Below are 56,073 nucleotides of genomic sequence, written 5' to 3' on the forward strand. Positions count from 1 at the left end.
CCCCGGCATCCCGGAGCATATCCGCGAAAGCCTCTTCCAGCCCTTCGTCACCTCCAAGGCCAACGGCGCCGGCCTGGGCCTGGCCCTGGTGGCGAAGCTTGTCGCCGGTCACGGCGGCCTGATCGACTTCGAGTCCGAGCCGGGGCGAACCATTTTCCGCGTCCTTCTGCCGATCGCGGTTGGGGACGAAACCCTCACGTCAGGCGTCCACGCATGAATGCCGCTTCCAAGAAGATCCTGATCGCCGACGACGATTCGTCGATCCGGCTGGTCCTGTCCCAGGCCTTCACGAGGCTGGGGTATCAGGTCCGCGCCACGGGCAACGCCACGACGCTGCTGAAATGGGTGACCGACGGCGAGGGCGACCTCGTGGTGACCGATGTGGTGATGCCGGACGAGAACGTGTTCGACGTCCTGCCGCGCATCAAGAAGAGCCGGCCCAAGCTGCCCGTCATCGTGATGAGCGCCCAGAACAACCTCATCACGGCCGTGAATGCGGCCGAGGTGGGGGCGTTCGAGTACGTTCCCAAACCGTTCGACCTCGACGACATGACCTCGGCCGCGCGCCGGGCCCTGGCGCGGCCGGCCGACAGCGAGGCGGCCAAGGCCCAGGCCCGCGCCGTCCGGGACGACCGCCTGCCGCTGATCGGCCGCTCGGGGCCGATGCAGGACGTCTATCGTACGATCGCCCGGCTGGTCGGCGCCGATCTGACCGTGCTGATCACCGGCGAGTCGGGTGCCGGCAAGGAACTGGTCGCGCGCGCCCTGCACGACATGGGCCGCCGCCGCGACGGCAAGTTCGTGGTCATCAACCTGGCCGCGACGCCCCGTGAGCGCGTGGAGAGCGAGCTGTTCGGCAAGGAGGAGGGCGATTTCGGCAAGCTGGTCGAAGCCGACGGCGGCACGCTGTTCCTCGACGAGATCGGCGACATGCCGCTCGACGCCCAGACCCGCCTGCTGCGCGTGATCGACGGCTCCGAGCCAGCCCTGAATCCCAAGACCGGGCGGCGGCCGAACGTGCGGATCATCGCGGCCACCAACCGCGACCTTCGCGCCCTGATCCAGCAGGGGCTGTTCCGCGAGGACCTGTTCTTCCGCCTCAACGTGGCGCCGCTGCGCATTCCGCCGCTGCGCGACCGGGCCGAGGACATCCCCGATCTGGCCCGTGCGTTCCTGCTGCGCGCCAACCGCGAGGGGCTGCCCGCCAAGACCATCGACGCCACCGCCCTGGAGCGGCTGAAGCGGCACGCCTGGCCAGGCAACGTCCGCGAGCTGGAGAACCTGATCCGCCGGGTCTGCGCGCTCTACGGCGAGGATCTGATCACCGCCCGCATCATCGAGCGCGAACTGGCCGACCATCAGCCCGTGATCCAGGGGCAGGAAGGGCCGGCGACCCTCTCGCAGCTGGTGGAGCAGAAGCTGTCCGGCTACTTCGCCGACCAGCCCGACGGCATCCCGCCGCCCGGCCTCTACGACCGGGTGCTGGAAGAGGTGGAGCGTCCGCTGATCCAGCTCACGCTGGCGGCCACCCGCGGCAATCAGGTGCGCGCCGCCGAGATTCTGGGCCTGAACCGCAACACCCTGCGGAAGAAGATCCAGGACCTGGGCGTGGAGATGGCGCGCGGACGTCGCTGACCCTTCGCAGGCGGCGCTGTGCAGTCGCGCCACATAGCTGTTGATTTCGGAGCACAGCCGCCTAGGCTCGCGGCGCAATGCCGTTGTCAGCGCAATCCGTGCTCGAACATCCGGTCGTCGCCCGGCTGCGGAGCGCCCTGAGGTCGCGCCTGGTTCTGGGCGTCGGCTACGGCGTGGCGGCCGCCCTGACGGGGCTGGCGATCCTGCTGGCCGCCGCCCCTCCGGAAACGGGCCCGCTGGGACCGGCCAGCCAGCTCATCCTGACGGTTCTCGGCCTGAACCTCGTGCTGATCGTCGGCCTGGTGGCGGCGGTGAGCCTGAGGGTTCTGGAACTGCTGAGGGCGCGCTCGCACGACGCCGGCGCCCGGCTTCACGTGCGCTTCGTCTTCCTCTTCGCGATGGCCGCCGCCGTGCCTGCGGCCGTGGTGTTCCTGTTCTACGGCGTGCTGGTCACCCGTGGCGTCGAGAACTGGTTCAGCGCCCGGGTCCAGACCATCGTCGAGAATTCGGCCACCGTCTTCCGCTCGTACGTGGAAGAGCAGAACCGCTACATGGTGGACCATGTCCTGCCGATGGCGCTCGACCTCAACCGCGAGGCCGCCGCGGTCCAGTCGCGCGAACAGCAGGCCAATCAGTATCTGGGCGCCCTGGCGGCGTTCCACGCCTTCGACGCCGCGTACATCGTGAACCGCAAGGGCGAGGTGATGGCGCGGGCCGAACCCGCCGGCGCCCCGCCGTTCGTGACGCCCAGCCCCCGTACCTTCGACGCCGCGGACGAGGGCGACATCAGCGTTCCGGACTTCGCCGGCACCGACGTGATGCGGGCGGTCTACCGGCTGGAAGCCTACCCCGACGCCTACCTCTATGTGGTTCGGGAGTTGCAGAAGGGCATCGTAGCCCAGCTCCGGGACGCCGAGGGTACGATCGTTTCCTACCGCGACGTGGCCACGAACCGCGCCCGTATCCAGACCATCTTCGCCCTGAGCTTTCTGGAGACGGCGTTGCTGGTGGTCGTCGGCGCGGTGTGGCTGGGCCTGGCGGCGGCCAATGCGATCTCCGCGCCCGTAGCCCGGCTTGTCCAGGCCGCCGGCCGCGTGGCGGCGGGCGACCTGACGGCGCGCGTGGACGCCGATTCCGATCCCGAGGAAATCGCCGTCCTGTCGCGGGCCTTCAACAGCATGACGCACGATCTGCAAGCCCAGCAGGAGGCGCTCAAGCGCGCCGGCGAAGAGGCCGAGGACCGCCGGCAGTTCATCGAGACGGTCCTGACCGAAGTCAGCGCCGGCGTGATCGGCGTCGATTCGGACGGAACCATCTCGGTGGCCAACCGGCAGGCTGCGAGCCTGCTGGCGCTGCCGCCGGGGAGCGGCGTGGGCGACCGGCTTTCGGACATCGCGCCCGAGTTCGTGGAGCTTGCGGCCGCCGGCCGTGGCGGCGAGGCGGAGGAAGAGATCGAGATCGTCCGCGACCGCGACACCCGTCGCCTGCGGGTCCGGGCCCGCCAGAGCGAAGGGGGGCTGGTCCTGACCTTCGACGACGTCACCCGGCTGGTGGCCGCCCAGCGCAACGCGGCCTGGCGCGACGTGGCGCGGCGCATCGCCCACGAGATCAAGAACCCGCTCACCCCCATCCAGCTCTCGGCCGAGCGGCTTCGGCGGAAGTATCGGAAGGACATCGCCGAGTCGGAACTCGAGACCTTCGACCGCTGCACCGACACCATCGTGCGCCAGGTGGGCGACATCGGCCGCATGGTGGACGAGTTCTCGGCCTTCGCGCGCATGCCGGCGCCCAAGTTCGCGAAGATGGAGGCCGGCGAACTCATGCGCGCCGCAGCCTTCGCCCGCCGCGTGGCAAGCCCGGAGGTCGCGGTGGAGATGGAAGAGCCCACCGCGGACGCCATGCTGTACGTGGACGGACGGATGATCGGGCAGGCCCTCACCAACGTCCTGAAGAATGCGGCCGAGGCGATCGAGGCGCGCAAGGCCCGCGAACCCCGACTGAAGGGCCGGATCGCGGTGCGGCTGGTCGTCGATCCTGTGTCGGTGGCGTTCGAGGTCGAGGACAACGGCGTGGGCCTGCCCGACAAGGACCGCGACCGCCTGACCGAGCCCTATGTGACCACCCGCGAGAAGGGAACGGGCTTGGGGCTCGCGATCGTGAAGCGAATCCTGGAAGACCATGGCGGCGAACTGGAACTCACCGACGCCCGCAGCGGGGAAGGGGCGATGGCGATCCTGCGTTTGCCGGCCGCGCCCCCGCTACGTGAAGCGGGAGAGCGCGAGGCGGCGCCGCCTGTGGCCGTGGCGGCCGAGCAGAGGTGATCGATGGCGTCTGATGTTCTTGTAGTCGACGACGAGGCCGACATCCGCGACCTGGTCGCGGGCATCCTTACGGACGAGGGGTACGACGTCCGCACCGCTAACGACAGCGAGAGCGCGCTGGCGGCCATCCGCGCGCGCAAGCCGGCGCTGCTGATCCTCGACATCTGGATGGCCGGCGGCGGCATGGACGGCCTGGAGCTGCTGGACATGGTCAAGGGCCTGGACCCCGACCTGCCGGTGATCATGATCTCGGGCCACGGCAACATCGAGACGGCCGTCAGCGCCATCAAGCGCGGCGCCTACGAGTTCCTGGAGAAGCCGTTCAAGTCGGACCGCCTGATCCTGGTGGTCGAGCGTGCGCTGGAGACCACCAATCTCCGGCGCGAGAACCGCCGCCTCCGCGCCCAGGCCATCACGCCCGAAGGCCTTCTGGGCAAGTCGATGGCGGCGCAACAGCTGCGCCAGATGATCGCCAAGCTGGCCGGCGCGAACAGCCGCGTGCTCATCTCCGGGCCGCCGGGCTCGGGGAAGGAGACGGTCGCGCGGCTGATCCACGGCTCCAGTCACCGGTCGCGCAGCGAGTTCGTGCCGATCGGCGCCGCCGGCATGACCCCCGAGCGGATGGACCTGGAGCTGTTCGGCGAGGAAGGGGCGGGCGGACGCCCGGCCAAGATCGGCGTGTTCGAACGCGCCCACGGCGGCACGCTCTACCTCGACGAGGTGGCCGACATGCCGCGCGAGACCCAGGGCCGCATCCTGAGGGTCCTGGTCGAGCAACGGTTCCGACGCGTGGGCGGCGACGCCGACGTCCAGGTGGACGTGCGGGTGATCTCGTCCACCTCCAAGGATCTGCGCGCCGAAATCTCGGCCGGCCATTTCCGTGAGGACCTGTTCCACCGGCTGAACGTGGTGCCCGTGAACGTGCCGGGCCTCAGCGAGCGGCGCGAGGACATCCCCGAACTGATCGAGGATTTCATCGACCGCATCTGCGAGGCGTCGGGCCTGGCGCGGCGGCGCCTCTCGGACGACGCCTTGGCCATGCTCCAGGTCCGTACGTGGCCGGGCAACCTGCGCCAGCTCAAGAACAACGTGGAGCGGATGCTGATCCTGGCGTCCGGGGCGCCGGCGGACCCGATCACCGCCGACATGCTGCCCCCCGAAGCGGCCATCAGCGAGCCCACGACGTCGCTCGGGGCCGAGCGGATCATCGCCCTGCCGCTGCGCGAAGCCCGCGAGGTCTTCGAGCGCGAGTACCTGAACGCCCAGATGCTGCGGTTCTCCGGGAACATCTCCCGCACGGCGGCCTTCATCGGCATGGAGCGCTCGGCGCTTCATCGCAAGCTCAAGTCGCTGGGCCTGTCGGGCGGCCGCTCTCCGGACGGCGAGGAAGTCTGAGTATGAGCCGGATCGCTTATGTGAACGGTCGCTTCGCGCCCAAGATGCAGGCCGTGGTCCATATCGAGGATCGCGGCTACCAGCTCGCCGACGCCGTCTACGAGGTGTGGGCCCTGTTCGACGGCAAGCTTGCCGACCCGGAGGGCCATTTCGCGCGGCTGGAACGCAGCCTGTCGGAACTGCGGATTCCCATGCCCATGAGCCGCGCGGCCCTGACGACGGTGCTTCGCGAGACCGTGCGGCGCAACCGCATCCGCGAGGGGCTCGTCTACCTCCAGGTCAGCCGCGGCGTGGCGCGTCGGGATCACGCCTTTCCCGCCACGCCCGTCCCGCCCGCCGTCGTCGTCACGGTGAGCCGCGTCGACCGCGCCGCCACGGAGGCGCGGGCCGCCGCCGGGGTGTCGGTCGTCACGACGCCCGAGAACCGCTGGGGCCGCTGCGACATCAAGACCGTCGGCCTGCTCCCCAACGCCCTGGCCAAGCAGAAAGCGCGCGAGGCGGGGGCCGCCGAGGCCTGGTTCGTCGACGACCTGGGTTTCGTCACCGAGGGCGCGTCGTCCAACGCCTGGATCGTGGACGGCGACGGTGTCCTGCGGACGCGGGACACCAACGCCAACATCCTGCGCGGCGTCACCCGGCTTTCCCTGCTGGACGTGGCGCGCGAGGCCGGACTGAAGGTCGAGGAACGTCCGTTCACGCCGGACGAGGCGGTCGCGGCGAAGGAGGCGTTCATCACCGGCGCCGGGACGCTCGTCCTGCCGGTCGTCGCGATCGATGGCAGAAACGTGGGCGACGGAAAGGTGGGGCCGGTGGCGATGCGCCTGCGTCGCCTCTATATCGAGCGGGCGAAGGCGACCGCCATCTGACGTCGCAAACGCGCGATTGCAACCGCTGCGAAATGCGGCATAGCGTGACCCTTGTGTGTGGGCGGATGGCCGCCCGAGCAAAACGAAAAGGCGGAAAGCCGTGAGCGACAAGAAACAGAACCTGCAGGACACCTTCCTCAACAGCGTGCGGAAATCGAAGACGCCGCTGACCATCTTCCTGGTGAACGGGGTGAAACTTCAGGGCGTGGTGAGCTGGTTCGACAACTTCTGCGTTCTGTTGCGCAGGGACGGGCAATCCCAGCTCGTCTACAAGCACGCCATCTCAACCATCATGCCGGCCCAGCCCGTACAGCTCTACGAGCCGGCTGACGACGAGGCCGATTGAGTCCGACCAAATTCGTTGACCGCGAGGCGCCCGTCCAGGGCGCCCTGGTGATCCATCCCGACCGGGAGGGTCGCGGCGGCGCGCGCCATCCGGAGGCGCGCCTGGAAGAGGCTGCAGGCCTCGCGCTCGCGCTCGATCTCGAGGTGCGCGAGACCCTGCTCGCGCCCCTGCGCAAGCTGACGCCCGCCACGCTGTTCGGCGCCGGCAAGGTGCAGGAGATCGCCACGCTGGTGGAGGTCGAGGATCTGGACGTCGTCGTCGTCGACGACGCGCTGACGCCAGTCCAGCAGCGCAACCTGGAGAAGGCCTGGAAGGCCAAGGTCATCGACCGCACGGGGCTGATCCTCGAGATCTTCGCCCGCCGCGCCCGCACGCGGGAAGGGCGGTTGCAGGTCGAGCTGGCCCGGCTGACCTACGAACGTTCGCGCCTCGTCCGCACCTGGACACACCTGGAACGCCAGCGGGGCGGCTTCGGGGTCATGGGCGGGCCGGGCGAAACCCAGATCGAGACCGACCGCCGGCTGATCGCCGATAAGATCGGCAAGCTGAAACGGGAGCTGGAGGAGGTGCGCCGCACCCGCACCCTGCAACGGTCGGCCCGCCGCCGGGTCCCGTTCCCCAGCGTGGCGCTGGTGGGCTACACCAACGCGGGCAAATCCACCCTGTTCAACCGCCTGACCCATGCCGAGGTGGTGGCCCAGGACATGCTGTTCGCCACTCTCGATCCCACGCTGCGCAGCCTGAAGCTGCCCGACGGGCGGCCGGCGATCCTGTCAGATACGGTGGGCTTCATCTCCGACCTGCCGCACGAGCTGGTCGAGGCCTTCCGGGCGACCCTGGAGGAGGTGCGCGAGGCCGACGTGGTGCTGCACGTCCGCGACATCTCCAGCGCCGAGACCCACGCCCAGGCGGCCGATGTGCGCACCGTGCTGGAGCGCCTGGGCGTCGATGTGGACGAGCGCCGGCTGCTGGAAGTCTGGAACAAGGCCGATCTGCTGCCGCCCGAGGCCCATGCCGAGGCGCTCAGTGACGCACGGCGCTCGAACCCGCCCGCCGTCGTTGTCTCGGCGGCGACGGGGGAGGGCTGCGACATTCTCCTGGCGTCCGTCGCCGGGCTGGTCGACGAAGCTGCGCCGGTGGAGGTGCGGACACCGGCCGGCGAGGGCGCGGCGGTGGCCTGGCTCTATCGCCACGGGCGCGTCATCGAGCGAGAGGACGGAGACGACGGCGCCGTACGCTTCCTCGTCAGCCTGACGGCCCAGGCGCTGGGTCAGTTCGAGCAGCAGTTTCCCCAGGCCCAGGTGGCCCAGCCCTGAGAGCGACCATGCGTGATCCAGCGACGGCCGGCTTCACCCTGAACCAGACCATGCTCCGCATACGCGACCCCGAGGCGTCGCTGCGCTTCTATAGCGAGGTGCTGGGCTTCTCCCTGTTGCACAGACTGGATTTCGCCGAGGCGAAGTTCTCTCTGCTCTTCCTGGCGCTGCTGCGCGACGGCGAGACGGTTCCGCAAGACGCGGCCGAGCGGTTGCGGTTCGTGTTCTCCCGCGAGACGACCCTGGAACTCACGTACAACTGGGGGACCGAGACCGACCCGGATTTCCCAGGCTATCACGACGGCAACGCCGAGCCGCGCGGCTTCGGCCACCTGGGCGTCAGTGTGCCGGACGTCGCCGCCGCCTGCGCCCGCTTCGAGGCGCTGGGCGTGGATTTCGTGAAGCGGCCCGATGAAGGCCGGATGAAAGGCATCGCCTTCATCAAGGACCCCGACGGCTACTGGATCGAGATCCTGTCGCCCAATGGCATGGCGGCGCTGCTGGGCTGAGCGCGGCGCCTATGGGCGCTCGGCGGCCTTGGCCTCGTCCCAGAGGGCGTCCATCTCGGCCAGGTCCGACTGTTCGGGCGTTCGGCCGCGTTCGGCCAGGCGATCCTCGACGTAGCCGAAGCGGCGCACGAACTTGGCGTTCGTCGCACGGATCGCATCCTCTGGATCGACGTCCAGCGTCCGGGCGAGGTTGGCCACCACGAACAGCACGTCGCCGATCTCGTCGCGGGCCTTGTCGAGGTCTCCGGCCTCGATCTCGGCCAGCATCTCGCCGACCTCCTCGTGCAGCTTGACCACCACGTCCTGCACCGTGGGCCAGACGAACCCCACGCCGGCGGCCCGCTTGGAGAGCTTCACCGCGCGGGTGAGGCCGGGCAGGCCGACCGGCACGTCGTCCAGCAGGCGGGCGGGCCCTGCGCGTTTCTGCGCCCGCTCCTCGGCCTTCAGCGCCTCCCAGCCGGCCTTCTGGGCGCCGAGGTCCGCATAGGATTCGTCCCCGAACACGTGAGGGTGCCGCCGCACCATCTTGTCGTTGATCGCGCGGGCCACGTCGTCGAAGCCGAAGGCGCCCTGTTCCTCGGCCATGCGGCTGTGGAACACCACCTGCAACAGCAGGTCGCCCAGCTCTTCCTTCAGGTCGGGCAGGTCGTGGCGTTCGATGGCGTCGGCCACCTCATAAGCCTCCTCCACCGTATAGGGCGCGATGGTGGCGAAGGTCTGCTCCAGGTCCCACGGGCATCCGTCCTCGGCGTCGCGCAGGCGCGCCATGATGGCCAGCAGCCGATCGATGGGCCTCAGGTCGGCGGATGGGGCAGGGCGGGGCATCCGGGCCTCGAAAGTCAGAACGGCGCGCTCGGGGCCGCCCGAGCACGCCGATCAGATCGTGCGCCGCCGAATCGAGCAAGCGGGCGGGCGCAGGCGAGGGGTCAGCGCTGGGCCAGTTCGCCGCCGCGGGCCAGCCGGCGGGCGAACCGGTCGAAGGTCCAGGTCGCGTCCGACCAGACCCAGTTGCCATAGGCGTTGCGCAGGTCGGTCTCGTACCACTTGTAGGCGACAGGCGTTTCCGTTCCGTCGGCGGCGACCACCCGGCCTTCGATGCTCGCGCCGCCGACGCCGAAGCTCTCCATCGACAGGCCCGGCTTGTCGGCGAGTTGCTTGAACGTGGGCCGGTTGGGCTTGGCGTCCACAAGCGTCAGCTCGATCCGCGCCCCATCGTAGGCAGGGGTCCGTGCGAGGGCCTTTTCCACCGCTTCGCGCAGGTCGCCGGTCAGGAGGGTGGCCTCGCGGGCGCCGTACGTCTTGTCGATCTTCTTCTGAAACTCGGGGGCGATGGAGATGTCGACCGAGGCGGGGGCCGCGAACGCCGGGCTGGCGAGGGCGACGAACGCGGCGGCGGCAAGAGCTGTCATGCGCATGAGGAACTCCTCAAATCCAGTAATTACTTAACAGATAGTGCTCCCGTCGGCCCTGCACAAGAACCCGCCGGACGTGGGCTCAGCGCAGGCGGTAGTTGATGGTCGTCACCACCCGGACCTTCTTGAACACCTGGGACGACTCGTCACCGATTTCATCGCGGCCCCGGATCTCGAACGAGCCCTGCGTGGCCGAGCGGATGCCCGCGAGGCTCGCGCCGGAATCCCGGGCGAACTGCTGGGCGCCGGTGCGGGCGCTGGCCGTGGCCTGGCCGATCATCTCGGCGCGCACGTCGTTCAGCTTGGTGAACAGGTACGAGGGGCCGTTGTAGTCCTGCAGGACGACGCCCTGGCGCAGCAAGGCGTCCAGGCTGCGCGTCGTCGTCTCCACGCGATCGACGTTGTTCGTGCGGACGATCACCGTCTGGGCCACCTGATAGCGGGTTCCCACGCTCGACGACTGGTATTCCCGGGCGTACTGATCGGTCACCTGGAGGCGGCCTAGGTCGATCTCGGCCGGCGTGTAGCCTTGCTGAGCGAGGAAGGCGCGCACGGCGGCCAGATCCCGGTCCACCTTGGCCTGGACTTCCGAAAGGTCGTTGCCGGCCGAGGCGAAGCGCAACGGCAGCACGGCCAGGTCGGATTTGACGACGCGTTCGGACAGGCCGCGCACGGTGACGCTGCGGTCTCCGACGCGCGCATTCTCGACACCTTGCCCGATCAGGAAGCCGGCGATGGCGACGCCCAGAGCGATGAGGATCGCGGGGATGAGGAACGGCGGTGACGAGAAGCGCATGTTCAGCAGGGAACGGGGGCCGGGATGACTGTGTCAAGCGCGGCGAGAGCCTGACCCAAATGTCGCCTAAGGTATATTATGCGAAATATTGGACGGGATTTGCATCGATCAGGTTGAGGACCGGGAATTTTCACTCCCCTGTCAGGCGATTTTTGAACGCTTCGAAAAATTAATCTCCTGTTAGGGGAACTCGCTCGCGAACCTGTGCGTCCCGGCGTACGTTCGCCGGCGATGCGGTACTCCGCGTTTCGGGAGCACGGACCCGATCCATTTTCATCGCAGCACACCTTCGGCAGGTGCTGTTTTCTTGGGACTGTATTGGGGCACTCACATGCGTAAGCTTCTCATCGGCGCTGCGGTCGCGGCGCTTCTCACGCCGGCCGTGGCCAGTGCGGACATTCTCGTCTCCGCGAATGGCACCACCCGGATCGGCCTGAACGCCGACGGCTCGCTCAACGTCAATTCGCCCACCGGCGGCGTTGTCGGCCTGGGCTACAATTTCGCCGGACAAGGCGGGATCTCGGGCTTCTACGACGCCCTGTCGCCCGGTTGCTATTGCGAGGCCTGGGGCGTTTCCGCCGACGGCGTCGGCGGCCAGGTGGGCCGTGAGACGGGCAACCAGAACATCATCGTCAACGCCTCCAGCTCCACGGCGACGTCGTTCACCTCCAACACCGAGCTGGCCGGCGCCGGCGGTCTCGAAATCTCGCAGACCTATTCGCTTTCGGTGGAGAACGAAGGCGGCGCGCTCTTCAAGAACACCGTCGTGATCACCAACAACACGGGCGCCGACATCACCGAGCTGCGGTACGCCCGGGCCATGGACTGGGACGTTCCGCCGACCGAGTTCTCCGAGTACAGCACGTTCGTCGGCACCGGCACGACGCCGTCCCTTCTCCGTTCGACCAACGACGGCTTCGCCAGCGCCAACCCGCTGGACGCTGTCTTCAACACGGGCATCGGGGGGGTTCCGGTCAACAGCGACGGTTCGTTCGGGATCGACGATCACGGCGCGCTCTTCGTGTTCAACTTCGGCCAGCTCCTGGCCGGACAGACCTTCACCTTCAACATCTTCTACGGCGCGGCCTCCAACGAGTCCGGGGCTCTGAACCTGCTCTCGCAAATCTCGCCCGAGCTCTACAACCTGGGGCAATCCAGCGAGGGCGGCTACCGCCGCGACGACCTCCCGACGTTCGTCTTCGCCTTCAACGGCGTGGGTGGCGACATCGTGGTGCCGCCGCCGACGGGCGCCATCCCGGAACCGGCCACCTGGGCGCTGATGATCGGCGGCTTCGGTCTGGCCGGCGCGTCGCTGCGCCGCCGCCGGTCGAACCTCGGTCTCGCCTAAGTCTTCGGACCAGAGCATCATGGACGCCGCCGGCCCCAAGCCGGCGGCGTTTTTGCGCCCGCCGCCCGCCGCGGCGGCGCGCCCTCGCCCACGTATCCCGCCCCACCGGGGCCTTCCAAAGGGAAGCATCATGCCCGCGCGCACCGCTGTCATCGTCCTGGCGGCCCTGACGCTCGCCGCCTGTAGCCGCTCCGCCGAGACGCCGGCGAGCCCGGTCGTGGCCACCGTGGGGTCGGAACCGATCACTCTCGCCGAGGTGCAGTCCGTGCAGCCTGGAGCGACATCCGGCGCCGTGGATCCCGCCGTGCTGGGGCGACTGATCAACCGCCGCCTGCTCGCCCAGGCTGCGACGGCGGACAAGCTGGATCAGACGCCGGCCTTCGGCTCGGAGATCGAACGGGGCAGCCTGATCACCCGCGCCGACCTCAAGATTCGCGCCCTGAGCGAGAGCGTCGCAGAGCCGACGGCCCAGGAGATCGACGCGTTCATCGCCGATCGTCCCCAGGCCTTTGCGCGTCGGAAATTCATCGTCCTGGAGCAGATCACGACACCGAGGCCGAAAGAGCCGCTGGATCTGAAGGGCGAAAGCGTGACCGGCCTGGACCAGATCCAGGCCAGACTCGAGGCCGCCGGCCTGCCGGCGCAGCGTCAGGTCGTGGTGGTGGATTCGGCCAACACGCCACCCGCCGCGGTCGCCCGCATCACGGGTCTGCCGGCCGGAGCGGTCTTCGAGATGACCAGCCCGTCGACCGTCACCGAGGCCCGAGTGCTCCAGGTGGTGGACGCGCCGCTCACCGGGGCCGCGGCCCGCGCCGCGGCGACCGCCAGCCTGAAGGCTCAACGAGCCGCCGATGCGGTGGCCAAGGCGACCGAGACGCTGCGCATCGAAGCCGTCGACAGGATCAAGTTCGAACCCGGCTATTCCGCCACCTACTGACGCCCGCCTGGACCGTTCGTTGCGTGATCGCTCCGGCGCCGGACGACGAATTGTCTATCGGCGGTTCAACCGAACCGCCGAAGGCTCGAGGGCAGCGTCAGGTCGCCGTCCGCCAGGCTGCGCAGCACGTCGACGAAGAACGGCGGCTCCAGCGCCTTGACCCGCGCCTCCAGATCCGCCGCGGTCTCGCCGGCCCGGACCGGCACCGCGCGCCGAGCGACGACGGCCCCATGGTCGTATTCCTCGTCCACGAGGTGGATGGTCATTCCGGATTCGGCCACGCCGGCCGCGATCACGGCGCGATGCACGTTGATCCCGTACATCCCTTCTCCGCCGAACGCCGGCAGGGGACCCGGATGGATGTTCAGGATGCGGCCCTCGTAGCGTCGCAGGGTCTCGGGCCCGAGCCGGCGCAGGTAGCCCGAGAGCACCACCAGGTCGACACCATGCGCTCCAAGGGCCTCGGCCAGCCGGATGTCGGCGCCTTCGGGATCGCCGGCCGTGGGAATGAACAGGCTGGGAATCCCCAGCGCGTCGACCCACCCGAACGCGGGGGTCTCGCGGCGGTTGCCCACCAGCAGGCGCGCGTCGGCGGCCAGATCGCCCGCCTGGATCGCACGCACGATCGCCTCGGCGCTGGAGCCGTTTCCCGAGGCCAGAAATCCGATCTGAAGTCTCTTTGAAGTCAAATTCTTGTCGCCGAAATCTCATGCTCGAACCGCATACCGTCATAAGCCGGTTCGACGCCCGGCGGCAGTTCGCGGACGAGTTGGTCGTAGTCCAGGTCGATGTGCAGATTGGTGAGGATGGCGCGCCGGGGGCGCACGCGGGCGATCCATTCCAGAGCCAGATCCAGATGCGCATGGGTCGGATGCGGACGCCGGCGCAGGGCGTCCACGATCCAGACGTCCAGATCGGCCAGCGCCTCGAACGCCGCCTCGTCCAGGCCCACGACGTCGCTGGAATAGGCGACCCCGCCAAAGCGGTAACCGACCGAACGGACTCCGCCGTGATCCTGGTCGAAGGTCCGCACGGGAATGGCGCCCGACGGCCCGTCGACGGTCCAGTCGACGCCGTGCGCCGGGATGGCGCGGCGGTCGCAGATCGCCGGATAGCCGCCCTCGCCTTCGAAGATGTAGCCGAACCTGCGCATCATGCTGGTGTCGGTCGCCGCATCCATCCAGCAGGGAATCCGCGCCCGCTGGCGCAGGAAGAACGCCCGTACGTCGTCCAGTCCGTGAACCTGATCGGCATGGTCGTGGGTCAGCAGCACGGCGTCGCACCGCGTCATCCCCGCTCGCGCGGTCTGGATACGCAGTTCCGGCGAGGCGTCCACGAGCGCCGTCGTCGCCTCGCCCCCGTCCCCCATCCGCCGGACGAGCATCGAGCAGCGCATACGGAAGTTCTTCGGATTCGCCGGGTCGCAGTCGCCCCAGTCGCCGTCGGCTCGGGGAACGCCGCCCGACGAACCGCATCCCAGGATGGTGATCTCCAACCGCCCGCTCATGGCCGCGGGATCCGGTCGAAGAGGGCGAAGAAGGCGTCCGTGGTCCGCGCTTCGGCCTCGTCCGGCGACCATCCGCGGATCTCCGCCAGCTTGGCCAGGACGTGGCCGACATAGGCCGGTTCGTTCCGCCGTCCGCGGTAGGGAACGGGCGCCAGGTAGGGGCAGTCGGTCTCCACGATGATCCGCTCGGCCGGCATCTCGCGGATCACCGCCCGCACGTCGTCGGCCGCCTTGAAGGTGGCGATGCCCGAGACCGAGAACCACGCGCCCAGTTCCGCCGCGCGGCGCGCCAGCTCCCCGCCCGAGGTGTAGCAGTGCATGAGCAACCGGAACGGTCCGTTGGCGTATTCAGCCTCGAGGATCTCGCCCATCTGGTCGTCGGCTTCCCGCGTGTGGACCACCAGCGGCAGGCCGGTCTCCCGCGCGGCGGCCACGTGGGCGCGGAAGACCTTGGCCTGGATATCGCGCGGGCTCAGGTCGTAGTGGAAGTCCAGGCCGCACTCGCCGATCCCCACCACGCGCGGATCGGCCGCCAGCGCCACCAGATCGCCCGGCGACAGCTCGGGGTTCTCCTTGGCCTCGTGCGGGTGGGTGCCGACGGTGCACCAGATATCGTCCGCGTCGGCCACCGCGCGACAGGCGGTGAAGTTCGACACCCGGTCGCAGATGTTGACCATCAGCCCCACACCGGCGCCGCGCGCCCGCTCGATCACCGCATCGCGGTCCTCGTCGAACTGCGGCGCGTGGAGGTTGACGTGGCTGTCGATCAGCATCGGCGGCGGCCGGACCTTCAGGCTTGGGCCGCCTGTTTCAGCTCCGCGAGGGCCGTGAACAGGGCGTCCGTTCGGTCGAGATTGAGCGCCTCCACCTCGCGCGGCAGGCGTTGCAGCGTCTCCCACGCCTCCGCCCAGCGATCAAGCGATCCGAACCCTTCGCGCGCCCGGGACGCCGCCAGCGCGTGGACGCGGGCGGAGAGGCGCTCGAAGAGCAGGGCGAAATGCTGGGCCCCCTCCCCGCCCCGGAAGGAGTCGCTGATCGCCAGCGCGCGGGTGGCGTCGAGGTTGGGCAGGCCGTCAAGGATCTCGCGGGCCGCATCGTCCATCGCCAGCGCGCCCGAGGCGGCCAGCGCCAGGGCGCGGCCCGGCGCGCCGTCGGCCATGTGCGCCAGCCTGAGCGCCTCCTCGGGGTTCACGGCGGCCCGGCGCGATACGAAGGCGGTCGCCGCCTCCACGCCCGGCGCGGCGAAGGCCAGCCGGCGGCAACGCGAGCGGATGGTCGGCAGAAGACGACCCGGCGCATGGGACGTCATCAGTAGCACGCCCCGCGGCGGCGGCTCCTCCAGGGTCTTCAGGATGGCGTTGGCGGCGTTGACGTTCAGGTCGTCGGCGGCGTCCACGATGGCCACGCGGTGCGGCGCGCTGGCCGGCGACTTCGAGAAGAACTCGGCCAGCCGCCGGGCGTCGTCCACGGGGATCACCCGCCGGGGCTTGCCATCCACGCCCTCGCGCTCCAGCACCAGAAGGTCGGGGTGGCTTCGCGCGGCCACCTGGCGGCTGACCGGATGTCCGGGATCGGCGCCCAGGACGCCATGCTCGGGCGACGGCGGCGCGCCCAGCAGGCGCCGCGCGGCGCGATAGGCGAAGGTGGCCTTGCCCACGCCTTCGGGTCCGGTCAGCAGCCAGGCGTGGTGCAGCCGCCCGCGCGTTCGCGCCGCCTCGAACGCGGTTTCCGCGGCCTCCTGGCCTTCGAGATCGTAGACGTCCCGGGGATGCGTGGGCGTGTCGTCAGGCATGGGCCGGCAGCCTGGCCTCCACCGCAGCCCAGACCGCGGCCTCGACCGCCTCGATGGAAGCGGCCGCGTCGATGGTCGCGCACCGGTCGGGTTCGGCGGCGGCGATCGTCTGGAAGGCCTTCCTGAGGCGCTGATGGAACGCGAGCCCCTTGGATTCGAACCGCATTTCCGAGCCCGCCCGCGCCTCCGCCCGCGCCAGCCCCACCTCGGCCGGCAGGTCGAACATGAGGGTGAGGTCCGGCCGGGTATCCTCCACGATGAAGGATTCCAGCGCCGAGATCAGGCCCGGGTCCGTGCCGCCCGCCGCCCCCTGGTAGGCCCGCGTGGAGTCGGCGAACCGATCGCAGATCACCCAGGCCCCCCGCGCCAGCGCCGGACGGATCACCCGCTCGATGTGGTCCCGCCGCGCCGCGTACATCAGCAGCGTCTCGGTGACCGGGCTCCACCGGTCGGCGGATCCGCGCAGCACCAGATCCCGGATGCTCTCGGCGCCCGGCGAACCGCCGGGTTCGCGCGTAGCCACCACCTCGCGTCCCTGACCCTCTAGGCGGGCGGCCAGTCGGCGGAGCTGGGTGGATTTCCCCGCCCCCTCCCCGCCTTCGAAGGTGATGAACCGGCCGCGCGTCACGCCGACCAAATTGGCCGGTTCGGCGCGGAAGTCCAGCGGCGCCTAGAACATGCGCACGACGCGCGCCTCGGTGAATCCGATCTCGGCCACGCGGTCGCGCAGGGCGTAGGCCGCCGCCTCGTCGGCGGGCGCCGGCAGCACCACGCGATACAGGGTCCTGCCGTCCAGTTGCAGAGGCTCGATCGACGCGCTGCCCGCGGTGGAGAGCTGGTCGACGGCCCTCTGGGCGTTGGCCGGATTCGAGAAGGCCCCGGCCTGAATCCGCAGGGCGGACGGCGACGCCGGAACGGCCGGCGCGGCGGCGTAGGCCTGATACGCCGCGGGCGGGGTCGATGAGGGGATCGCAGGCGGGATCGGCGCGTCCGAGATCGCCGCGCCGGTCACCGGCGGCAGCGCCGTCTCGGTGACGACTTCACGCGCCGGGGGACGATAGGTCTGGGCGGGGGGCGAGGTCGCAGCCTGGGAAGCGACCTGGGAAGCGGCCGCATAGGGCGCGGCGCTGGCCACCCGGACGCCTTCGGTGCGACCGGTGAGCGGCGCGGGGCCGAGGTATCGCACCCGCACGTTCGCCAGGCCCTCGCGATGGAAGCCGAGCTGGATCGCCGCTTCCTGGGACAGGTCGATGATCCGGTTGTCGTGGAAGGGACCGCGATCGTTCACCCGCACCGTCAGCTTGCGGCCGTTGTCGAGGTTCGTCACCTCCACCATCGAAGGCAGCGGCAACGTCGTGTGGGCGGCCGACACGGCGTTCATGTCGAAGATCTCGCCGTTGGCGGTGGACTTCAGGTGGAACTGCCGGCCGTACCACGAGGCCATGCCACGCTGGTCGTAGTCGGGCTGTTCGCGCGGCACGTACCAGATGCCGTTCACCTGATAGGGCTGCCCCACCTTGCGGGCGCCTGCGCCCGCGACCGGGCCCGGCTTTCCGGCCCCCGCCTGGCTGGGATAGCGCGGCTGCACGCTGGCGCAGGCCGCCAGCGAGGCGCCGGCCGCCAGGATCACCGCCAGACGCATAGGCGTCGCCGCCCTCGGACTCAGGATCATGCTTGCCTCCGACTCGTCGGTCGAAGGTGGGCGCCTAACCTTGAAACAGGGTTAACCAGGCGTTGCCGGCGCAAAGGCGCGCAGCCCGCCCGCAGGCGTCGCGGTCGGGCTGCGCATGGGGCCTATTTCGTGGTGTAGCCGCCGTTCACCAGGATCGTCTGGCCGGTCATCCACCACCCTTCCGAGACCAGGAAGCGGATGTGGGGCACGATGTCCTCGATGTCGGTCAGGCCGGTCTTCGAGAGCCCCGACAAGGCCGCGGCGGACTTGTGGTAGGCCTGCGCCTCGGGCTCCTCCTGGCCGTAGAAGAACGGCGTGTCCATCGGGCCGGGGCCGATGGCGGTCACCGAGATCCCCCGCCCGCCGAACTCCTTGGCGGCGGCCCGGGTGAAGTGCTCCACCGGCGCCTTGGTCCCCGCATAGCTCGCGTAGAACGGTGTGAAGGCGCCCAGCAGCGAGGTGACGAGCGTACAGATCTTGCCGTTGTCCGCCACATGCCGGCCCGCCTCCTTGAGGAAGAAGAAGGCGCTCTTGGCGTTGACCGCGCTCATCTCGTCGTACTCGGCTTCCGAGATGTCGAGGATCGGCTTCTTCAGCACCTTGCCGACGGTGTTGATGGCGATGTCCGGCCGGCCGATCGCCGCGACGGCGTCACGGAACAGCGTCTCCATGGCGGCCGCGCCGGTCAGGTCGGCCTGGAACGCAACGGCTTCCGCGCCGGCGGCCTTCACGGCCGCGACGGTCGCCTCGGCGTCGGCCCGGGCGGCCGCGCTGTTGTAGTGGATCGCGATCGCCTTCGCCCCGTGTTCGGCGAGGTCCCGGGCGATCAGGCCGCCGAGGTTCTTGCCGCCACCCGCGATGATGGCCGTCTTTCCCTTGATGCCGTGATCGGCCATGTCGAATCTCCGTGAGCCTGTCAGGCCGCGCGGCGCGGCCGTTCCTGAGCCCAACTTACAGTCTGGATTCTGGAGATAGAGCGCGCCAGTTTGACATCATTGGTCAGAGATATCGAACAAACAGGGCGCCGCGCTTGGACCGTATCGACCTCTTCCGCATCTTCGCCCGCGTCGTCGAATGCGCCAGCTTCACGCGCGCGGCCGACACACTGGGAATGCCGCGCTCCTCGGTGTCGGCCGCGGTGGCGAGCCTGGAGGCGCGGGTGGGCGCGCGGCTTCTCCACCGCACGACGCGCAAGATCTCACCCACCCAGGACGGCGCGGCGTTCTACGAGCGCTGCCTTCGTGTGATCGCCGACGTCGAGGAGACCGAAGACCTGTTCCGGCCCCGCGGCGCGAAACCCTCGGGCCGGCTGCGGGTCGATGTCCCCGGCCGCATCGGCCGCCTGGTCGTCGCCCCGGCGCTGCCGGCGTTCCTGGACGAATACCCGGATATCGACGTCGCGCTGGGCGTCACCGACCGCGCGGTCGACCTCGTGGAGGAACGCGTGGACTGCGTCCTGCGCGTCGGGCCGCTCAGCGATTCAGGACTGATCGCCCGACCGATCGGCCGCCTTGCGCTCGTCAATGTGGCCAGCCCAGCCTACCTGGCCCGACACGGCGTTCCGGCCTCGCCCCTGGACCTGCCGCGGCATCTCGCGGTCAACTACGCATCGCCCTCGACGGGACGGATCGAGCCCTGGGAGTGGATCGAGGACGGCGAGACCCGCACCCTGGACATGCGTGGGCGGGTGATCGTCAACAGCGCCGAGGCCTACATCGCCTGCTGCCTGGCCGGACTCGGCCTGATCCAGATCCCGGCCTACGACGTGCGCGACGTCCTCGCCGCGGGCGACCTCGTCGAGGTGATGCCCGAGCACTGCGCCGAGCCGCTCCCCATCACCCTCCTCTATCCGCACCGTCAGCACCTGTCCCGCCGCGTGCAGGTGTTCGCCGACTGGCTGGAGAGGCTGCTGAAGGCGGCGATCGCCGCGCCGTGACAAGGACGCGCGCGTTGCGGCGTTTCGGGTATACCGGTCGGAGTTTTGGAGCCCCGTCTGGGCGAGGAGATGCGTTTCATGGGAAAGCTGGCGGGCAAGGTCGCCCTGATCACGGGCGGCAACAGCGGAATCGGCCTGGCCACGGCCCACGCCTTCGTCCGCGAGGGCGCCAAGGTCGTCGTGACGGGACGGGATCCCGCGACGCTGGAGGCGGTCCGGCAGGAACTGGGGTCCGACGTGCTGGCGATCCCGTCCGACCAGGCCAGCCTTGCGGACTCCGACCGGCTGGTCGCCCGCATCCAGGCGGCGCACGGCGGGCTCGACGTGGCGTTCGTCAACGCCGGTGTGGGCGGGTCGGCCTCGGTCCAGACCGCCACCGAGGCGCATTTCGACCAGATCTTCGACACCAACGTGAAGGGCCTGTTCTTCCTGGTCCAGAAGATCGCGCCGATCATGCGCTCGGGCGGCTCCATCGTCCTGAACAGCTCGATCTCGCCCTACCACGGCTCGCCCAACACCTCGGCCTACAGCGGGTCCAAGGCCGCGGTCAGGGCCTTCGCGCGCAGTTTCTCGGCGGACCTGCGGACCCAGAACGTGCGCGTCAACGCCATCGCGCCGGGCCCCACCGAGACGTCGATCTTCGGCCGCACGCGCAGCGATCCCGCACAACTGTCGGCGCTTCGCGAACGGGTGGCCGCCAGCACGCCGATCGGCCGCTGGGCGCAACCGGAGGAGATGGCCGAAGTCGTCGTGTTCCTGGCTTCGGACGCCTCGTCCTTCATGTTCGGCGCCGAGGTCGTGGTCGACGGCGGCATGACCGGCGCGCCCGGCGCAGCCCCCATCTATCGGGCGTAGAGGCCGTGGCAGCCCGGTAAGACGCCGCGGTTCGACGAGCCGACAGGCCCGTGTCCTTCGCGCGTATGCCCAGAGACGGGACAGGAGGCCGGGCGCCGGAACGCCGATTTTCGAGCCCTCGTACGTCCTGAAGAACCTTTGGCGGATGGGGTGGGATTCGAACCCACGGTGAGCTTCCACCCACGGCGGTTTTCAAGACCGCTGCCTTAAACCACTCGGCCACCCATCCGGGAGGCGGCCTTCTATCAGGCCTTTGCGGCGGGCTCCACCGACCCGTCGATCAATCCGATATCCGTTCGACTTTCACCGACAGGCGCGGCCGGGAGTAGGCGCGGCGCGAGAAGCGGATGGTTTCGGGAAGGAACAGGCCGAAGGTCGGGCGATAGTCGTAGATGACGTCGGTCACGATCACGCTCTCGTTGGCGGCCAGATAGCCCGAGGGAATCGTGGGCGCGGCGGACGAGCCGTAGTCGCGGCGCGCCGTCCAGTCGACCGAGACGCTGCCGCTGCTGTTCGCGCTGAGGCTCGCCACCCGCTGCTGGAGGCTGGCGGTGGGGAACGGGTGGATAATCGACGTGCTGGCCTGAAGGACGTCCTGCAACTCGCCGTCGGTGATCGTCCGCGCCTGGGCGGTGATATCGGCCATGACCGCGGCGATGTGGGCCACGTTGCGCTGCACCTGATAGACCTGCAGCGCCTCGGCCGCCGCGATGTTCAGCGCGAAGATGATGGGGAAGATCAGCGCGAATTCGACCGCAGCCGCGCCCCGCTCCTCCTTTGCGGCCCGACGGACGAAGCGGATCATTCGAACGGCTCGTTCTTGAAGGCGGCCCGCGAGGCTATGGTGACCTCGAGCGGTCCCGTGCGTCCGTTGCCGGTCGCCAGAAACGGGGTCATCAGCGGCCAGCGGTAGTTGGCCTTCACGATGATGATGTCGCCCGCGGCGCCCTTGTTGAACGAGTCGTCCGGCTGCTGCGTCGCGACCGCATTGGCGTCGGCGAACCGGTTGAAGCGCTGGACGCTGGTGGTCAGACGCTCGCGGCACCGCCCGATATCGCCCCCGAGCCGCGCGCAGATCTGGTCCTTGAAGGCCGCGCTCGAATTGGCGGCGTCGTCGCGGCCGGTGCGGATGCGCCGCGACGCCTCGAAGACCGCGCTGTCCACGCCGCTGACCATCATGCCCAGCATGCCGATCTCGATCAGCGAGAAGAGCGCGAAGATCAGCACCGGCGCCACGAACGCGAACTCGACCGCCGTCGCGCCGGATTGGTCCCGGCGGAACATCGCGAAGGTTCGGAGGCGCGAAGGCATGCGGCCAGATAGACGCCGCGAGGCAAACAACTCGCGTTGAAAAGCGGTTAAGCGCGATTAACGGCTCAGGCTAATGGCCGATTAGGTGTCCGTGGCTACCAGTGTCCGCACGTCTGCTTGTGTCCGACAGGGTGATGCGAATGCACAGGTTTCGGCTCGCCGCTCTACGCCGGCTGGTCCGTCCGCTCGACAACCAGGGCAATGTGGCGGTCGTGGCGGCGCTCGCCATGGCTCCCATCTGCGTGGCCGGGTTGGGCGCGATGGATCTCGCCCGGGTGACGAGCGCCAAGTCGCAGCTTCAGGACGCCCTGGACGCCGCCGCGCTCGCCGCGGCGCGCACGAACGCCACCACGGACAGCGAGCTGAAGACCCACGGCGACCGCTATCTGGCCCAGAACCTCCGCGTCAGCAGCGACTTCGCGCTGGCGGCGTCCAACTTCACCTTCGCCGAGAACGGGCGGGTGGTCGCGACGGCCGAACTGCGGGTCACCCCCTTTGTCGCGGGCCTGGTCACGGGCGGCGCCATGACCGTGGGCGCGGCGGCGGAAGTCGTCCGCGCCTCCAGCAAGATCGAGGTGGCCCTCGTCCTCGACACCACGGGGTCGATGGAGGAAGGCACCAAGCTGCGGGACATGAAGAACGCCGCCAGGGCCTTCGTCACCAAGATGGAGGACGCGGCGAAGAAGGCGGTCGAGCCCAATTCGGTCAAGATCTCGCTCGTACCCTTCGCCAACACGGTGCGCGTCGACGGCTCGACCTACCGGAACGCCACCTGGATCGACCAGAACGGCGTTTCGCCGATCAACAACGAGATCTTCACGACGGCCACGGGCACGCAGTTCGCCAACCGCTTCGCCCTCTTCAGCACCGTCGGGACGAGCTGGCGGGGCTGCCTGGAGATGCGCCAGGCGCCCTACGACATCCAGGACAACGAACCCAAGGTGTCGAACCCCGCGACGCTCTATACGATCCATTTCGCCGTGGACGAACCCGACGTGAAGACGACGGGCTACGGCGCCAGCTACCAGAACGACTATCTGAGCGACGGCACCACGAGCGTGAACTGGCGGGTGCGCCAGGGCAGCGTCACCAAGTACGGGAACTCGAAGAAGGGTTCGATGAGCACCACCTTCGGCCCGAACCGCGGCTGCGGCGTGTCGCCGATCATGCGCCTGACGACCGACTTCTCCGGCCTTCGGACGGCCATCGGCAACCTGGACGCCGATGGCAACACCAATATCCCGATCGGGCTGATGTGGGGTTGGAACACCCTGCTGTCACATGCGCCGTTCGGCGACGGCGTCCCGTACGGCACGGCCAAGCACAAGAAGATCATCGTGCTGATGACCGACGGCGAGAACACGATCGCCCAGCGGGACACGCCGAACGACGGCACCTACGCGGCGACCGGCTACATCTGGCAACGCCGGGTGCTGAAGGCCAACGGCGCGCCGCTGGAACAGGGCGCCTCCACGAGCCAGCGCACCGCGGCCCTGGATTCGCGGCTGTCGAAGCTGTGCGACAACATCAAGGCCAAGGATATCGAGATCTATACGATCCGGGTCGAGGTCAACACGGGCGACAGCGAACTGTTGAAGAGTTGCGCGACCAACCGCGACTACTACTACGACGTGAAGAGCTCCTCGACGCTGACCGCCGTGTTCCAGAGCATCGCGGGCCAGATCGCCGCGCTTCACCTGGCGCGCTGACCGCCCTCCGGGGTTAGACGGGACGAAGGGGCTCGGCAGGCCCTTCGGGCGGCTCTACCACGATGGGGTCGCCCGCCCTCACCTCCCCGCCCCGGACCACGACCGCCATGATCCCGGCTTTCCGCACGGGCTCGCCGTCGGGGCCGCGGTCGAGGCACGCCCTCATCAGCCCGGGCGCGAGGGCTTCGAGCTGAAGGCACGGATTGCGCAGGCCCGTGACCATCACGACCGCCGACTCTCCGAGGCGCAGGCGCGCCCCCCGGGACAGCCCCAGCAGGTCTACGCCGCGCGTGGTGACGTTCTCGCCCATGAGTCCCGGCGAGATGGCGAACCCCTGCCCCGCCAGTTCGGCGAACAGCTCCTCGTGGATCAGGTGCACCTGCCGCAGGTTCGGCTGGTCCGGGTTGGCGCGCACGCGGCTGCGGTGCTTCACCGTGACGCCGTGGTGAGCGTCGCCCTCGACGCCATGCCCCTCCGCCAGCCGGATGACGAGCTGGTTCGGCTTGTCGACGCCGTGCCCGGCCTTGCGGCTGACGGCGACGACCTGGGGCTCGGGCGTGTCTATGGGGCGTCCTCGTCGGGCACGGCCGAAAGCGGCGTGGCCACATCCTCGAGCGATTTGCGCTCGGCCGCCACGCCCAACCACAGCTCGACGACCGCGGCCACGAGCATGAGGCTTCCGCCGAGCAGATAGCCGTAGAAGATCTGGACACGCTCGCCACTGTCGATGAGCGCGCCGAACAGCGCCGGTCCCGCAACGCCGCCCAGCAGGGTGCCGGCGGCGTAGAAGAGGGAGATGGTGATGGCCCGGGTCTCGATGGGGAACAGCTCGCCCACCGTCAGATAGGCCGCGCTGGCCCCGGCCGAGGCGAAGAAGAAGATCACCATCCACGCGGCGGTCTGGGTCTCGGCCGTGAGCCAGCCCTGCGCGAACATCCAGCCCACGCCGCACAACAGGGCGCCCGCGACGGCGTAGGTGCCCGAGATCATCGGCTTGCGGCCGATGCTGTCGAACAGAGGCCCCAGGATCAGCGGCCCGGCCACATTGCCCGCCGCGAACGGCAGGATGAACCACCCGACGTTCTCGGTCGCCACGCCGTAGAACTTGGTCAGGACCAGCGCATAGGTGAAGAAGATGGCGTTGTAGCAGAACGCCTGCGTGGCCATCAGCACGAGGCCCAGCCCGAGCCGGCGGGGATGGCGCCGGAACAGGGTGGTCGCGACCTCCAGCCAGCTGGTGTGGCCACGGCGAACGTAGCGGATGCGGCGCAGCGGTCCGCCGTCGCCAGGCGACAGACCGGCGCGATGCTCGACGCCCGCGACGATGACCTCGGCCTCCTCGGGCCGACCGTGGGTCAGCAGCCAGCGCGGGCTCTCCGGGATGTAGCGACGGATATAGAGCACGATCAGCCCCATCGCCCCGCCGATGACGAAAGCCAGCCGCCAGCCCAGCGCCGGATCGACCCGGGCCGGGTCCAGCACCACCAGAGAGCCCAGCGCGCCCAGCGCGGCCCCCACCCAGAAGCTGCCGTTGATCGCGAGGGCCACGCGCCCGCGGTGTCGCGCCGGGATCAGCTCGTCGATCGCCGAATTGATGGCGCCGTACTCCCCGCCGATCCCCGCCCCGGTCAGGAACCGGAACAGGACGAACGACCAGAAGTCCCAGGCGAAACCGGTCGCCACCGTCGCCAGCAGATAGACCGCCACCGTGATCGTGAAGAGCCGCTTGCGGCCGAACCGGTCGGTCAGCCGGCCGAAGAACACCGCCCCCAGAACCGCGCCCAGGATGTAGGCGCTGCCGGTCAGCCCGATCTGGGTTGCGGTCAGGTTCAGGCCGTCGGGGCCCTGGATCGCGGGCGCGAGGGCGCCGACCAGCGTCACCTCCAGGCCGTCCAGGATCCAGGTGATCCCCAGCGCGGCGATGACCAGCCAGTGGAAGCGGCCGAACGGCAGGCGATCGAGCCGCGCCGGCACGTCTGAGGTGAAGGTGTCCTTCATGCGCCCTCTTGCTCAATCTCCGGGGCGGCGTTTTTGTTCCCGCCCCGGCTGGTGTATCTGCCTCGTCCATGACGACGGACGAGATCCTGGTCGACGCGCGCGGCCACCGCTGCCCGGTCCCGACGCTTCGGCTCCGGCGCGCGCTGGAAGCCGCCGCGCCGGGAGTCAGGGTCCGCCTGCTCGCCGACGACCCGCTGGCCCGGATCGACGTGCCCCACTTCGCCGCCGAAGCCGGCGTCGAGGTGGCCGAGCGCTCGGAGGGCCCGGACGGCGAGCTGACCTTCGTCCTGGTCGGCCGGCCGGCCTAGACCCGGGTCGAGACCGGCGTTCGCCGGCTATGGGCGGCGATCTCGATCTCGGTGGCCAGCGCACCGCCGAAGAAGACCGCGTTCACATTCCAAGACAGCCAGATCAGGAACACCACCACCGTGGCGACCGAGCCATAGGTCGCGCCGAGCTGGACGATCTGCTCCACATAGACCCCCAGGCCCCACGAGGCGAAGATGCAGAGCCCGGCCGCCGCCGCCCCGCCCACCAGGGACGCCCGCCAGGCGACGGGTTCGCGGGACATGGCCCATCGGTAGATCAGCGCCATGCCCAGCGTCATGCCCACGCTGGCCCAGGTCCATTCGCTGTAGAGCCAGGGCGCCCCGCGCAGGGGGCGCAGGTCCAGGGTCTCGCCCAGGATCCGGAACGTGAAGAAAACCGTCGACAGGACGCCCAGCGCCGCCATGGCCGCGATGAGCACCGCCAGGGCCAGCAGGTTGAATCCCACGAAGCCCCGGGGATCGTGTTCATCGTGGATGAACGACAAGCCCGCCAGCAGCGCCTTGAAGCCGCGGTGGGCCGCATAGCCGCCGATCACCAGGGCCAGGCCGCTCTGGGTCGATATGGCGGCGGTCGGGGCGCTGGCCAGCCGCACCAGTTCGCTCTCGAAGATCAGACGGGCGGCGTCGGGCATGACCCGCGCCATGGTCTCGGCCTGCCGCGCCATGGCGGCCGGATCGGCCAGCACGCCGTAGAGGCCGATGGCGATGGCCAGCGCCGGAAAGATGGCCAGCATCACGAAGAACGAGACGCCGCCATTGTACAGCATCACGTCCCGACCCCAGAGGCGCGTCAACGACTTGCCCAGCACGGTGAGGCTGAGGCGGACCGCCATGAGGGGGTCGAAGTCGCGCGCCCGAAGGCGGCGGATCGGCTCGGGCAGTCTCATGCGCGCGGAACTTGGCCGCCGACTCGGTCTGAAGCAAGGGTTGTGGGTTCGGGATCGCCATAACGGCGCGCCGCCAGGGTTAAGCAGGCGACGCGCCGCCGATGGGCGTGTCTTTCCATCCGGGCCGGCCGCCGCTTCGAGGGACGGGAGAGCGCGGTGACCGATCCGGGGATCAATCTGGGCGTGAGCGGCTGAACCGCGCCTGAACACGCCTTTCAGGTAAGGGACCGCCTTGGCCCAGCCTCAGGCCAGGGCGCCCGCCGACTTGAGCGCGCCGATGTCGGCGTCGCTGAAGCCCCAGTCGGTCAGCGCCTCGCGGTCGTGCGCGCCGATGGCCGGCGGCGGGCCCTGGATGGCCCCGGGCGTGGCCGAGAACCGTGGCGCGGGCGCCGGCTGCACCACCCCGGCGATCTCGACGAACGTCTGGCGGGCCGCGTTGTGCGGGTGCTTCGGCGCTTCGTCCAGGTCCAGCACGGGCGCGAAGCAGACGTCGGTGCCGCCCATGATCTCGGTCCATTCGTCGCGCGTCTTCCGGGCGATCACCGCGGCCAGCTTCTCGCGCAGAGCCGGCCACATCGTACGGTCGTGCTGGCGCTGGAAGTCCGGATCGTCGATGCCGGTCTTCTCCAGCAGCAGGGCGTAGAACTGCGGCTCGATCGAACCGATCGAGACCCACTTGCCGTCGCTGCACTGATAGGTGTCGTAGAAGTGCGCGCCGCCATCGAGCAGGTTCGAGCGTCGCTCCTCCTTCCACCCGCCGGCGCCCTTGAAGCCGTAGAACATGGCCATCAGCGAGGCGGCGCCGTCGCTCATGGCGCAGTCCACCACCTGGCCCCGGCCGGTCTCGCGCGCCTGGATCACCCCGGCCAGGACGCCGAAGGCCAGATAGAGCGCGCCGCCCCCGAAGTCGCCCACCAGGTTCAGCGGCGGGACCGGCTTGTCCTGGGTGCCGATGGCGTGCAGCGCGCCGGTGATGGCGATGTAGTTCATGTCGTGGCCCGCCGCCTGGGCGTAGGGGCCCGTCTGGCCCCAGCCGGTCATGCGGCCGTAGACCAGATTCGGGTTGCGCTTCAGCGCGAGATCCGGCCCGAGGCCCAGGCGCTCCATCACGCCGGGGCGGAAGCCCTCGATGATGGCGTCGGCCCTCTCCATCAGCTTGAGGCAGGTCTCCACCGCCTCGGGCGTCTTGAGGTCCAGCGCCACCGAGCGGCGGCCGCGGCTGGTCACGTCGCTGGGCGCGCCCCGGCCTTGCCCTTTGCGGTCGATCCGCACGACGTCGGCGCCCAGGTCCGAGAGCAGCATGCCGCAGAACGGCCCCGGGCCGATCCCCGCGAACTCCACGATCTTCAGACCCGACAGCGGTCCCTGGCCCATGCGTCTCTCCCTGTTTGGCGGAGTCGATCTAGGCGCGTTTCCGCTTCGTCAGCCAACCGCTCAGCCGCCGCCGGGCAGCGACTGGCCGTCGTCCACGGTGATGATGCTGCCGGTGATCGCCGCGGCGGCGGGCCCCACCAGCATCAGGAAGGCCGCATCCAGGTCCGAGGCGTCCATGAGCCGCCGGCGGGGAAACCCTTTGAGCTGCTTCTGCCCCCCCTCGGTCGGCCACCACGCGTCGTTGATCGCGGTCTCGATGTAGCCGGGGCAGAGCGCGTTCACCGCCAGGCCCCGCCGCGCCCATTCCCGCGCCAGGCTGCGCGTCAGCATCGCCACCGACGCCTTCGAGCCGCAGTAGGCCGAGAGGCCCGGCAGCACCGTATGGCTCGCGATCGAGGCGATGTTCAGGATGCGGCCCTCCACCCCGGCGGCGATCATGCGCCGCGCCGCCTCGCGGGCGGCGAAGAAGGTCCCGCGCACATTGACGCCGAAGGTGTTGTCGAAATCCTCGACGGAGATGTCGAGCGCCAGCCCCTCCCCGCCGACGCCCGCGTTGTTGACCAGGATGTCCAGACCACCCAGGTCCGACTGGGCGCGGTCCAGCGCGGGGGCGATCGCATGCGCGTCGGCGACGTCCAGGCCGTAGGCCACGGCGCGACCGCCCGAGGCGTTGATCTCGTCCGCCAGCGTCTGGATCTTGTCCACCCGGCGCGCAGTGATCGCCACCGCAGCGCCGTTCTGCGCCAGCAGCCGCGCGAAATGGGCGCCCAGGCCTCCGCTCGCGCCCGTGATGACCGCCACCTTGCCCTTCAGATCCGCGCCCAACGTCGCTCTCCCTTCGATCTCTTCCCGACGGCCGCAGCCGCTCCGCCACGGCTGCGACAACGAAACGCTTCCGCAACCTGCCCGGAGTTATGGGACAACCTTCCGACCCCGCGCGATTCCGTGCTTAGGACAGACGGGGTGCGATTGGGATGGGGATATGACGGCAGGGGTCCAGGCGCGAGTGCTGATCGTCGCCCGTGACGATTCCACGGCCGGGCCGCTCGCCGAGGGGCTCGACCGTCTGGGATGGCGCACGGTGACCGCCCGCACGGAGGCCGCGGCGCTCGTGGCCCTGGCCGATCTCCAGATCCAGGCCGCCATCGTCGACCTCTCCGGGCTCGACGATCCCGCCGGCGGCGTCGCCGGACGCCTGCGGGCGGCCTGCGCCCCCCGTCGGCTTCCGGTCCTGGCGATGAGCGCGCCCGACGCGCTGCGCCCTGACCAGCTCTCCGACCACCTCCCGGAACCGCTCCGCGCCGGCGGGGGATTCGACCTGACCCTCGCCGGGCCGCTGCACCCCGCCCAGGCGGCCATGCGGCTGGAGACCCTGGTCCGCACCGCCGTCTCGGAAGAGGAACTCGAGATCCGGGTCGAGACCTTCGCCGAGCGCGGCCATGCCTTCGATGCGCCGGCCGACGATCCCGCGCCCTTCCGCGTCCTGGCCATCGGCGAGCCGGCGCCACAGTTCCTGGCGCTCTCGAACGCGCTGGCCCGGCACGGCGCCGAGGTGGTCGGGGCCTTCACCGCCTTCACCGCCTTCGACTATCTGCACGAGAGGCCCTTCGACGCCGTCGTGCTGTGGGCCGCCGACAATCCGCACGAAGCGCTCTCGATCGCCGCCGGGCTGCGCCGCAACACCCGCCTCTATCACACGCCCGCCCTGCTCTACATGCGGGCCCAGTCGGCGGTCACGGCGGCCGAGGCGTACCATCGGGGGATTTCCGACGTGGCCTCGCCCGAGACCCCGGAATCGGAAACCGCCCTGCGTGTCGTCGAACTGGCGCGCGCCTATCGACGGCAGAAGTCGGTGCGCGCCGCCCTGGAGCAGGCGCGCCATTCGGGGCTGATGGACGCGGCGACCGGTCTCTTCACCCGCGATCTCTTCGCCGCCCACCTCATGCGCCTGGCCCGCAGCGCGAGGGCGCGCAACCGGCCGCTCAGCGTCTGCATGCTCAAGGTGGCCGAGAAGGCCGACCTCCACGCGCCCCGGTCGGGCGGATGGGTGGCGCGCGCCATTCCCCAGATCGGCTCGATGATCGGCCGCCTCGTCCGCGTCGAGGATACGGCGGCCCGCCTGGCGCCCGAGGTGTTCGCCCTGGCCCTGCCCGCGACCTCCTTCCACGCCGCGCGCGCCGCCGGCGAGCGGATCGCCGCCGTCATCGGCTGCACTGCCTTCGAGGCGGGCTCGGGCGCCACGCCCTTCGTCGTCGAATTCGACCTGGGCGTCGCCGAGGTCACCTCGCCCGACGGCGTCGGCTACGCCCTCGAACAGGCGGCCGCGATGGCCCAGTCACGCATCGCGAGCTGAGCGCGGCCTACTTCTTGACGGGCGCCGCGGCGGGGCCGCAGCTCCTGGGTGCGGTTGTTCAACTCGGCGCCGCAACGCTGCAATTCGGCCTGGGCCTGTTGCGGCGGCAGCTTCGCGGCTTCCGCCTTGATGAGCCCCTCGACGCGGGACACCGGCCCCCGCGAGGTCAGGCGCCCCAGGTAAAAATAGACGCCCCTGGCGGCCTGCTCGGCCTGCTTCGGATCGTTGCCGACCACCTGAAGCACCATCAGGCAGCGCACATCGGCCGCGTCGGTGCTCTGGGCCATCGCCGGAGCGGCCGCGCCGCTCAGGAGGAACGCCAGGACGGGGGCGGCCAGCATCGGGGTAGCCGGCATCGGGATGATACGGCGCATGGGAGACTCCTCGTGCCGGCGCTCAGGCGGCCAGCTTCGCCAGTTCGGACAACACCTTCTCGGCGGCGTCGAGCCGCTGCTTGGGCGTATCCCACTCCCCCTTTACGACAACCTTATGGTCGGGGCGGAGCCGCCACGCGACGGGGTTCTTCGCCACGAACCCCACCAGGCCGCCCGGGTTCCTGAACGTGTCGTTCCGGAACGTCACGACGGCGCCCTTGGGGCCCACGTCGATCTTGGCGACGTTGGCCTCACGGCACAGACCCTTGATGGCCACCACCTTGAGAAGCTGGTCGGCTTCGGGCGGCAGCGGCCCGAAGCGGTCGATCAGCTCGGCCGCCAGCGCCTCGCGATCCTGAGCCTTCTCGGCGTCGGAGATGCGACGGTAGAGCGCCAGGCGCACGTTCAGGTCGGGCACATAGGCGTCGGGGATCAGGACCGCCGCGCCCGTGTTGATCTGCGGCGACCATCCGCGGTCGGCGACCGCCTCGTCCGGTCCGCCGCGGGCCTTCAGCTCGGCCACCGCGTCCTCCAGCATCTGCTGGTACAGCTCGACGCCGATCTCGCGGATGTGTCCCGACTGCTCGTCGCCCAGCAGATTGCCGCCGCCGCGGATATCCAGGTCGTGGCTGGCGAGTTGGAAGCCCGCGCCCAGATTATCCAGGGATTGCAGCACCTTCAGGCGCTTTTCTGCGGAAAGCGTGATCTGCCGCTCGGCCGGCGTGGTCAGGTAGGCGTACGCCCGCGCCTTCGACCGCCCCACGCGCCCGCGGAGCTGGTACATCTGGGCCAAGCCGAACATGTCGGCCCGGTGGATGATCATGGTGTTGGCCGTCGGGATATCCAGCCCGCTCTCCACGATCGTGGTCGACAGCAGCACGTCGTACTGGCCGTCGTAGAAGGCGGTCATCACCTCCTCGAGCTGGGTGGGCGCCATCTGGCCGTGGCCCACCACGAACTTCACCTCGGGGACCTGCTCGCGCAGGAAGCGCTCAAGCTCGGGCAGGTCTCCGATGCGCGGCGCCACGAAATAGGCCTGGCCGCCCCGGTACTTCTCGCGCAGCAGCGCCTCGCGGACGACCACGGGATCCCACGGCGTGATGTAGGTGCGTACCGCCAGCCGGTCGACCGGCGGCGTGGCGATGATCGACATCTCCCGGATGCCGCTCAGCGACATCTGCAGCGTCCGCGGGATCGGCGTCGCCGTCAGCGTCAGCATGTGCACGTCGGCGCGCAGCGCCTTGAGCGTCTCCTTGTGCTTCACGCCGAAGTGCTGCTCCTCGTCCACGATGACGAGGCCCAGGTTCTTGAAGCTGACCTGCTTCGAGAGCACCGCATGGGTGCCCACCACGATCTCCACCTCGCCCTTGGCCAGCCCGTCGCGCGTCTCGGCCTGCTCCTTGGCCGGGACCAGGCGCGACAGGCGACGCACGCGCACCGGCCAGCCCTCGAACCGCTCGGAGAACGTCTTGTAGTGCTGCCGCGCCAGCAGGGTCGTGGGCGCCACGATCGCCACCTGCTGGCCGCTCATGGCCACGACGAAGGCGGCGCGCAGCGCCACTTCGGTCTTGCCGAAGCCCACGTCGCCGCAGATCAGCCGGTCCATCGGCCGCCCGGCCGCCAGGTCCTCCAGCACGTCGCCGATCGCGTGGAGCTGGTCGTCGGTCTCCTCGTACGGGAAGCGGGCGCAGAACTCGTCGAACAGGCCCTGGGGCGGATCGACCGCGTCGGTGGACTTCATCGCCCGCTCGGCCGCGATGCGGATCAGGCCGTCGGCCATCTCGCGCAGGCGCTCCTTGGCGCGGGCCTTTCGCCCTTGCCAGGCCGCGCCGCCCAGGCGGTCGAGCTGCACGCCCTCGCCGTCGGCGCCGTAGCGGGTCAGGAGGTCGATGTTCTCGACCGGCAGGTAAAGTTTGGCCTCCCCGCCGTACTGCAATTCCAGCGTGTCGTGCGGCGCGCCCTGAACGTCCAGGGTCTTGAGGCCCAGGTACCGGCCGATCCCGTGGTCGATATGGACCACGAGGTCCCCGGGCGTCAGCGCCGACGCCTCGGCCAGGAAGTTCGAGGCCCGGCGGCGTTTGCGGGGCCGAGCCAGCCGGTCGCCCAGGATGTCGGTCTCGGAAATGACCGCCAGCGAGTCGGTCTCGAACCCGGCGTCCAGCGGCAGGACCACGCGCTGGGGCCTCTTCGGATCGGCCGCCTTCGCCGCATCCCAATAGGGCGCGAGCGGCAGGTTCCCCTGGCCGTGATCGGCCAGCATGTGGCCCAGGCGGTCGGACGAGCCCTCGGACCACGACGCGAACAGCACGCGCTTGCCGTCGGCGGACAGCTTCTTGGCGTGATCGACCGTCGCCTCGAACAGGTTGACGCTATCCAGCTTGCGCTCGGCCGAGAAGTTGCGCCCCGCCCGCGCGCCCATGTCGATGACCGCCTCGCCCTCGGCTTCGTTGAACGCCGAGAACCGCCGGGTCGGCCGGGTGTGAAGCTGTTCGTCCCATTCCGCGGCGTCGAGGTAGAGCCGCGTGGGCTCCAGCGGGTGGTAGTGGACCCGCCGCTCGGCGCTGGCGCGGGCCTCGTAGGCGTCGGTCACCATGGCCAGGCGCTCGTCGCGGGCGTCACGCGCCAGATGATCCAGGACGATGGCCGAATCCGCCGGGAGGTAGTCGAACAGCGTCGCCAGCTCGGGATAGAACAGCGGCAGGTAGTGCTCCATCCCGGCGCGCCGGCCGCCCTCCGAGATGGCGGCGTAGAGCGGGTCGTCCCCCGGCGCGCCGAACGCCTCCAGATAGCCGGTGCGGAAGCGGCTGATCGCGGCCTTGTCCACCAGCGCCTCGCTGACCGGCAGCAGCGAGATTTCGGACAACTGGCGCGTCGAACGCTGGGTCTCGGGATCGAAGGCCCGGATGGATTCCAGGATGTCGCCGAACAGGTCCAGCCGCACCGGCTCCTCGGCCCCCGGCGGGAACACGTCGATCACCCCGCCCCGGATGGCGAACTCGCCCTTCTCCGAGACCGTCGAGGCGCGGCTGTAGCCGTTGACCGCGAAGTAGGCCTCGACCTCGGCCATGTCGACGGCGTTCCCCGTCCGCGCCGAATAGCTCGCCCCCTGGACCGCCGCCCTGGGCGGCGTGCGCTGGACCAGAGCCGGCACGGTGGTGAGCAGCAGCCGGGGTTTCGCGTCCAGTCCGGCGGCCAGCCGCGCGAGCGTCGTCATCCGCTGGGCCGCGACACCCGCCGAGGGGCCGATTCGGTCGTAGGGCAGGCAGTCCCAGGCCGGGAAGGTCAGAACCTCCACACCCTGCGCAAAGAAAGCGAACGCGTCGGCGAAGGCCGAAAGGCGCCCGGCGTCGCGGGCCACGAAGACGGTGAGTCCCTTGCGGGCCTTCACGATGTCGGCCGTCACCAGGGCGTCGAAGCCCTCGGGCGCGCCCACCAGGTCCAGGCGGCCGGGATCGTCCGCCACGCGTCGCATCACGGCGCGCGGGTCCGGACGTGCGCCGTCAGCCATCCTGGTCTCCCGCCCCGCTCTCCGCCTGTCCCTTGGGCGAAATGCCCTTGTGAGCTTCGTCCCGGAACGCCTTGAGTTTACTCATCAAGGGGCCGTCGAATTCCGAAGGCGTCGCCTGCCGCTCCAGAATCCAGTCGTAGAGGTCCTGGTCCGGCTGGTTCAGCAGCGCCTCGAACCAGTCCAGTTCGGCCGGGTCGAAGGTCGGAACGTGCTTGTCCGCGAACGGCCCCAGGATGAGGTCCGCTTCCCGGAAGCCGCGGCGCCAGGCGCGCAGCTTCAGCTTCTTCAGCCGTGCATCGTCTTGGGTCGTCATCGGGAGGGGAGCGTCATCGGGAGGGGCCGGATATAGAGCCGGGCGCGCGCGGACGCCAGTCGGCTATGCTGGAAGAATGCGGCCGCAGATTCTGTTCCCGCTCTTCGCCCCGGTCACGTCCCTCAAGGGCGTGGGCCCGCGCGTGGCTCCGCTGCTGGAGCGCGTGGCCGGCCCGATCGTGCGCGACGTGCTGTGGCTGAGGCCGCATTCGGTCATCCGGCGGACGCCCGCGACGCTGGACCGGTCGATCGACGGCCAGGTGATGACCTTCGACGTGACCGTCGACGCCTACGAACGGCCGCGCGCCCGCGGCCAGCCTTGGAAGGTGCGCGTCAGCGACGACACCGGCTTCCTGACCCTGGTCTTCTTCGGGGCCTATGGCGATCAGCTCGAGAAGCGCCATCCGGTGGGTGCGCGCCGGATCGTCTCGGGCCGGGTGGAGGACGACCGCTACGGCCGTCAGATGGTCCACCCCGACTACATCCAGCCCCCCGACAAGGCGGGCGAGATCCCCGAGGTCGAGGCCGTCTATCCCGCCACCGAGGGCCTGCCCGCCCGCCGCGTCCGCGCCTTCGTGGAGGAGGCCCTGTTCCGCGCGCCCGACCTGCCGGAATGGCAGGACCCCGCCTGGCTGGCCCGCGAGGGCTATCCGTCCTGGCGCGAGGCTCTGGAGCGGCTGCACCATCCGGCGGGCGAGGCCGACCTGTCGCCCATGAGTCGCGGCCTGCGGCGGCTCGCCTACGACGAACTGTTGGCCCATCAGCTCGCCATGGCCCAGCGCAAGGCCGCCCGCCGCCGCGAGCCGGGCGCGAAGATCCCGCCCAGCGCCCTCGCCGACCGGCTCCAGGCGGGCCTCCCCTTCGCCTTCACCGGCGCCCAGGCCCGGGCCCTGGCCGACATCCGGGCCGACTTCGCCGCCGGCGAGCGGATGAGCCGGCTGATCCAGGGCGACGTGGGGTCGGGCAAGACCGTGGTGGCCATGTGCGCCATGGCCGACGTGGCCGAATTCGGGAGCCAGAGCGCCCTGATGGCGCCCACCGAGATTCTCGCCCGCCAGCACTACGAGACCATCTCCGGGCCGCTGGCGGCCCTCGGTGTGGGCGTCGTCCTGCTGACCGGCCGCGACAAGGGCGCCGCCCGCGCCGCCAAGCTGCGCGCGCTGGCCTCGGGTGAAGCGCGGGTGGCCGTGGGCACCCACGCCCTGTTCCAGGCCGAGGTCGCTTTCGAGCGCCTCCGGTTCGTGGTCATCGACGAGCAGCACCGCTTCGGTGTCGCCGAGCGCCAGCGGCTCCAGGCCAAGGGCCAGGCCGTCCACCTCGCCGCCATGTCGGCCACGCCGATTCCCCGCACGCTGGAGCTGACCATGTACGGCGACCTCGACGTCAGCCGCATCGACGAGAAGCCGCCCGGCCGGACGCCCGTGGCCACCCGCGCCGTCCCCATGCCCCGGCTGCCCGAGATCGTCGGCCGCCTGCGCGACGCGGTGCGCAGCGGCGCCCAGGCCTTCTGGATCTGCCCCCTCGTCTCCGAGTCCGAGGTCAGCGACCTGGCCGCCGCTGAAAAGCGCGCCGCCGAGTTGCGCCGCGAGCTGGGACCCGGCGTCGGTCTCGTCCACGGCAAGCTGAGCGGCGGCGAGAAGGACGCCGTCATGGCCGATTTCGCCGACGGTCGACTGTCGGTCCTGGTCGCGACGACCGTCGTGGAGGTGGGCGTCAACGTGCCGAACGCCACCATCATGGTCATCGAACAGGCCGAGCGGTTCGGCCTGGCCCAGCTCCACCAGCTCCGCGGACGCGTGGGTCGTGGCCACCGCGAGAGCGCCTGCGTCCTGCTGTACGATCCCCCGCTGTCCAGGATCGCCGAACAACGGCTCGACATCCTGCGCCGCACCGACGACGGCTTCGTCATCGCTGAGAAGGATCTGGAGCTGCGCGGCGGCGGGGATGCGCTCGGCCTGCGCCAGAGCGGCCTGCCCGATTACGCCTTCGCCGATCCCTTCGCCCACCGCGACCTCATCGCCGTCGCCGGCGACGACGCGCGCCTGATCGTCTCGCAGGACCCCGAGCTGGCGTCGCCGCGCGGCCAGGCGCTCCAGGTCCTCCAGGAACTCTTCGACTGGAAGGCCGGCCTCGCCCTGCGCGACGCGGGGTGACGCTGCTGCGCCCCCTCCGTCCGCTTCGCGGCTACCTCCCCCGCAAGGCGGGGGAGGAGCCATGAGCTTGAGGTCCTCCCCCGAAGGGAACACTTCGGGGGAGGTGGCCCCCCGGACTTGTCCGGGGGGACGGAGGGGGCGTGAACGCCCTACCCTACCGCTCGCGCCAGCCCCGCCAGCGCCTGGCGGCCGGCGATCAGCGACTGGCCCAGAACCATCCCGCGCCAGACCTCGGTGTCGACGTAGAAGGCGTCGCGCACCTGGGCCTTGATCGCCTGGCCTTCCGCGCTCAGCGGATCGCCGTGGGCGTGCAGCCAGTTGTCGGCCCGCAGGGCCTCGAGCACCTGGTTGCTCTCCACCGTGCCGTACTCCAGCGCGATTCCGGTGACCCGGGCTTGGGACAGAAGTCGCGGCGTGGCGTCCAGCCAGTCGCCCGCCAGCTTGGCCGAGACCGACTCGCCGCCGCTCTGGCTGGCCACCGCCAGCCCGTGCCACAGCGCCGCGCGCCGGTATTCGTCCGAGCCGGGCATGGCGCTGACGATCTGCTCGGCGTAGCCCTCCGGCCCGAGCCCCGTGTGATAGTCGATGATCCCGACGTCGCGGGCCGCCGACAGACGTTCCCGGAAGATCGCCTCCAGCGTCCGCCGCGACCACGTCTCGCCCGATCCCCCGTAGAAGATGCCGTCCGGATGCCGGTACTGGCCGCCCGACATCGCCTGCACCAGGGCCGGGAACCCGTGCTCCCGCGCATAGCCCAGGAGGATCGCCCGCGACTCGTTCCGCGCCGCCTCGGTCCAGGCCTGGGGTTTCACCGCGGGGTGGAGGACGTCATAGGCCGGGTTCTCGGGCAGCGCCTTTCCGAAGTCGATGAAGTTGCGGTTCAGATCGACGTTCTCGTGCGTCACCCGCCGGCTCCAGGCGAACCCGTAGGGATTGATGGCGTGGACCACCATCACGGCCACGTTCCCCGCCCGGCGGACGGCCTCGCCACGACGCAGCCAGTCCACCTGGGCGCCCGAGCCGCAATGCCCTTCCACCCCGTGGGTGCCCGACACCAGCACCAGGACGCCCGCCGCATCCGCAGGCCCGATCCACGCGACGTCGGTGGCCAGTTCACCCCCGTCCGGACCCCGTTCCGGATGGACGTAGGCGCTGAGCGAGGCGCCGGCGGCGGCCGCCGCCGCCGCCAGGAACTTCTCGCGCGCCTCGGCATAGGTGGCGCTGAAGGGCGATCCCGCCATCAGACGCGAACCATCCGCTTGCCGCGGTTCTCGCCCGCCAGCAGGCCGATCAGCGCTTCGGGCAGGTTCTCCAGGCCGTCGATCACGTCCTCCTGCACCTTGAGCTGACCCGATTGCACCCACCCCTGGAGGTCGGCGAGCGCCTTGTCGTTCTGGTCGGCGAAATCCATCACCACGAAGCCGCGCAGCGTGAGCCGCTTGGTGACGATGAGGCCCGGCACGCCACGCGGCCCATGCGGCGGCGCCGCGCCGTCGTACTGCGAGACCGCCCCGCAGCAGGCGATGCGCCCGTGGTTCTTCATGGCGAACAGGCAGGCCTCGAAGACGTCGCCGCCGGTGTTGTCGAAGAACACGTCCACGCCGTCGGGCACGGCCGCACGGAGCTGGCGCTTGAACTCAGGGCTCTTGTAGTCGACCGCCGCGTCGAACCCGAGCGTCTCGGTCAGCCAGCGCCCCTTCTCCTCGCCCCCGGCGATCCCCACCACGCGACAGCCCTTGATCTTCGCGATCTGCCCCACGATCGAGCCGACCGAACCGGCGGCGGCCGAGATCACGACCGTTTCCCCCGCCTTGGGCTGGCCGCATTCCAGCAGGCCGAAATAGGCCGTCAGGCCCGCGATCCCGTACACGCTGAGCAGGTGGGTCTCGGGCTTCAGGTCGGGCAGCTTCGAAAGCCGGCTTCCCGGCAGCACGGCGTACTCCTGCCAGCCGCCGTCGGCGAACACGAGGTCGCCGGGCTTCAGGTGATCGACGTTCGACTCGACCACCTCGTGCAGGCCGCCGCCCGCCATCACCTGGCCCGAGGTCAGGGCCGAGCGATAGGTCGCGCCCTGCATCCAGGCGCGGTTGGCCGCGTCCAGCGAGATGTAGCGCGCCTTCAGCAGCACCTCGCCTGGGCCTGGTGACGGACGCTCGGCCACATTGACCGCGAAATGCTCTGCGGCCAGCCGCTCGCCTCCGGGCAGTCGATCCAGCACGATCTGGCGGTTGGCGGTCATGGCGTTCTCCCCGATGTCTCGTTTCTCTGTCGTCAGCGTTTCACGAGCGCCGCCAGACGGCCAGCCTGCGTTTCGCATCGGCCTCCAGGTCGGCGTAGAAGAGGTTGAAGCCCGGAACCTTGCGCCGGTCGGCCCAGCCGCCGGTGGGCTTCAGCGCCGACGACGCCGGCCGGCTCACCCGCAGGACCCCGCCCTGGCAGCGCGCCGACACCTTACGCGCCATGAACGCCGGCCGCGCGCCCCATTCCAGGCCCGTGGCGTTGGCCGCGCCCAGATGCATCCGCGCCGGCGCGGGCTGATCGGCGACCGCCCCCAGGATCGGGTTGAAGCAGAGCGCCGGCCGCGGGCTGATGTTCACCAGCTCGCCCCGGGCGTTCCAGACCAGCGCCCGGTCCAGCATGCGCTTGCCGGCGTCGAATTCGTCGTCATAGACCCACGTCCAGGCCGCCATGCATCGCGCCTGCTCCCGCTCGACGCAGGGCGCGACGGGCGGGGTGTCGGCGGGCGCGGCGGTGTCGATCAGATAGGCGGCGACCATCCGGGCCTTCAGCTCGGGGTCGCGGGCCACCTCCTCGGCCAGCAGCCGCAGCGTCAGCGTGCCGCCCTGCTCCACCCCCACCAGGATGAAAGGTCGGCCGCCGTTGTCCTGGTCGATGTACCAGCGGAACGCGTCGCGGACGTCGCCATAGGCGAACTGCCGCGCCTCGCGCGCATCCTCGCGCAGCGTCGTCAGGCTGTAGAGGCTGGCCTGGCGGTACCGGGGCGCGAACACCCGCCCGACGGTGACGAACGGCCCCACATAGTTGGGCGCCATCACCTCCTCGAACTGGCGGTTGGCCTTGCGGGCGGCCAGCCGCGCGTTCCAGTTCCGGCCGCCGTCGTAGGTGGTCGGCGCAACGAAGAAGACATCCGCCTCCAGCGCGCTGTTCTCATGCGGCCGCAGGTACCATGAGGACGACCGCGCATAGTCCGGCGGCGTGGGCGGGTCATAGGTCTGGAACGGCACCTTCGGATCGAGCGCCGTCGACACCAGGTCGCCCCAGAACACCGCCAGAGCCGCGCCCAAGACGACGATAAGCCCCAGCAGGCCCGGGAGCAGCCAGCGCCGGCGCCTGAGGGACGGGTCCGCCATCCTAGCGATAGGGGTCGGGCTGGCTCAGAAAGCGGGTCACATAGTCCCCGATGCCTTCCTCCAGCCCGGTCATGGGCCGCGCATAGCCGGCCTGGGCCAGCCGCTCCATGCGCGCCTCGGTGAAGTACTGGTACTTGTCGCGGATCGCCGGCGGCATCGGCGTGTACTCAATCCGGGCGGTCTTGCCCGCGGCCGCGAACACCTGACGCGCCATCTCCTCGAACGTCCGCGCCCGGCCGCTGCCCAGGTTGAAGATCCCGTTCACCTGCGGGTTGTCGAACAGCCACCGGGTCACGTCGGCGGCGTCGCGCACATAGACGAAGTCGCGCGTCTGCCCCCCGTCCGGCACGTCGGTGCGATAGCTCTTGAAAAGTTGCACGGCATGGCCCTCGCGCACCTTCGGCCAGATCTGCGAGGCCACCGACTTCATGGAATGCTTGTGCTCTTCGTTCGGCCCGTAGACGTTGAAGAACTTCAGGCCCACCCACTGCGGCGGCGCATAGTCCCGGCCCGCCTGGCGCGCGGCGAACAGGTCGAACAGCGCCTTCGACCAGCCATAGGTGTTCAGGGGCTTCAGCCGCGCCAGGGCTTCGTAGTCGTTGTCGTCGTCGAACCCATGCTCGCCCGCGCCATAGGTGGCGGCCGACGAGGCGTAGACGAACCGCCGCTGGCGATCCGCGCACCAGCGGAACAGGTCCCGGCTCAGGGTGAAGTTCGAATGGACGATCTTGTCCGCGTCGGGCTCCGTCGTCGACGAGACCGCGGCCATGTGGACCACCAGTTCGATGTCGCGCCAGCGCTTCTCCAACCAGTCGAACATCGCCTCGGGCGACACGAAGTCGCCGATGGCGTGGTTGGCCAGGTTGCGCCACTTGCCCAGGTCGGCCTCGCGCAGACGGTCGCAGACCACGACGTCCAGCGCGCGATCCTCGGCCATCTTCGCCACGATGTTCGAGCCGATGAAGCCCGCCCCGCCGGTCACGAACACGATGCGTCGGGTCATGCCCCACCCTCCTTCGCGGCTTGTGCGAACCTCGGCCACATGCCGCGTCCAGGTCCTCCCCCGCGCCGCGGGGGAGGTGGATCGACCCCAAGGGTCGAGACGGAGGGCGCGCGCCTCATGCCCCGCCCTCCTTCGACATCCGGGCGATGGCCGCGGTCGTGGAATAGCCCTCCACGATCTCGGCCAGCTTCACCTCGCCGCCCCAGGCCTTCACGAGGTCGCCGCCCACCACTTCGTCCTCGGCGTAGTCGGCCCCCTTGATCAGCACGTCGGGCCGGGCCGCCTCGATCAGGCCGATCGGCGTCGCCGCGTCGAACGGGGCCACCAGATCCACGCTGCGGAGGCCCGCCAGCACCAGCGCGCGGCTCTCCAGGTCGTTGACCGGCCGCCCCTCGCCCTTCAGGGCGCGCACCGAGGCGTCCGAGTTCACCCCCACGATCAGCCGGTCGCACCAGCCGCGCGCCTGGGCGAGGTAGGCCACATGGCCCTTGTGGAGGATGTCGAAGCAACCGTTGGTGAACCCGACCTTCAGGCCTTGGGCGCGCCAGCGGGCCACCTCCTCCACCATGCGCTGCACCGTGGCCACCTTGCCCTCGGCCTGGGCCGTGTGGGCGCTCAGCACCGCCTCGACCAGTTCGTCGGGCCGCACCGTCGCCGTGCCGGCCTTGCCCACCGCCACGCCCGAGGCGAGCTGGGCGAAGGCGATGGCCGTGTCGAGCGGCGCGTCCGCCGCCAGCGCCAGCCCCAGCGCCGCCAGCGCCGTGTCGCCCGCGCCCGAGGCGTCGAACACTTCGCGCGCCACCGTCGGGAAATGCCGCACCGGCTGGCCGCGCAGGCCCAGCGAGACGCCCTTGGCCGCCCGCGTCACCAGCACGCCCCGCGCCTCCCAAAGCTCCAGCGCCCGCGCGACGGCGGCCTCCACCTCGGCGTCGGTTCCGGCCGGCAGGCCCGTCGCATAGGCCAATTCCGAGGCGTTCGGCTTGACCAGGTCCACCGGGCCATAGCGTGCGAACGAACGGGCCTTGGAATCCACGATCACCCGCGCGCCGACGCGGGCGGCCGCGTTCCGCGCCGCGGCGATCACCGCGTCGGTGACCACGCCCTTGCCGTAGTCCGACAGCAGGATCACCCGCGCGCCGTCCGATGCGGCCTGCAACGCCTGGGCCAGCCGCTGTTCGGCCTCGCCCGTCACCGGCCGACTCTCCTCCACATCGACGCGCAGCAGCTGCTGGCCGCCCGACACGAAGCGTGTCTTCAGCGTCGTGGGCCGCCCGGCGTCGCGCACCAGGCGCCCGTCGACGGCGGGCGCTTCGGCCTCGACCAGGCGCATCGCGTCCTCGCCCACCGCATCGTCGCCCACCAGGCCGATCAGGGCCGCCGTTCCGCCCAGGGCCGAGACGTTGCGCGCCACGTTTCCGGCGCCGCCCAGCATCTCGATGTCCCGGGTCTTCGCCAGCACCGGGATCGGCGCCTCGGGAGAAACGCGACTGACCGCGCCGTAGACGAAGCGGTCCACCATCAGGTCGCCCACGCAGACGACCTTCCGGCCCGCGATCGCGCCGAGCAGATGCTGAAGGGCGGCGAGGTCCATGCGGCTAGCGTGTGCGGCGCGTCGATGAGCGGGTCAAGACGCCTGCACGACCGCGTGCAGCGCCTTCAACTGCGCCAGGAGCGGACGCGCCGCCGTCAGCGGCAGGGCGCTTGGGCCGTCGCAAAGCGCCTTGTCGGGGTCCGGATGGAACTCCAGGAACACCCCGTCCGCGCCGGCCGCCACCGCCGCGCGCGCGATCACCGCCACGCCGTCCCGGCGCCCCCCCGTCGAGGCGCCCGCCGTCCTCGGGTCGGCGCCGGGCAGCTGGACCGCGTGGGTGGCGTCGATCGTCACCGGGCAGCCCAGTTTCTTCATCTCGGGGATCGCCAGCATATCGACCACCAGGTTGTTGTAGCCGAACGACGCCCCGCGTTCGCACAGCACCACGATCTTGGCGCCGTCGGTGGCCTCGCCCACCTTGCTGACGATGTTGCGCGCATCCCAGGGCGCCAGGAACTGCGCCTTCTTCACGTGGAGCAGGCCGCCGGCCGCCGCGGTCGCCTGCGCCGCGGCCACGACCAGGTCGGTCTGGCGGCACAGGAAGGCGGGAATCTGGACGAGGTCCGCGACCGCGGCCACCGGCTTGGCCTGGGCGACCTCGTGCAGGTCGGTGCAGACCGGCGTTCCCAGATCGGCCTTCGCCGCCGCCAGCATCTTCAGGCCCGCGTCCAGACCCGGGCCGCGATAGCTCTTGATCGACGAGCGGTTCGCCTTGTCGAAGCTCGCCTTGAACACATAGGGCAGGCCCAGTTCGCCGCAGATCGCCTTCAGTTCGCGACCGACCTCCAGCGCCATGCCTAGGTCCTCGAAGACGTTCAGCCCGGCGATGACGGTCAGCGGATGTCCGTCGCCGATCGAGAGGTTCCAGCGGTTCAGGGTCCGGACGGCCATGGGCGCTCCTGCGGATGTCGGGGCCTGAATGCCCGATCCGTCGAGCATCTCAAGCCCCTACCGCGCCCGCTGCGCTTCGGCGCGTCGGACGGAAAGCGCGTCCCGGACGACACTTCGGCCGTATCGAAACCCGTCGGATGGTGTAGGGACCGGCCGGTTGTTATTTTCGTGTTCGGGGTTGGGGGCGTTCTGATGGTCGGAGGTTCGGCGGTGGCGGACCTTTCGGGAACTCCCGTCGTGTTCCGCACGGCGGTGCAGACCATGATCCGCAACTGGGCGGTGGGAACGATGTCGTTCGTCCTGCCGGACGGGCGCGAAGTCCGTCTGGAAGGCGCCGAGCCGGGACCCGACGCGCGCCTGATCGTCCATGATTACGGCTTCATACGGCGAACTATCGGCAACGGGACCATCGGCTTCGGCGAAGGCTATATGGCCGGCGAGTGGGACACTCCCGACCTCTCGGCGCTTCTGGAGGTCCTGGCCTCCAATTTCGCCCGTTTCGAGAAGGTGGCGTTCGGGAATCGCCTGATGGCGATGTTCAATCTCGTCCAGCATGCGCTCCGGCGGAACAGCCGCTCGGGCTCCAAGCGAAATATCCACGCCCATTACGACCTGGGGAACGCCTTCTATTCCCGCTGGCTGGACCGGACGATGACCTATTCGTCGGCCCGCTTCGAGCATCCCGGCGAGCCGCTGTGCGAGGCCCAGACCCGCAAGTACCGCACGCTCTGCGAGAGCATGGCGCTTGCGCCCGATCACCACGTCCTGGAGATCGGCTGCGGCTGGGGCGGCTTCGCCGAGTTCGCCGCGAAGGAGGTGGGCGCCCGCGTGACCGGCATCACCATTTCCGAGGAACAGTTCCGGTTCGCCCGGGAGCGCCTGTTCCGCGAGGGGTTGAACGAGCGAGCCGAAATCCGGCTCGTCGATTACCGCGACGTCGACGGCCATTACGACCGGATAGCCTCCATCGAGATGTTCGAGGCGGTGGGCGAGCGCTACTGGCCCACCTACTTCGCGAAGGTTCGCGACAGCCTCAGGCCGGGCGGCTGCGCCGGCCTTCAGATCATCACCATCCAGGAAGACCTGTTCGAGCACTATCGGAGCCGCCCCGACTTCATCCAGAAGTACATCTTCCCGGGCGGCATGCTGCCCTCCGAGGTCCGGCTGAAGGCCGTCACCGATAAGGCCGGCCTGTCCTGGAGCGGCATCTCCCGCTTCGGCATGTCGTACGCCGACACCCTGGCCGAATGGGGCCGGCGCTTCGAGGCCGCCTGGGACGAGATCGAGCGGCTGGGCTTCGACGAGCGCTTCCGCAAGCTCTGGCGGTTCTATCTCAGCTACTGCGAGGCCGGCTTCCGCACCGCGCGCACCGACGTCGTCCAGCTCGCCCTCACCCGCGCCTGAAGCTGCCCCCTATCCGGCGCGGCCACGGTTCCTTAGATAGGCGCCATGACCGTCGCGCCTTCGATCATCGACCTCATCGGCGATACGCCGCTCCTGCGGCTGCGCCGCGCCAGCGAGCTGACCGGCTGCGAGATCCTCGCAAAGGCCGAGTTCATGAACCCGGGCCAGTCGGTGAAGGACCGGGCCGCCCTGTTCATCATCCGCGACGCCGAACGGAAGGGCCTCCTGCGCCCCGGCGGCCGCATCGTAGAGGGCACGGCCGGCAACACGGGCATCGGCCTGGCGATGGTGGGCAAGGCGCTGGGCTACACCTGCACCATCGTCATCCCCCGCACCCAGAGCCAGGAGAAGAAGGACGCTATCCGCCTCTTCGGCGCCGAACTGGTGGAGGTGGATGCGGTTCCCTACGCCAATGAGATGAATTACGTGAAGTATTCCGGGCGTCTGGCGGCGGAACTTGACGCGAAGGAGACGGCCGGCGCGATCTGGGCCAACCAGTTCGACAACGTCGCCAACCGCCGGGCCCACGTCGACGGCACCGGCCCCGAGATCTGGGATCAGACCGGCGGCAAGGTCGACGGCTTCATCTGCGCGGTGGGATCGGGCGGCACCCTCGCCGGCGTGGCCGAAGCGTTGCGCGCCCGCAATCCGGACGTGAAGATCGGCCTGGCCGACCCCTACGGCGCGGCGCTCTACGGCTACTACGCCGAGGGCGAGCTGAAGGCCGAGGGCGGTTCGATCAGCGAAGGGATCGGCCAGGGCCGCATCACCGCCAACCTGGAAGGTCTCGCCGTCGACCACGCCTACCGCATTCCCGACGACGAGATGCTGCTGACCATCTACGACCTGATGGAGCACGAGGGCCTGGTGATGGGCGGTTCGACCGGGATCAACGTGGCCGGCGCCATCCGCATGGCGCGCGACCTGGGGCCCGGCCACACCATCGTGACGATCCTGTGCGACCACGGCCAGCGCTATCAGTCCAAGATCTTCAATCCCGACTTCCTGCGCGAGAAGGGCCTGCCGACGCCGCCCTGGCTGGATAGGCCGCAATGACCGACCCCGTCGTCGCCCCGGCCTGGCTGGCGGAGCATCTGCACGATCCGGGCGCGCTGGATTCGGGCGTGCGCGTGGTCGACGCCACCCTGCCCCTGGTGGGCCAGCCCGGCCACGGACGCGACAGCTACGACGCGGGCCATATTCCCGGCGCGGTCTTCTTCGACATCAACGCCATCGCCGATCCCGAGACCGACCTGCCTCACATGCTGCCGTCGCCCGAGGCGTTCGCGGCCGCCGCGTCGGACCTGGGCCTGTCGCGCGCGGCGACGATCGTCGTCTACGACGCCCACGGGATCTACTCCGCGCCCCGCGTGTGGTGGACGTTGCGGGCGATGGGCTATCCGTCGGTCTTCGTGCTCGACGGAGGCCTGCCGGCCTGGCGCGCCGAGGGGCGGCCCATCGAGGCGACCGGCCCTGTCCCCGCCCCCCGCCCCGCCGCCCCACGCCCACCCGTGGAGACCCGGTTCCGGCCGGAGCTGCTGGCCGACATCGACCGCGTCCGCGCGGTGTTGGCCGACGGCTCGGCCCAGGTGATCGACGCCCGTTCCGCCGCTCGATTCCGAGGTGAAGCGGCCGAGCCGCGCGCCGGCCTGCGCTCGGGCCACATGCCCGGCGCGCTGAATGCGCCCTTCGACCGCGTCGTCGGCCCAGACGGCCGCCTGAGGCCGGCCGAGGAACTGCGCGCCGTCTTCGCCGAGGTCGACCTTTCGCGGCCCATCGTCACGACCTGCGGTTCGGGCGTCACCGCCGCCGTCCTGGCCCTGGCCCTGGCGCGCCTGGGCCGCGAGGATGTCGCGGTGTACGATGGATCGTGGACCGAATGGGGCGGTCGCGCCGACACGCCCATCGTCACCGGAGCCTGATCCATCGTCGTCCGACCCGCCCGCTACCAGGACCTCGCCCATCTCCCCGCCATCGAGCGGTCGGCCGCCCGGACGTTCCGGGGCTCGTCCGAGGACGCCATCGCCGACGACGGCGTCAGCCCGGTGGAGTTCTACATTCCCTTCCAGACCGACGGCCTGGTGCTCGTCGCCGAGGTCGAAGGCGTGCTTTCGGGCTTCGCCGCCTGCCAGGCGTGCGCCGACGCCCTGCATCTGTGGGAGCTGGCGGTGCGCCATGACGCCCAGGGCCAGGGCCTGGGCAAGGCGCTGATCGGCGCCACGATGGACCTGGCGCGCGCCCGCGGCCTGCCCGCCGTCACCCTCAGCACCTTCCGGGAAATTCCGTGGAACGGTCCGTTCTACGCCCGGATGGGCTTCCGGGAGGTTCCGGTGGAGGCGCTGGGCGAACGCCTGTCGGTCATCCGTCTGCGCGAGGAGTTGCTGGGCCTTCCGGTCGATCGCCGCCTCTTCATGCGCGCGCCCATCTGAGGCCCGTCTGAAGGCGCGTCTGAACGGCGGATCAGCGCATCGGCGGCGCGTACATCAGTCCCGGCGCGGGCGCGCTCCACAGGGCGTTCAGCCCCCGGTCCAGCCGCAGCGCGGAATCCGCCCCCAGGTCGCGGCGGAAGATCTCGTGATAGGCGCCCACCTGGCGGACGACCTGGAACGCCCAGTCCGGCTTCAGGCCCAGCAGCGCGCCCAGGTCGCCGTCGACGCCGAGCAGCCGCCGCGTCTCGGGATCGGTGGCCGTCTCGCGCGCCTGCTCCACGGTGCGCGAGGTGATCCCCAGCTCCTCGGCCAGCAGGGTCGCATAGACCGTCCAGGCGACGATGTCGGCCCAGGTGGGGTCGCTGTCCCGCACGACCGGTCCCAGCGGCTCCTTCGAGATCACCGTCGGCAGGATCACATGGGCGCCGGGGTTGGCCATCACCGAGCGCGACGCCGCCAGCGCCGAGACGTCGGCCGTGTAGACGTCGCAGGTTTCGGCTTCGTAGAACTTGCGCGCCTCCTCCTCGGTCCTGGCCATCACCGCCCGGAAGGTCATGCCCCGGACCCGGAAGTAGTCGCCGACGTTCGCCTCGGCGGCGGCGCCGTCCTGGATGCACACCCGCGCGCCGCCCAGCTCCTCGGCGCTGTTCAGCGCCAGGGCCCGTCGAACCAGGAAGCCCTGTCCGTCGTAATAGGTCACCACGGGAAAGGTCAGGCCCAGCCCGGCGTCCCGGGCGAAGGTGCGCGAGGTGTTGCGGGAGAGGACGTCCACTTCCCCCTTCTGCAACGCGGCGAACCGGTCCTTCGGGTCCACCACGACGAACTGCACCTTGGCGGCGTCGCCCAGTGCGGCCGTCGCCACGGCGCGGCAGATGTCGACGTCGAATCCGCGCCACTCGCCCCGCGCGTCCCGCAGCGCGAAGCCAGGCAGGCTGGTGTGCACGCCGCATCGCAGCGTTCCCCGCGCCCGCACGGCGTCCAGCGTTTCGCTCTTCGCCGGCCGGTAGCCGTCGGGCGTGACCGCCACAGGGGGCGGGGGCGGCTCGGGCTCGGCCTTGACCTCGGGTTTGGGATCACCGCACGCCACCAGCGCCAGCATCGACAGGGCGCTCGCCAGGCGGCGGATCATCTCTCCTCCTCGAATCCGGGGCAGGCTTGAATCAGGGACGTGTTCAGGCTCTTTGGATTTCCGCACTTTCGCCAGCGCCGCGACGAGCCGCAACCCTGCATGTCCGCCCACACCTCAGATGACACCCGACTGTTGCATGCCGGCGCGGCGCCCGCGTCCCTGCCGCGCACCGTAGGGCCGCCGATCCAGAAGGGCTCCACGGTCCTGCTGCCCAACGCCGCGGCGCTCTACGACGACGCCAACCACCTCACCTACGGCCGCGCCGGGCTCGCGGCCCAGGCCTGCCTTCAGGACGCGCTGGCCGAGTTGGAAGGGGCCCACGGCGTCTGCCTCTATCCCTCGGGGATCGCCGCCATCTCGGGCGTCATGATGGCGCTGCTGAAGGCCGGCGACGCCGTGATGGTGGTCGACAACGTCTACAAGCCGGTCCGTCGCTTCTGCGACAACGTCCTGAAGCGGTTCGGAGTCGAGGTCGTCTACGTCCCGCCGCGGGCGGCGCCCGAGGACCTCGTGGCGGGCGCGGCGGCCAATGTCCGGCTGATCCTGCTCGAATCGCCCGGTTCGCTGTCGTTCGAGATGCAGGACGTCCCGCGCATCGCCGCCCTGGCGCGCGAACGCGGTATCCTGACCGCGATCGACAACACCTGGGCGGCCGGCCTCCTCTTCAAGCCCCTGGCCCACGGCGTCGATGTCTCCATCCAGGCGCTGACCAAGTACGTCGGGGGCCATTCCGACGTCTTCATGGGCTCGGCTGCGGCGAAGGACCCTGTTCTGGCGCGCCGGCTGGCCGACGGAATCAATCACATGGGCTGGGCGGTCTCGGGCGAAGACGCCTACGCCATGCTGCGGGGCCTGCGCACCCTGCCCGTCCGGATGGCTCGCCACGGCGCATCGGGCCTCACGGTGGCCGCCTGGCTGCGCGACCAGCCCGAGGTGGCCCAGGTGCTGCATCCCGCCCTTCCCGGCGCGCCCGATCACGACCTTTGGGCCCGGGACTTCTCGGGCGCCTGCGGCCTGTTCAGCCTAGTGATGCGGCCGGCGTCCGACACCGCGGTGGACGCCTTCCTGGACGCCCTGCGCCTGTTCGGTCTGGGCTTCTCCTGGGGCGGCTTCGAGAGCCTGGCCATATCCTGCGATCCGCAATTGGCGGTGCGCGGATCGACCCGCGACTACGGCGGCCCCCTCGTCCGCCTCCATGTGGGTCTCGAGGCGCCGGAGGATCTGATCGCCGACCTGCGCACCGGGCTCGACGCCTTCTCGGCGACGGCGTAAGGCGCGGGAACATGGACGCTTGGCTCACGGGATTCCTGGCGCAGGAAGCGCTGCCGGAACGTTTCAGGACGACCTTCGAGGAGATCTGCCGCCCCCTTGGGGACCGCGCCATCGAGTGGCGCGCCGACTTCGGCCGCACGGCCTTCATCGGCCTCTGCGGCGCGCAGGGATCGGGCAAGTCCACCATCGCCGCCGCGACGGTCGGCTACCTTCGGTCGCAGGGTCTGCGCGCGGCGCAGATGTCGCTCGACGACTTCTACCTCGGGCGCGAGGCGCGGGGGTGGCTGATGGGCCAGGTCCATCGCCTGCTCCAGGTCCGGGGACCACCGGGCACCCATGACGTCGCCCTGGCCTGCGCCGTCCTCGACAGCCTGCGCGGCGACGGCGAGACCCTGATCCCGGCCTTCGACAAGTCTGTCGACGAGCGGGCGCCCCGCAGCCGGTGGCCGCGAATCGAGGGCCCGATGGACGTGGTGATCCTGGAGGGCTGGTGCGTGGGCGCCCGACCCGAGCCCGCCGAGCGCCTGCTGGCGCCGCTCAACCGGCTGGAGCGTCAGGACGATCCCACCGGAGCCTGGCGCGGTTACGTCAACCGCCAGCTCGCCGAGGGCTACCAGGCCCTGTGGAGCCGCCTGGATCGATTGATCCTCCTCCAGGCGCCCGGCTTCGAGGTGGTTCACGGCTGGCGCGCCGAGCAGGAAGCCAAGCTGAGGGCCCGCACCGGCGCGGGCATGAGTGACGCCGAGGTGGGCCGCTTCATCCAGCACTACGAGCGCCTCACCCGCTGGATTCTGGAAGAGATGCCTGACCGCGCCGACTGGCGCATCCCGCTCCGTTCCGACCGCAGCCCGGTCCCGCAGCCCTGAGCATCGCCCTCAGTTCTAAGAAGTTTCCCGTGTAAATCCTCGAAAAAAGACTTCTTTCGATGGATCTCAGGGCCCTGCATCGCCCTTCGACGCCGCGATGAGGGCCTCGCGCTCCTCCGCCGTCAGACGCCGCCAGCGCCCCTCGGGCAGGTCGCCGAGGTCCAGCGGTCCGATCCGCACGCGCAGCAGGTCCATGACCCGCAGGCCCACCAGTTCGCACATTCGCCGGATCTGGCGCTTGCGTCCCTCCTTCAGCACGAAGCGCAGCGTCTGGCCCTCGACCACGCTCACCTTCGCCGGCTTCAGCCTGCGGCCGTCCAGCGTCAGGCCGTGGCGCAGGCGCGCCAGCTTCTCGCCCGTCACCAGGCCGGCGACCCGGACCACATATTCCTTGTCCAAGGCGGACTCTGGTCCGATGACCGCCTTGGCCAGCACGCCGTCGTCCGAGAGCAGCAACAGGCCGTGGCTGTCCATGTCCAGCCGGCCCAGGGGCGGGAGGCTGGCCCGCGCGTCGGGGGCCGCGCCCTCGCCCACCCGATTACCCGCCGTCAGGAGCCGCACGGCGGGCGTGTAGCCGGGCTCGGGCTGCCCCGAGACGAACCCCACGGGCTTGTTCAGCACCGCGGTGAAGCCGCCGCCCGGCCCCTTGGTCGCCGTTCCATCGGCCCCGTCCGCCGGATCGGCGAGCGTCAGGGTCTGGCCGGGCAGGATCTTGCGCCCAGCGTCCGCCACCGCCTCGCCGTCGATGCTGACGCGTCCCTCGGCGATCAGCGCCTCGGCCTCGCGGCGGGAACACACGCCGCTCTGCGCGAGCCATTTGTTGACTCGCTGAGGTTCGGCCTCGTCGTAGCGGCGCGTCCAGGGCATGGCGGCGATTTACACGGCCACGCGGCGGGCGAATATGGCCGAGTGAATCTGGATGGGGCGACGGCGTGAACAACGGGATCTCACGGGGTGGCGTCCGCGCCGCGCTTCTGGCCCTGATCGGGGGGCTTGTCCTCGCCACGGGCGCGATGGCTCAGGTCTGGGAGGCGGGTGTCCAGCCCGGCGGTTACGGCGTCGCGCGCATCACGGGACCCGGCCCCGCCACCGGCCTCGCCCTCACCTGCGAGGGCGACGCGCCCGTCCTGGCCCTCAGCCTGGCGCGGCCCGCGCCCCGCAATCCCGCGCCCTTCGCCTTCGCCATCGGCGGCCGCACCGCCCAGGGCGTGCTCACCCGCAACGGCGCCACCAACGTCTGGGCGATGCACCTCCGGCAGGACAGGGCCCTCGTGGATCTGCTGACCCAGGGCGACAGCGTCACGGTCACCGTCGCGGGCGCGCCCTATGGCGCACTCTCGCTCCAGGGCGCACGGCCTGCGCTGCAACGGGCCCTGTCCCGCTGCTACACGCCGCCGGCGATCCAGGCGGTCGCTACGCCGCCCGTCGCCCCGATGGCGGGCGCCCCGACGGCGGGCGCCGATGCGCCCGTCCGCGGGCTCTACCGCGACATCACCGGGGGCGCCCAGGACGCCGGCCGCTGGTTCACCCCCGGATACCGCGCGCTGGAAAGCGAATGCAGCAGGACTCAGGAACTGATGGCCCGGCGCGGCCGGGACGACGAAACCTTCGGCCAGTGCGGCGAGGACGCCAGCTCGCTCTGCCAGTGCCAGGACATGGACGAACAGGTCCTGCGCCGCACGCTCGCGGTCTCGGTCGCGCCGGTCTCGGCTGGCGTCGCGCGGGTCAGCGCCCGCTTCCGGGTCTTCTCCAGCGGCGATCCCATCGACGTCCGCTTCCGCGTGGTGCGAACCGCCCAGGGGTGGCTGATCGACGACATCCTGTACGATGGTCCGTTCGAACAGGGTGACCCGAAAAGTGAGCGCGAGCTGTTCCTGAACGGGATCAACGACATGCGAAAGAGTCTTCGCATGTCGCCGATATCCGCTCCGCCCCTCGCGCAACCGGCCGGCTGATCGCGAGGTCTCGATCCCAGGCTACATCTTCCAGATCAGGGTCACGCCATAGGTCTTGGGCGGCGCGTACGGAACCAGGACCTGCCGGTAGGGCGCGAAGGCCGTGACGTAGGTGGCCACCAGTTCGTCCGTCAGGTTCTTACCCCAGACGGCGACCTCCCAGCGCTTGTCGGGCGAGGTTAGCGAGACCCGCGCATCGACGTTGATGTAGCCTTCCTGCTTCTGGGTCGCGATGTTCGAGGCCTCGAAGAACATGTGGGCCTGGTTGGTGTAGTCGAGGCGGGCCATCGCGCCCCAGCCCTGGATGTCGGTCGAATATTGCACGCCCAGGTGGACCTTGTGGCGCGGCGAGCGCGGCAGAGCGTTGCCGGTGAAATTGGCCGTGGCGCCGTTGGCGAAGCTGGTGAACTCCGCGTCCAGGAAGGCGTAGCTGCCGTCCAGCTGCAGCCCCTGCAGGGGCTGCAGCACCCACTCGAACTCGGCGCCCTTGATTTCGGCGGTCGCGGCGTTGCCGACGACCACGCAGCACAGCGGCACCAGTTGCGAGACCTGGAGGTCCTTGTAGTCGGTCTTGAAGATCGAAGCGTTCAGCCGGACCCGGCCGTCGAGCCAGCGCGACTTGGCCCCGCCCTCGTAGCTCCAGGCGAACTCGGGGTCGTAGGGTGTCGACTGGCTGGGGCCGGACCCCGCGATGCCCTGGAAGCCCCCGCTCTTGAAGCCGCGGGTCGCGGACGCATAGAACATGAGGTCCGGGGTCGCCTGCCAGTCCAGCGCAAAGCGCGGCGTGAGCGCGCTCCAGCTCTCGGCCCCCCTCACGTCGTAGTCGGCGGCGAGCGGCGGCGGCAGGCCGGGCCCGGACACCTTGCGGCCGATGAAGTGGCCGCGCTTGCGCTCCCAGGTCTGCCGCAGGCCCGCCGTGGCGGTGACGGTGTCGGTCACCGCGAAGCTCGCCTGTCCGAAGAGCGCGATGCTGCGCCCCTTCACCATCTGGGGATAGGTCGCGATCCCCGTCTGGGCCGGCGCGGGGAAGTCCTGCTGAAGGTCTTCGATACGGGTGTTGTCCTCGTGCAGGTAATAGGCCCCGACCTGTCCCGTCAGGCGGCCGTCCAGCGCGCCGAAGGCCAGCCGCAGCTCCTGGCTGAACTGCTTGTTCTTCTCGTGATCCGTCTCGGTCGACTCGATCTGGTTCGGCGGGTTGACCGGATTGGCGAAGAACACCGTGCGGAAGTTCAGGGTCGCCGCGCGGTAGGCCGTGATCGAGGTGACCGTACCCAGCGGCGACTGCCAGTTGACCTCGCCCCGATAGGTCTGGAGCCAGCGCCGCAGGTAGCCGTCGGTGAAGGCGTTCACGACACGCGGATCGGGGTTGATCCCGACGCAGTGGACGCCGCCCCGCAGGGTCGCGTCGCAGATGTTGTCGCGCGGATTGCCCTTCTGGTCCTGGTCGGTCAGGTCGACCGCCAGGGTGACGTCGAGGTCTTCGCTGGGCAGCAGGCGCAGCGCCAGGGCGGCGCTGCGCAGGTCCTGGTCGTTGACGTGGTTGCCCGTGGTCTCGTTGAACTCGTAGCCGTCGCGCAGCTTGATCGAGCCGCCCAGCGAGAGGAACGCGCGATCCGAGAGCGGGATGTTGCCCCGCGCGTTGAGGGACCGGCGGTCATAGTTCCCGTACTGCGCCTCGACGCGCCAGGAAGGATCGGCCGACGGCTTCTTGCTGACGAACTGGATCAGCCCGCCGATGGTGTTCTTGCCGAACAGCGTGCCCTGCGGCCCGCGCAGCACCTCCACCCGTTCGAGATTCAGCGCATCGATGTCGGGCGTGCCGCCCCGGCCGGCGTAGACCCCGTCGACGAAGACCACCACCGAGGCGTCGCCGCCGGCGTTCTGGCTGATGCCGAAGGCCGAGCCGATCCCGCGGATCGCGAAATTGGTCTGGATCGGGTCCACCTGGCCGGCGCTGAAGCCGGGCGTCCGGATGGCGATGTCCTGCAACGTCTCGATCGACTGTCGCTGGAGGGTCGCGCTCGAGAACGCGCTCACCGCGATCGGGACCTGCTGGATGTTCTCTTCGACCCGTTGGGCGGTGACGACCAGTTCCGACACCTCGGCGTCGGCCGCCCGCCCGCCCATCACCTGGCCGCCCGCAGTCTGGGCGACCGCCCCCGAGGTCAGCGAAAACCCGAGCGCGAGCCCGAGCGCCAGCGGCGACACGCCATGCCAAAGACCCTTTTGCATTTCATTCTCCCCGTGCTCGGCCCCGCTCGTCCGGCGGAGTCCGCTGAATCAGATTACAGTGTTTTGTATAGAATTCTAAGCAATTCGGGCGCGAGGCGCTGCCCGGCCTCGCCCCGCGATGCGCTCAGCCGCCCTCCGCCTGCTCGGCCGCCCGCGCGAACGCCTTCAGACCCAGGCTCAGGATCACCGCCGAGATCGGCAGCGCCACGGCGGTCACGATCGCGATGCCGTAGCGGAGCGCGTCGTCCCGTCCGAACACCAGGTCGGTGACCAGGGCCATGGCCGTCGGTCCCATCCCCAGGCCGACGAGGTTGGCGACGAGGAAGTACACGGCCACCACCCGGGCCCGCAGCCGGCTGGGCGTGATCATCTGAAGGCCCGCGCCCGCGACGCCGCCGTGGATGGTGCCCAGCAGCATGCTCAGGATCATCAGCCCCAGCGCCAGGTCCCGGCTGGGGGCCAGCGCCATGCCGACGAACAGCGGCAGCAGGATCACGGCGTTCAGCCGGATCACCCGCAGGTGGGCGTCCTTGTAGCCCCGACGATAGAGCGCATCGGCCATCCAGCCGCCCAGCATCAGCCCCGCGGCGCCGCCGATGGCCGTGGCTCCGCCGAACCAGAGCCCCGCCTCGGGAATGGCCATTCCGTAGGTCCGGTGGAGGAACTGGGGGATCCAGGCCATCGCGCCGTACATGACCAGTGCGACCAGGGCCATGCCGGCGAAATGCGCGCTCAGCGCCACGCGCCGCGTCTTGAAGAAGTCCAGGAACTCTCGCCCCGTCGCCGCTGTCGCCGCCCCGGTCCGGGCCGGCTCGCGGACGGTGAGCGCCACCAGTCCCGCGAGCAGCAGTCCCGGCAGGCCGACGATGAGGAAGGTCAGCCGCCAGGGCTCCAGCGCGCCGACGAACGGCAGGTCGACCGCCGCCCCCTCGGTGACGTAGCGCACCACGATCGCCCCCGCCACGAGCGCGATCCCGGA

53 protein-coding genes and 1 tRNA gene (2 of these 54 only partly in view) are annotated in these 56,073 nt (G+C 70.1%); 23 read left to right on the forward strand and 31 right to left on the reverse strand.

The genetic code is table 11. From position 1 onward, the window contains the following. The 8 genes from ABS78_RS09225 to gloA form a co-directional block, all read left to right on the forward strand. Window positions 1-217 carry the end of an ATP-binding protein gene (locus ABS78_RS09225; protein ID WP_293377499.1) on the forward strand. Its footprint begins 917 nt before the window's first position, so the window shows 217 of its 1,134 coding nt (coding positions 918-1,134); its start codon lies off the left edge, out of view; it ends in the stop codon at window positions 215-217. Continuing rightward, window positions 214-1,635 carry a nitrogen regulation protein NR(I) gene (ntrC, locus tag ABS78_RS09230; protein WP_293377502.1) on the forward strand — a complete coding sequence of 474 codons (1,422 nt, stop codon included), beginning with the start codon at window positions 214-216 and terminating at the stop codon, window positions 1,633-1,635. Before ABS78_RS09225 ends, ntrC begins: the two co-directional genes overlap by 4 nt. Before the next feature lie 83 nt (window positions 1,636-1,718). After that, the gene (locus ABS78_RS09235; RefSeq protein ID WP_293377505.1) at window positions 1,719-3,956 is read left to right on the forward strand and encodes a PAS domain-containing sensor histidine kinase; all 2,238 of its coding nucleotides are present in this window, start codon (window positions 1,719-1,721) and stop codon (window positions 3,954-3,956) included. A gap of 3 nt (window positions 3,957-3,959) precedes the next feature. Beyond that, a complete protein-coding gene (locus tag ABS78_RS09240) occupies window positions 3,960-5,351 on the forward strand; it encodes a sigma-54 dependent transcriptional regulator (protein ID WP_293377508.1) in 1,392 nt (463 codons plus the stop codon). Window positions 5,352-5,353: 2 nt separating this feature from the next. Next, window positions 5,354-6,217: a D-amino-acid transaminase gene (locus ABS78_RS09245; RefSeq protein WP_293377511.1), complete on the forward strand. Its 864-nt coding sequence runs from the start codon at window positions 5,354-5,356 to the stop codon at window positions 6,215-6,217. 100 nt (window positions 6,218-6,317) lie between these two features. Further along, window positions 6,318-6,563: an RNA chaperone Hfq gene (gene hfq / locus ABS78_RS09250; RefSeq protein WP_111274395.1), complete on the forward strand. Its 246-nt coding sequence runs from the start codon at window positions 6,318-6,320 to the stop codon at window positions 6,561-6,563. Beyond that, entirely contained in the window at window positions 6,560-7,879 is a 1,320-nt protein-coding gene (gene hflX, locus ABS78_RS09255; protein WP_293377514.1) for a GTPase HflX, read from the forward strand. Before hfq ends, hflX begins: the two co-directional genes overlap by 4 nt. A gap of 8 nt (window positions 7,880-7,887) precedes the next feature. Further along, window positions 7,888-8,388: a lactoylglutathione lyase gene (gene gloA, locus ABS78_RS09260; RefSeq protein ID WP_293377517.1), complete on the forward strand. Its 501-nt coding sequence runs from the start codon at window positions 7,888-7,890 to the stop codon at window positions 8,386-8,388. A gap of 9 nt (window positions 8,389-8,397) precedes the next feature. Here the strand turns inward: gloA and mazG are convergent, their stop codons facing one another. From mazG to ABS78_RS09275, 3 genes are all read right to left on the reverse strand, one after another. Beyond that, window positions 8,398-9,213, reverse strand: coding sequence for a nucleoside triphosphate pyrophosphohydrolase (gene mazG / locus ABS78_RS09265; protein WP_293377520.1), 816 nt, complete (start codon window positions 9,211-9,213; stop codon window positions 8,398-8,400). 101 nt (window positions 9,214-9,314) lie between these two features. Continuing rightward, the gene (locus ABS78_RS09270) at window positions 9,315-9,803 is read right to left on the reverse strand and encodes a hypothetical protein (RefSeq protein WP_293377523.1); all 489 of its coding nucleotides are present in this window, start codon (window positions 9,801-9,803) and stop codon (window positions 9,315-9,317) included. Between the two features lie 79 nt (window positions 9,804-9,882). Beyond that, on the reverse strand, window positions 9,883-10,596 hold the full coding sequence (locus ABS78_RS09275) for an SIMPL domain-containing protein (protein ID WP_293377526.1): 714 nt from the start codon (window positions 10,594-10,596) through the stop codon (window positions 9,883-9,885). A 331-nt stretch (window positions 10,597-10,927) separates the two neighbouring features. On the opposite strand from ABS78_RS09275, the gene ABS78_RS09280 reads away from it, so the two are divergent. After that, window positions 10,928-11,944: a PEPxxWA-CTERM sorting domain-containing protein gene (locus ABS78_RS09280; protein ID WP_293377529.1), complete on the forward strand. Its 1,017-nt coding sequence runs from the start codon at window positions 10,928-10,930 to the stop codon at window positions 11,942-11,944. Window positions 11,945-12,074: 130 nt separating this feature from the next. Continuing rightward, a complete protein-coding gene (locus ABS78_RS09285) occupies window positions 12,075-12,881 on the forward strand; it encodes a hypothetical protein (RefSeq protein WP_293377532.1) in 807 nt (268 codons plus the stop codon). A 65-nt stretch (window positions 12,882-12,946) separates the two neighbouring features. Here the strand turns inward: ABS78_RS09285 and ABS78_RS09290 are convergent, their stop codons facing one another. The 7 genes from ABS78_RS09290 to ABS78_RS09320 form a co-directional block, all read right to left on the reverse strand. Further along, window positions 12,947-13,570 (reverse strand): phosphoribosylglycinamide formyltransferase, encoded by a 624-nt coding sequence (locus tag ABS78_RS09290; protein WP_293377535.1) that lies wholly within the window; start codon window positions 13,568-13,570, stop codon window positions 12,947-12,949. After that, complete coding sequence (locus ABS78_RS09295; protein WP_293377538.1) at window positions 13,567-14,388, reverse strand: MBL fold metallo-hydrolase; 822 nt, start codon at window positions 14,386-14,388, stop codon at window positions 13,567-13,569. The genes ABS78_RS09290 and ABS78_RS09295 overlap by 4 nt, the downstream gene beginning before the upstream one ends. Further along, window positions 14,385-15,161, reverse strand: coding sequence for a TatD family hydrolase (locus ABS78_RS09300; protein ID WP_293377541.1), 777 nt, complete (start codon window positions 15,159-15,161; stop codon window positions 14,385-14,387). The genes ABS78_RS09295 and ABS78_RS09300 overlap by 4 nt, the downstream gene beginning before the upstream one ends. Window positions 15,162-15,178: 17 nt before the next feature. Beyond that, window positions 15,179-16,180, reverse strand: coding sequence for a DNA polymerase III subunit delta' (locus ABS78_RS09305; protein ID WP_293377544.1), 1,002 nt, complete (start codon window positions 16,178-16,180; stop codon window positions 15,179-15,181). Further along, window positions 16,173-16,808, reverse strand: coding sequence for a dTMP kinase (tmk, locus tag ABS78_RS09310; protein ID WP_293377804.1), 636 nt, complete (start codon window positions 16,806-16,808; stop codon window positions 16,173-16,175). Before tmk ends, ABS78_RS09305 begins: the two co-directional genes overlap by 8 nt. Window positions 16,809-16,850: 42 nt before the next feature. Continuing rightward, a complete protein-coding gene (locus ABS78_RS09315; RefSeq protein ID WP_293377547.1) occupies window positions 16,851-17,852 on the reverse strand; it encodes a septal ring lytic transglycosylase RlpA family protein in 1,002 nt (333 codons plus the stop codon). Between the two features lie 122 nt (window positions 17,853-17,974). Then, window positions 17,975-18,748, reverse strand: a complete 774-nt coding sequence (locus ABS78_RS09320; RefSeq protein WP_293377549.1) for an SDR family oxidoreductase — start codon at window positions 18,746-18,748, stop codon at window positions 17,975-17,977. Between the two features lie 134 nt (window positions 18,749-18,882). On the opposite strand from ABS78_RS09320, the gene ABS78_RS09325 reads away from it, so the two are divergent. Both ABS78_RS09325 and ABS78_RS09330 read left to right on the forward strand, forming a co-directional pair. Further along, window positions 18,883-19,788 carry a LysR family transcriptional regulator gene (locus ABS78_RS09325; protein WP_293377552.1) on the forward strand — a complete coding sequence of 302 codons (906 nt, stop codon included), beginning with the start codon at window positions 18,883-18,885 and terminating at the stop codon, window positions 19,786-19,788. A gap of 78 nt (window positions 19,789-19,866) precedes the next feature. Next, window positions 19,867-20,643, forward strand: coding sequence for an SDR family oxidoreductase (locus ABS78_RS09330; protein WP_293377555.1), 777 nt, complete (start codon window positions 19,867-19,869; stop codon window positions 20,641-20,643). A 139-nt stretch (window positions 20,644-20,782) separates the two neighbouring features. Here the strand turns inward: ABS78_RS09330 and ABS78_RS09335 are convergent. The 3 genes from ABS78_RS09335 to ABS78_RS09345 all read right to left on the reverse strand — a co-directional run bounded on the left by ABS78_RS09335 (window position 20,783) and on the right by ABS78_RS09345 (window position 21,927). Beyond that, window positions 20,783-20,872 (reverse strand) — tRNA-Ser (locus ABS78_RS09335). 51 nt (window positions 20,873-20,923) lie between these two features. Continuing rightward, window positions 20,924-21,448 carry a TadE/TadG family type IV pilus assembly protein gene (locus ABS78_RS09340; protein WP_293377558.1) on the reverse strand — a complete coding sequence of 175 codons (525 nt, stop codon included), beginning with the start codon at window positions 21,446-21,448 and terminating at the stop codon, window positions 20,924-20,926. Continuing rightward, window positions 21,445-21,927, reverse strand: coding sequence for a TadE/TadG family type IV pilus assembly protein (locus tag ABS78_RS09345; RefSeq protein WP_293377561.1), 483 nt, complete (start codon window positions 21,925-21,927; stop codon window positions 21,445-21,447). Before ABS78_RS09345 ends, ABS78_RS09340 begins: the two co-directional genes overlap by 4 nt. A 167-nt stretch (window positions 21,928-22,094) precedes the next feature. On the opposite strand from ABS78_RS09345, the gene ABS78_RS09350 reads away from it, so the two are divergent. Next, window positions 22,095-23,663 (forward strand): vWA domain-containing protein, encoded by a 1,569-nt coding sequence (locus ABS78_RS09350; protein WP_293377564.1) that lies wholly within the window; start codon window positions 22,095-22,097, stop codon window positions 23,661-23,663. Between the two features lie 13 nt (window positions 23,664-23,676). Here ABS78_RS09350 and ABS78_RS09355 read toward each other — a convergent pair whose 3' ends face one another. Together ABS78_RS09355 and ABS78_RS09360 are read right to left on the reverse strand one after the other, a co-directional pair. Continuing rightward, on the reverse strand, window positions 23,677-24,096 hold the full coding sequence (locus tag ABS78_RS09355; protein WP_293377567.1) for an MOSC domain-containing protein: 420 nt from the start codon (window positions 24,094-24,096) through the stop codon (window positions 23,677-23,679). A 128-nt stretch (window positions 24,097-24,224) separates the two neighbouring features. Continuing rightward, the gene (locus ABS78_RS09360; protein ID WP_293377570.1) at window positions 24,225-25,661 is read right to left on the reverse strand and encodes an MFS transporter; all 1,437 of its coding nucleotides are present in this window, start codon (window positions 25,659-25,661) and stop codon (window positions 24,225-24,227) included. A gap of 68 nt (window positions 25,662-25,729) precedes the next feature. On the opposite strand from ABS78_RS09360, the gene ABS78_RS09365 reads away from it, so the two are divergent. Next, window positions 25,730-25,969 carry a sulfurtransferase TusA family protein gene (locus ABS78_RS09365; RefSeq protein WP_293377573.1) on the forward strand — a complete coding sequence of 80 codons (240 nt, stop codon included), beginning with the start codon at window positions 25,730-25,732 and terminating at the stop codon, window positions 25,967-25,969. Here ABS78_RS09365 and ABS78_RS09370 read toward each other — a convergent pair. From ABS78_RS09370 to ABS78_RS09380, 3 genes are all read right to left on the reverse strand, one after another. After that, window positions 25,966-26,877 (reverse strand): YihY/virulence factor BrkB family protein, encoded by a 912-nt coding sequence (locus ABS78_RS09370; protein WP_293377576.1) that lies wholly within the window; start codon window positions 26,875-26,877, stop codon window positions 25,966-25,968. The genes ABS78_RS09365 and ABS78_RS09370 overlap by 4 nt on opposite strands. A 243-nt stretch (window positions 26,878-27,120) precedes the next feature. Beyond that, on the reverse strand, window positions 27,121-28,251 hold the full coding sequence (locus tag ABS78_RS09375; RefSeq protein WP_293377579.1) for a CaiB/BaiF CoA-transferase family protein: 1,131 nt from the start codon (window positions 28,249-28,251) through the stop codon (window positions 27,121-27,123). A gap of 60 nt (window positions 28,252-28,311) precedes the next feature. After that, a complete protein-coding gene (locus ABS78_RS09380) occupies window positions 28,312-29,076 on the reverse strand; it encodes an SDR family NAD(P)-dependent oxidoreductase (RefSeq protein ID WP_293377582.1) in 765 nt (254 codons plus the stop codon). Between the two features lie 157 nt (window positions 29,077-29,233). Here ABS78_RS09380 and ABS78_RS09385 point away from each other — a divergent pair, with 157 nt between their 5' ends. Further along, window positions 29,234-30,604: a diguanylate cyclase gene (locus tag ABS78_RS09385; RefSeq protein ID WP_293377585.1), complete on the forward strand. Its 1,371-nt coding sequence runs from the start codon at window positions 29,234-29,236 to the stop codon at window positions 30,602-30,604. Here the strand turns inward: ABS78_RS09385 and ABS78_RS09390 are convergent. From ABS78_RS09390 to ABS78_RS09400, 3 genes are read right to left on the reverse strand one after another with little or no spacing between them, the layout of a single operon-like run. After that, window positions 30,553-30,978, reverse strand: coding sequence for a hypothetical protein (locus ABS78_RS09390; RefSeq protein ID WP_293377588.1), 426 nt, complete (start codon window positions 30,976-30,978; stop codon window positions 30,553-30,555). The two genes, ABS78_RS09385 and ABS78_RS09390, sit on opposite strands and share 52 nt — an antisense overlap. A 22-nt stretch (window positions 30,979-31,000) precedes the next feature. Next, entirely contained in the window at window positions 31,001-34,450 is a 3,450-nt protein-coding gene (mfd, locus tag ABS78_RS09395) for a transcription-repair coupling factor (RefSeq protein ID WP_293377807.1), read from the reverse strand. Between the two features lie 28 nt (window positions 34,451-34,478). Continuing rightward, window positions 34,479-34,799 (reverse strand): succinate dehydrogenase assembly factor 2, encoded by a 321-nt coding sequence (locus tag ABS78_RS09400; protein WP_293377591.1) that lies wholly within the window; start codon window positions 34,797-34,799, stop codon window positions 34,479-34,481. A gap of 76 nt (window positions 34,800-34,875) precedes the next feature. On the opposite strand from ABS78_RS09400, the gene recG reads away from it, so the two are divergent. Then, window positions 34,876-36,951, forward strand: a complete 2,076-nt coding sequence (gene recG / locus ABS78_RS09405) for an ATP-dependent DNA helicase RecG (protein WP_293377594.1) — start codon at window positions 34,876-34,878, stop codon at window positions 36,949-36,951. Window positions 36,952-37,100: 149 nt separating this feature from the next. Here recG and ABS78_RS09410 read toward each other — a convergent pair whose 3' ends face one another. From ABS78_RS09410 to kdsA, 6 genes are all read right to left on the reverse strand, one after another. Beyond that, entirely contained in the window at window positions 37,101-38,192 is a 1,092-nt protein-coding gene (locus ABS78_RS09410) for a M14 family metallopeptidase (RefSeq protein WP_293377597.1), read from the reverse strand. Continuing rightward, on the reverse strand, window positions 38,192-39,190 hold the full coding sequence (locus tag ABS78_RS09415) for an NADP-dependent oxidoreductase (RefSeq protein ID WP_293377600.1): 999 nt from the start codon (window positions 39,188-39,190) through the stop codon (window positions 38,192-38,194). Before ABS78_RS09415 ends, ABS78_RS09410 begins: the two co-directional genes overlap by 1 nt. Window positions 39,191-39,230: 40 nt before the next feature. Continuing rightward, window positions 39,231-40,322, reverse strand: a complete 1,092-nt coding sequence (locus tag ABS78_RS09420; RefSeq protein WP_293377603.1) for a DUF3089 domain-containing protein — start codon at window positions 40,320-40,322, stop codon at window positions 39,231-39,233. A gap of 1 nt (window position 40,323) precedes the next feature. Beyond that, window positions 40,324-41,325, reverse strand: coding sequence for an ADP-glyceromanno-heptose 6-epimerase (rfaD, locus tag ABS78_RS09425; RefSeq protein WP_293377606.1), 1,002 nt, complete (start codon window positions 41,323-41,325; stop codon window positions 40,324-40,326). 115 nt (window positions 41,326-41,440) lie between these two features. Next, window positions 41,441-42,916, reverse strand: a complete 1,476-nt coding sequence (gene rfaE2 / locus ABS78_RS09430; RefSeq protein ID WP_293377609.1) for a D-glycero-beta-D-manno-heptose 1-phosphate adenylyltransferase — start codon at window positions 42,914-42,916, stop codon at window positions 41,441-41,443. A gap of 33 nt (window positions 42,917-42,949) precedes the next feature. After that, complete coding sequence (gene kdsA, locus ABS78_RS09435; RefSeq protein WP_293377612.1) at window positions 42,950-43,807, reverse strand: 3-deoxy-8-phosphooctulonate synthase; 858 nt, start codon at window positions 43,805-43,807, stop codon at window positions 42,950-42,952. A gap of 192 nt (window positions 43,808-43,999) precedes the next feature. Between kdsA and ABS78_RS09440 the strand changes: the two genes are divergently transcribed. The 4 genes from ABS78_RS09440 (at window position 44,000) to ABS78_RS09455 (ending at window position 47,640) form a co-directional block, all read left to right on the forward strand. Beyond that, window positions 44,000-45,211, forward strand: coding sequence for a cyclopropane-fatty-acyl-phospholipid synthase family protein (locus ABS78_RS09440; RefSeq protein ID WP_293377615.1), 1,212 nt, complete (start codon window positions 44,000-44,002; stop codon window positions 45,209-45,211). A gap of 45 nt (window positions 45,212-45,256) precedes the next feature. After that, window positions 45,257-46,267: a cysteine synthase A gene (locus tag ABS78_RS09445; protein WP_293377618.1), complete on the forward strand. Its 1,011-nt coding sequence runs from the start codon at window positions 45,257-45,259 to the stop codon at window positions 46,265-46,267. After that, entirely contained in the window at window positions 46,264-47,133 is an 870-nt protein-coding gene (sseA, locus tag ABS78_RS09450; protein WP_293377621.1) for a 3-mercaptopyruvate sulfurtransferase, read from the forward strand. Before ABS78_RS09445 ends, sseA begins: the two co-directional genes overlap by 4 nt. Before the next feature lie 123 nt (window positions 47,134-47,256). Beyond that, window positions 47,257-47,640: a GNAT family N-acetyltransferase gene (locus ABS78_RS09455; protein ID WP_293377624.1), complete on the forward strand. Its 384-nt coding sequence runs from the start codon at window positions 47,257-47,259 to the stop codon at window positions 47,638-47,640. 31 nt (window positions 47,641-47,671) lie between these two features. On the opposite strand, the gene ABS78_RS09460 is transcribed toward ABS78_RS09455, so the two are convergent. Next, window positions 47,672-48,769 (reverse strand): amino acid ABC transporter substrate-binding protein, encoded by a 1,098-nt coding sequence (locus ABS78_RS09460; protein ID WP_293377627.1) that lies wholly within the window; start codon window positions 48,767-48,769, stop codon window positions 47,672-47,674. A 99-nt stretch (window positions 48,770-48,868) separates the two neighbouring features. On the opposite strand from ABS78_RS09460, the gene metC reads away from it, so the two are divergent. Then, a complete protein-coding gene (metC, locus tag ABS78_RS09465) occupies window positions 48,869-50,041 on the forward strand; it encodes a cystathionine beta-lyase (RefSeq protein WP_293377630.1) in 1,173 nt (390 codons plus the stop codon). An 11-nt stretch (window positions 50,042-50,052) separates the two neighbouring features. Continuing rightward, on the forward strand, window positions 50,053-50,907 hold the full coding sequence (locus ABS78_RS09470) for a kinase (RefSeq protein WP_293377633.1): 855 nt from the start codon (window positions 50,053-50,055) through the stop codon (window positions 50,905-50,907). Between the two features lie 66 nt (window positions 50,908-50,973). Here ABS78_RS09470 and ABS78_RS09475 read toward each other — a convergent pair whose 3' ends face one another. Next, complete coding sequence (locus ABS78_RS09475) at window positions 50,974-51,774, reverse strand: pseudouridine synthase (RefSeq protein WP_293377636.1); 801 nt, start codon at window positions 51,772-51,774, stop codon at window positions 50,974-50,976. A 65-nt stretch (window positions 51,775-51,839) separates the two neighbouring features. Here ABS78_RS09475 and ABS78_RS09480 point away from each other — a divergent pair, with 65 nt between their 5' ends. Further along, a complete protein-coding gene (locus ABS78_RS09480; protein ID WP_293377639.1) occupies window positions 51,840-52,862 on the forward strand; it encodes a hypothetical protein in 1,023 nt (340 codons plus the stop codon). A 21-nt stretch (window positions 52,863-52,883) separates the two neighbouring features. Here ABS78_RS09480 and ABS78_RS09485 read toward each other — a convergent pair whose 3' ends face one another. Beyond that, window positions 52,884-55,094 carry a TonB-dependent receptor gene (locus tag ABS78_RS09485; protein WP_293377642.1) on the reverse strand — a complete coding sequence of 737 codons (2,211 nt, stop codon included), beginning with the start codon at window positions 55,092-55,094 and terminating at the stop codon, window positions 52,884-52,886. A gap of 124 nt (window positions 55,095-55,218) precedes the next feature. Then, window positions 55,219-56,073: the 3' portion of an MFS transporter gene (locus tag ABS78_RS09490; RefSeq protein ID WP_293377645.1), read on the reverse strand. It continues 474 nt past the right edge of the window; 855 of the gene's 1,329 nt are visible here — the last part of the coding sequence; its start codon lies off the right edge, out of view — the gene reads right to left on this strand; its stop codon occupies window positions 55,219-55,221.

It is taken from the genome of Phenylobacterium sp. SCN 70-31, from assembly GCF_001724605.1.
Classification (GTDB): Bacteria; Pseudomonadota; Alphaproteobacteria; order Caulobacterales; family Caulobacteraceae; genus Phenylobacterium.

Bases quoted from the DNA above. Each gene is read 5' to 3' on its own strand.
- ntrC (WP_293377502.1), top strand. From the start codon at position 214: ATGAATGCCGCTTCCAAGAAGATCCTGATCGCCGACGACGATTCGTCG.
- ABS78_RS09240 (WP_293377508.1), top strand. From the start codon at position 3,960: ATGGCGTCTGATGTTCTTGTAGTCGACGACGAGGCCGACATCCGCGAC.
- ABS78_RS09245 (WP_293377511.1), top strand. From the start codon at position 5,354: ATGAGCCGGATCGCTTATGTGAACGGTCGCTTCGCGCCCAAGATGCAG.
- gloA (WP_293377517.1), top strand. From the start codon at position 7,888: ATGCGTGATCCAGCGACGGCCGGCTTCACCCTGAACCAGACCATGCTC.
- mazG (WP_293377520.1), bottom strand. From the start codon at position 9,213: ATGCCCCGCCCTGCCCCATCCGCCGACCTGAGGCCCATCGATCGGCTG.
- ABS78_RS09270 (WP_293377523.1), bottom strand. From the start codon at position 9,803: ATGCGCATGACAGCTCTTGCCGCCGCCGCGTTCGTCGCCCTCGCCAGC.
- ABS78_RS09275 (WP_293377526.1), bottom strand. From the start codon at position 10,596: ATGCGCTTCTCGTCACCGCCGTTCCTCATCCCCGCGATCCTCATCGCT.
- ABS78_RS09280 (WP_293377529.1), top strand. From the start codon at position 10,928: ATGCGTAAGCTTCTCATCGGCGCTGCGGTCGCGGCGCTTCTCACGCCG.
- ABS78_RS09285 (WP_293377532.1), top strand. From the start codon at position 12,075: ATGCCCGCGCGCACCGCTGTCATCGTCCTGGCGGCCCTGACGCTCGCC.
- ABS78_RS09295 (WP_293377538.1), bottom strand. From the start codon at position 14,388: ATGAGCGGGCGGTTGGAGATCACCATCCTGGGATGCGGTTCGTCGGGC.
- ABS78_RS09300 (WP_293377541.1), bottom strand. From the start codon at position 15,161: ATGCTGATCGACAGCCACGTCAACCTCCACGCGCCGCAGTTCGACGAG.
- ABS78_RS09305 (WP_293377544.1), bottom strand. From the start codon at position 16,180: ATGCCTGACGACACGCCCACGCATCCCCGGGACGTCTACGATCTCGAA.
- ABS78_RS09315 (WP_293377547.1), bottom strand. From the start codon at position 17,852: ATGATCCTGAGTCCGAGGGCGGCGACGCCTATGCGTCTGGCGGTGATC.
- ABS78_RS09320 (WP_293377549.1), bottom strand. From the start codon at position 18,748: ATGGCCGATCACGGCATCAAGGGAAAGACGGCCATCATCGCGGGTGGC.
- ABS78_RS09330 (WP_293377555.1), top strand. From the start codon at position 19,867: ATGGGAAAGCTGGCGGGCAAGGTCGCCCTGATCACGGGCGGCAACAGC.
- ABS78_RS09340 (WP_293377558.1), bottom strand. From the start codon at position 21,448: ATGATCCGCTTCGTCCGTCGGGCCGCAAAGGAGGAGCGGGGCGCGGCT.
- ABS78_RS09345 (WP_293377561.1), bottom strand. From the start codon at position 21,927: ATGTTCCGCCGGGACCAATCCGGCGCGACGGCGGTCGAGTTCGCGTTC.
- ABS78_RS09350 (WP_293377564.1), top strand. From the start codon at position 22,095: ATGCACAGGTTTCGGCTCGCCGCTCTACGCCGGCTGGTCCGTCCGCTC.
- ABS78_RS09360 (WP_293377570.1), bottom strand. From the start codon at position 25,661: ATGAAGGACACCTTCACCTCAGACGTGCCGGCGCGGCTCGATCGCCTG.
- ABS78_RS09365 (WP_293377573.1), top strand. From the start codon at position 25,730: ATGACGACGGACGAGATCCTGGTCGACGCGCGCGGCCACCGCTGCCCG.
- ABS78_RS09370 (WP_293377576.1), bottom strand. From the start codon at position 26,877: ATGAGACTGCCCGAGCCGATCCGCCGCCTTCGGGCGCGCGACTTCGAC.
- ABS78_RS09375 (WP_293377579.1), bottom strand. From the start codon at position 28,251: ATGGGCCAGGGACCGCTGTCGGGTCTGAAGATCGTGGAGTTCGCGGGG.
- ABS78_RS09385 (WP_293377585.1), top strand. From the start codon at position 29,234: ATGACGGCAGGGGTCCAGGCGCGAGTGCTGATCGTCGCCCGTGACGAT.
- ABS78_RS09390 (WP_293377588.1), bottom strand. From the start codon at position 30,978: ATGCGCCGTATCATCCCGATGCCGGCTACCCCGATGCTGGCCGCCCCC.
- mfd (WP_293377807.1), bottom strand. From the start codon at position 34,450: ATGCGACGCGTGGCGGACGATCCCGGCCGCCTGGACCTGGTGGGCGCG.
- ABS78_RS09400 (WP_293377591.1), bottom strand. From the start codon at position 34,799: ATGACGACCCAAGACGATGCACGGCTGAAGAAGCTGAAGCTGCGCGCC.
- recG (WP_293377594.1), top strand. From the start codon at position 34,876: ATGCGGCCGCAGATTCTGTTCCCGCTCTTCGCCCCGGTCACGTCCCTC.
- ABS78_RS09410 (WP_293377597.1), bottom strand. From the start codon at position 38,192: ATGGCGGGATCGCCCTTCAGCGCCACCTATGCCGAGGCGCGCGAGAAG.
- ABS78_RS09415 (WP_293377600.1), bottom strand. From the start codon at position 39,190: ATGACCGCCAACCGCCAGATCGTGCTGGATCGACTGCCCGGAGGCGAG.
- ABS78_RS09420 (WP_293377603.1), bottom strand. From the start codon at position 40,322: ATGGCGGACCCGTCCCTCAGGCGCCGGCGCTGGCTGCTCCCGGGCCTG.
- rfaD (WP_293377606.1), bottom strand. From the start codon at position 41,325: ATGACCCGACGCATCGTGTTCGTGACCGGCGGGGCGGGCTTCATCGGC.
- rfaE2 (WP_293377609.1), bottom strand. From the start codon at position 42,916: ATGGACCTCGCCGCCCTTCAGCATCTGCTCGGCGCGATCGCGGGCCGG.
- kdsA (WP_293377612.1), bottom strand. From the start codon at position 43,807: ATGGCCGTCCGGACCCTGAACCGCTGGAACCTCTCGATCGGCGACGGA.
- ABS78_RS09440 (WP_293377615.1), top strand. From the start codon at position 44,000: ATGGTCGGAGGTTCGGCGGTGGCGGACCTTTCGGGAACTCCCGTCGTG.
- ABS78_RS09445 (WP_293377618.1), top strand. From the start codon at position 45,257: ATGACCGTCGCGCCTTCGATCATCGACCTCATCGGCGATACGCCGCTC.
- sseA (WP_293377621.1), top strand. From the start codon at position 46,264: ATGACCGACCCCGTCGTCGCCCCGGCCTGGCTGGCGGAGCATCTGCAC.
- ABS78_RS09460 (WP_293377627.1), bottom strand. From the start codon at position 48,769: ATGATCCGCCGCCTGGCGAGCGCCCTGTCGATGCTGGCGCTGGTGGCG.
- metC (WP_293377630.1), top strand. From the start codon at position 48,869: ATGTCCGCCCACACCTCAGATGACACCCGACTGTTGCATGCCGGCGCG.
- ABS78_RS09470 (WP_293377633.1), top strand. From the start codon at position 50,053: ATGGACGCTTGGCTCACGGGATTCCTGGCGCAGGAAGCGCTGCCGGAA.
- ABS78_RS09475 (WP_293377636.1), bottom strand. From the start codon at position 51,774: ATGCCCTGGACGCGCCGCTACGACGAGGCCGAACCTCAGCGAGTCAAC.
- ABS78_RS09485 (WP_293377642.1), bottom strand. From the start codon at position 55,094: ATGCAAAAGGGTCTTTGGCATGGCGTGTCGCCGCTGGCGCTCGGGCTC.